Here is a 57671-nt window from a genome sequence, read left to right as displayed (position 1 = left end):
TGTCGTCGATCAGCTGTGCATAGATGTCGCTATTGCTCCTGAACACCGACAACCTCGGCTTCTGAGAGGTTCCGATAACCTTCTTACGGATGCCAAACCTGATCTTTTGTCTTCTTTCTAATTTCGTAGCCATTGTTATTTATTTAGCAGCCCTGATTCCAGCCAGGACCTTGTTACTCTTAATTTAAACCTTGCTTGCAGCTTGTAGCTTGCAGCTTGCAGCTCGCAGCTGATGATTACTTGCCAGCAGCCTTACCAGCCTTCTTGCGAACAACTTCACCCACATAACGCACACCCTTTCCTTTGTACGGCTCAGGCTTACGCAAACCGCGGATCTTGGCGGCCACCTGTCCGATCAGCTGCTTGTCAACACCTTCCAGGGTAATCTTGGGGTTTTCACCTTTCTCCTGGGAGGTAGCCAGTTTCAGCTCCTTGGGGATCTCGAAAATGATGTTGTGGGAGTATCCAAGGGCCAGGTCCAGGATATTGCCCTGGTTGGAAGCCTTGAAACCTACACCGATCAGTTCCAGCTGCCTCTTATATCCATCAGTTACGCCCTTCACCATATTGGCGGCAAGGCTACGATAGAGACCATGCAGGGCACGGTGACGGATCTGGTCGGTAGGGCGGACAAATTCGATCTCTCCTTCTTTTACGTCGATCTTGATATCACGATCGATTTCCTGCTTCAATTCCCCTTTGGGACCTTTTACTACCAGGACATTATCCGTTCCTACGGTCACAGTCACACCTTTGGGAAGGACCACCGGCTTTTTACCTATACGAGACATAGTATTATACTTTGTAGTTATTTATTATTGTTTCGGTCGCCGGCCGGTCAGCCTGTATAGGACGGGCTTAATGTGCCAGGCGCCGTTTGTCGACTAATATACGTAGCAAAGAACTTCTCCGCCTACATTCTGCAGCTTTGCTTCCTTGTCTGTCATCACCCCTTTGGAAGTGGAGATGATCGCTACACCCAGACCGTTCTTTACACGCTTGAACTCGGAAGGGCTGGCATACGTACGCAGACCCGGACGGCTGATCCTCTCAAGGGATTTGATCGCCGGCTCTTTCGTGGAAGGATCATACTTCAAAGCGATCTTGATCACGCCTTGCTTGCTGTCGTCCTCGAACTTATATTTCAGGATATAGCCCTTGTCGTAAAGGATCTCGGTCATACGCTTCTTCAGGTTGGAAGCAGGTATCTCCACGATACGGTGATTCGCCATCTGCGCATTACGGATTCTTGTCAGAAAGTCTGCTATTGGATCAGTAACCATTGTTTATATTCAATTATACGTTTTCAAAAAATTTTTTTACAATGCGATATCCAATGATATCTAGCCGGAATCTACCAGCTTGCCTTCTTCACACCCGGGATCTTGCCCTGGAGCGCCATGTCGCGGAAGATCACCCTGGAGATCCCGAAATACCGGATATAACCCCTGGGGCGGCCCGTCAACTGGCAACGATTCTTCAACCTCACCGGGGAAGCATTCCTCGGAAGGAGATCCAGTGCCTTGTAATCGCCGGCGGCTTTTAAAGCGGCGCGCTTCTCAGCATACTTAGCTGCCAGCGCTTCCCTTTTTCTTTGTCTAGCCTTTACTGACTCTTTAGCCATGTTTTATAACGTTTTAAAAGTTTTAGTCTTTTCTGATGTTACGGAAAGGCATGCCCAGCTCTTTCAGCAGCTCATATGCCTCTTCATTGGTGCCGGCAGTGGTCACGAAAGTGATGTCCATACCGGTAATCTTGTTCACCTTGTCGATGTCTACCTCGGGGAAGATGATCTGCTCGGTGATACCTAAAGTATAGTTGCCACGGCCGTCGAAAGATTTCTCGTTCACACCCTTGAAGTCCCTTACACGGGGCAGGGCGGTGGATACCAGACGGTCCAGGAACTCATACATCTTCTCTCCGCGAAGGGTCACACGCGCTCCGATAGGCATGTTCTTACGCAGTTTGAAGTTGGAGATGTCCTTCTTCGACTGGGTGGTGACGGCTTTCTGACCGGTGATCAGCGTCAGCTCGTCCACAGCTACTTCCACCAGCTTCTTGTCCGTTACAGCGCCATTGACGCCACGGTTAAGACAAATTTTTTCAAGTTTCGGCGCCTGCATGATGCTGCCATAGCCGAACTTCTTCATGAGGGCAGGTACAACTTCTTTCTTGTACTTGTCTGCCAGACGCGGAGTGTATTTTGCAGTACTCATTTGATAACCTCCCCTGATTTTTTAGAAACACGAACTAATTTTCCGTTCTCCCTGGAACGCTTGACCTTGGTAGCGCCACCGCTCTTGGCATCCCACAACAGCACGTTGGAGATGTGGATGGGAGCTTCCTTCTTTACAATGCCACCCTTGGTGTTCTGCGCAGAAGGCTTGGTGTGCTTGGTAACGATGTTCACCCCTTCGACCAGGACCTTGGCTTCGTCCGGGAAAACTTCCAGGACCTTACGGGCCTTTTTCGGGTCCTTATCGTCTCCGGTGATAACGACTACGTTGTCACCTTTCTTGATATTAAACTTGGGTTTGAATCTGTTGCTCATTTTTTAGCTTTTAGCTTCAAGCTGCAAGCTGCAAGCTTGAATATTAACTTTATAATTGACTGCGGCCCCTCACTTGTGGCTTGAGGCTTGCAGCTTGTAGCTGTTTAAAGTACTTCAGGCGCCAGGGAGATGATCTTCATATATCCCTTGTCACGCAGCTCCCTTGCTACAGGTCCGAAAATACGTGTGCCGCGGGGCTCATCGGACGTATTCAGCAATACCACCGCATTGTCATCAAAGCTGATATAGCTGCCGTCCTTACGACGTAATTTTTTCTTGGTACGGACGATCACCGCTTTGGCGACAGTGCCCTTCTTAATTCCACCTGAAGGCAATGCATCTTTTACAGTGACAACGATCTTATCGCCGATGCCGGCATAGTCCTGTCCACTATTGCCCAGTACCCGGATGCATAATACTTCCTTGGCACCACTGTTATCAGCTACATTTAGTCTGCTTTCTTGCTGAATCATTTTTTTAGCTTTTAGTTTCAAGCTGCAAGCTGCAAGCCTGAATCAATTTATTAAATCTTAACTGCTTTGTATCTACCCGCTCAAACTTGTGGCTTGGAGCTTGTAGCTTGCAGCTGTATAACTATTTCGCTTTCTCTACGACTTCCACCAGGCGCCACCGCTTAGTCTTGCTCAGCGGACGGGACTCCATGATCCTTACGATGTCCCCGATGGTGCACTCATTCTTTTCATCATGAGCGTGGAAGCTGGTAGTCTTTTTTACGAACTTACCATAGATAGGGTGCTTCACTTTCCTTTCAACAGCTACTGTGATGGTCTTATCCATCTTATTGCTCTTCACCACCCCGATCCTTGTTTTGCGCAAATTTCTTTCAACCATTGTTTTTGCTTTTTTGCTTTTTTGACGGTCCCGCGGCCCTTAAGGACGGGATCATTTTATCAAAACGAACCTTCGGTTCGTTGTCCGAAGGACAGTTATTTGTGTTTTACGCCTTGACAGTTTTCTTCTGGCCAAGGGCAGTCTTCAGCCGGGCTACGTCCTTTCTCAAAGAGCGAATGCTCATCGGGTTTTCCAGCGGAGAGATGGCATGCGCGAACTCCAGCTTCTTCAACCGCAGCTCATCTTCCTGGATACGGGCTTTCAGATCCGCTTCATTCAGGTCCTTCAGGCTATTTACAAAATCGATTCTCTTTGACATTTTATAAACTTTTTACTGTTCTTGTTTTACTTCGCCTCGCTTGCGAGGCCCAACTCACGCGGACCTTCGGTCCTCCCGATCTTATGTCGGCCCTTCGGGCAGCCGACATTTGGTCGGCTAGGCTACGACGTCCCGGCGCACGATGAACTTCGTCTTGATCGGCAGCTTCTGTGCAGCCAGTTCCAATGCTTCCTTCGCTACAGCCAGGGGAACACCGTCGGCTTCGAAAAGGATACGTCCCGGCTCCACCACCGCAGCCCAGTATTCAGGGTTACCCTTACCTTTACCCATACGCACTTCCAACGGCTTCTTGGTAATAGGCTTGTCGGGGAAAACACGGATCCATACATTCCCTTCACGCTTCATCGCACGCGTCAGGGCCTGACGGGCAGCTTCCAGTTGGCGATTGGTCAGCCAGATCGCTTCCAGCGATTTCAAAGCATACGAACCAAAGGAAATAGTATCACCTCTTTTAGCAGTCTCACGAATGCGACCTTTCTGTGCTTTCCTATGCTTTGTTCTTTTGGGTTGTAACATCTTGAATTATTTTCGAGATTTATCTCAGTTGTTAATGTCCTCAATTATTAATGCCTTCCGCCTCTTCCACCACCGCCGCCTCTGCGATCTCCACCGGCGCCGCCGCCCCTGCGATCACGGTCTCCACCACCTCTGCGGTCGTCACGATGACCACCACCATGACCATGCTCACCTTCCCTTCTTTCCCTTCTGTCGCTGACATCGGTCTTGCCTCCGACGAAATTCGGATTCAGATCCCTCTTAGCCAGTACCTCACCTTTACAGATCCATACTTTAATACCGATCTTTCCATATACGGTCAGCGCAAATACATTCGCATAATCAATGTCCATACGGAGCGTATGCAGCGGCGTCCTTCCCTGCTTGATCTCCTCGGTACGGGCGATCTCAGCGCCACCCAAACGGCCGGCTACCTTTATCTTGATACCTTCGGCACCCATGCGGAGAGCAGAAGCAATGGCCATCTTAATGGCGCGCTTGTAGTTGATACGATTCTCTATCTGGCGGGCAATGGTGTCCCCCACGATATTGGCATCCAGCTCAGGACGACGGATCTCCAGGATATTGATCTGGACATCATCCTTGCCGGTGAGCTTCTTCAGCTCTTCCTTGATACGGTCTACTTCACCACCGCCTTTGCCGATGATGATACCAGGCTTGGAAGTGTGTATCGTCACGATCAGCTTATTCAGCGTACGCTCGATAACGATCTTCGCAATCCCACCCTTATTGATACGGGCGTTCAGGTAGGTTCTGATCTTGTTGTCCTCGATCAACTTGGTAGCATAATCTTTCTTGCTGCCGTACCAGTTGGATTCCCAACCACGAATGATCCCTAACCTGGCCCCGATAGGATTTGTTTTCTGACCCATATTATCGTTTAATAAGTTTTATCAATTTATTTTTGAATCCACGATGATCGTTACGTGATTGCTGCGCTTGCGAACACGGTAACCACGACCCTGAGGAGCCGGACGCATACGCTTCAACGTCCTGCCGCCGTCCACGAATACGGTCTTGACGATCAGGCTGGCATCGGCCGCGCTCTTTCCTTCATTCTTCTGTTCCCAGTTCTTTACGGCAGACCACAACAGCTTATGCAGCGGTGTGGAGGAATGCTGAGGATGATGCTCGAGTAAAGCCAGCGCTTTCTCAACATTCAGACCGCGGATCTCATCGGCCAGTAAACGCATCTTACGGGGCGACGTCGGGTTATTTCTCAATTTGGCTACTGCTTCCATATTTTCTATTTATGGTCTGCGGTTAGTACCCGCAAACTATTTTAGGCGATCTTTTTAGATGAGTGTCCTTTGAAGTTACGGGTAGGGGCAAACTCTCCCAGCTTGTGACCTACCATGAACTCCGTTACATACACGGGAATGAATTTATTACCGTTGTGTACAGCCAGTGTGTGGCCTACGAAGTCCGGAGTGATCGTGCTACGACGGCTCCAGGTCTTGATAACCCCTTTCTTAGCCGTGCCATCATTGATGGCCAGGATCTTGTCTTCAAGATTCGCGTCTACGTAAGGACCTTTTTTAATTGAACGAGCCATAATTACTATTTAAATTATTTCGCTAATTTTTTACCGTTTTTGCGCTGGATGATCAGCTTGTCGCTGCCCTTACCCTTCTGACGGGTCTTCAGACCGCGGGAGTATTGTCCGTTCCTGCTGCGAGGCTGACCACCGGAGGCCTTACCTTCACCACCACCCATCGGGTGATCTACAGGGTTCATCGCCACACCACGGTTCCTCGGCTTGATGCCTCTCCACCTGTTCCGGCCGGCTTTACCCATGCTCTGCAGGGAATGGTCGCTGTTGGATACGACCCCTACGGTAGCATAACAATTGATCAACACCTTTCTCAATTCGCCGCTGGGCATCTTCAGCACGGCATATTTCTCTTCCTTATTGGTCAGCTGAGCGGAAGTACCGGCGCTGCGCACCAGCTTGCCACCCTGACCAGGCTGCATTTCAATGTTGTGTACATTCGTACCCAAAGGCATGTTCTTCATCTGAAGCGCATTTCCTACTTCGGGAGCCACGGTGTCACCAGACAATACGGTCGCTCCGACCTGCAGGCCCTGAGGAGCCAGGATATATCGTTTCTCACCATCTGTATAATGCAGCAGGGCGATAAAGGCCGTACGGTACGGATCATATTCGATAGAGGCGACTGTACCGGGGACTTCCTTCTTGCTTCTCTTGAAATCGATGATACGATACATCTTTTTGTGACCGCCGCCCATATACCGCATCGCTCTCCTGCCCTGAACGTTCCTTCCTGCAGTAGACTTTACCTTTTCCAGCAATGACTTTTCCGGCGTGTCAGAAGTTATCTCGGCATAAGCATTCCCGATTCTCCAGCGGGTGCCGGCGGTCATCGGTTTGTATTTTTTCAGTGCCATTTCTTTTCTTTTATTGCGAACTTATCAGCTTCGCGAACTATAGTTATTTAATCAGTTTAGATACTAGCGTACAGGTCGATGGTCTCGCCTTCGGATACGGTCACCAGCGCTTTTTTATAAGCAGGCTTGCGACCCTGAACATAACCGGCCTTTGTAAAGCGGGTCTTGTTCTTTCCCGGTACTACGGAAGTATTGACATCGATCACAGTCACTCCGTAGAAATCTTCCACGGCCTTCTTGATCTCGAGCTTGTTGGCCTTGCGATTGACACGGAAAGCATACCTTCTCAGCTTATCCTGCTGGGAGTTCGCCTTTTCTGTCAGTATCGGTTTTACTAAAACTTCAGAGAGTTTCATATCTCAAATTTTCGAATGATCAATTATTTTACTTCTTCAGCCGTGTCATCTGCAAATACCTTGGCAGCTGTCTCGGACAGCACCAGCACTTCCGCATTGACAATGTCGTACGTGTTCACATCCGCCAGCAGCACGCCTTCTACAGTAGGCACATTGCGCAGGCTGAGGAAAAGATTCTCGCCTTCATCAGGCAGTACGAACAACACTTTCTTACCGGCAACATTCAGGCTCTTCAACGCTTCGGTGAATTGCTTCGTCTTAGGAGTGTCCAGCTTGATGTCTTCCACTACTACGATGGCATTACCCTTTGCCTTATGAGCCAGCGCCGACATCTTGGCCAGATCCTTCACCTTACGATTCAGCTTGAAATCATAATCGCGGGGCTTGGGGCCGAAGATGGTACCACCACCCTTGTACAAAGGGTTACGGAGATTACCCTTACGGCTGCCGCCCGTGCCTTTCTGACGATGCAGCTTCTTGCTGGAACCCTGCACCTCAAGACGGGTCTTTACTTTATGGGTACCCTGACGCTGAGCGGCCAGGTATTGCTTCACAGCCAGGTAGATCACGTGGTCATTCGGCTCGATCCCAAAGATCTCTTCCGGTAACTCCACCGTTCTGCCGGTCTTCTTTCCTTGTATATTTAAAACATCTGCTTGCATGGTAGTTCGATTAAAAGTTACTTCTGAATAAATACGATAGAACCAATATGGCCGGGTACCGACCCGCTTACCAGGATATAATTCTTTTCAGCAAAGATCTTCACAACTTTCAGGCTCTTCACCTTTACACGGTCTCCGCCCATACGGCCGGCCATGCGGACACCCTTCATAACGCGGCTGGCGTCAGAAGAGTTACCCAACGAACCCGGAGCGCGCTGACGGTCATGCTGACCGTGAGACTGCTCGCCCACACCATGGAATCCATGACGCTTAACGACACCCTGAAAACCTTTACCTTTCGAAGTACCTACTACTTCTACTTTCTCGCCTTCGGTAAAGATGTCCACGGTGATAGAATCACCAAGGTTCTTTTCTATGGAATAATTGCGGAATTCTTTTACAAACTGTTTCGGGGAAGTGTTGGACTTGGCGAAGTGATTTTTTTCTGCTGCTGTAGTGTGCTTTTCTTTCTTTTCGCCGAATGCTAATTGAAGGGAAGTGTAACCATCAGACTCTTGGGTCTTGACCTGCGTCACCACACAGGGACCCGCTTCAATGATCGTACAAGCTGTTTGCTTGCCGTCAGGACTGAAGATGCTGGTCATCCCGATTTTTTTTCCAATAATGCCTTTCATTTCTTTAAAAAATTTATGCCATCGGGTATGAGGACAGCTTAAGACATACTGTTTGGCCTTAGGCCGGATCTGCCCAACCTTTCGGTCAATGGACACACCCTGGCATTACAGCATCGGTCTTATAACTTCAATCCCCTCGTTTGCAGCCGACCTTTTCTTTGCGTCTCACTTCGCCTGCGCTTTACCATCATGGTGGTTGCAGGTCCGGAGTGAGACAGAAGTACCGGCAGTAAACAAACCCTGAATGGCTTGTTCATATGTACCCTGACACTGCTTGCGCAGCTATCAGAGCGTTTACTGAGTTTAATGATCATCCCATAATGGACCAAAGGTCCATTGGCCGAAGGCCCATATTAAATGCCGGGATGGCCACAATCCAGCGCTGCTTTATCCCGGTAGTACCGGAAGTTTGCAGATGGATATATAAAGAGCTTAAAATTCTGTTTTGTCGTCCGATCCCAACGGATCAGACCAACACGTCATGCCTTGATCTCAACATCCACGCCGGAAGGCAGATCCAGCTTCGACAAGGCATCCACTGTCCTGGAAGAGGACGTATAGATGTCCAGCAAACGCTTGTGCGTGTGCAGTTGGAACTGCTCACGAGCCTTCTTGTTTACGTGGGGCGAACGCAGCACGGTAAAGATCTTCTTACGGGTAGGTAAAGGAATTGGACCTGTTACCACTGCGCCCGTACTACGGACGGTTTTAACGATCTTCTCAGCGGATTTATCCACCAGATTGTGATCGTAAGACTGTAATTTGATTCTGATTCGTTGAGACATAAGCCAAATCCCATTTTTTCGAATGGGATGCAAAGGTATGCATTACTTTGTTTATTGCCCAAATAATTGAAACTTTTTTTCAACTTTCTCAACTTTCAACGCCCCCAACTTCCAACACCTAACAAAACCCTCTTGCAGCTTGCAGCTTGCAGCTCGCAGCTACCTGCCTCCTCCCGGACAATGCTCTCTTAAATAGCTGGTATACAATGTGGAAAGATGCTTCCGGGTTCCTTCCCCTTCAAAGATCCCATGGCTCCTGTTGGGATAGGGCATGAACTGGAATACTTTATTATACTTGATCAGCGTATTCAGCAACATCTCCGCATTCTGGTAATGCACATTGTCGTCCCCCGTCCCATGAATGTATAAAAGATTGCCTTTCAATTCTTTAGCATAGTTGATAGGCGACCCGTTCACAAAATCCTCCCGGTTCTCCTGCGGTATGCCCATATAGCGCTCCTGGTAGATATTGTCATAGCACAGCTGGTTATCCACCGCCGCAATGGCGATCCCTGTCTTGTAAATATCCGGATACTGGAAAAGGAGGTTCAGCGTGCTGGACCCGCCCCCGCTCCAGCCCCATACGGCTACACGGCTGGTGTCCACAAAACGCCATTTCAGGATCTCCCTGGCAGCCATCGCCTGGTCACGGATATTCAGCCGGCCAATGTTCCGGTAGATGGCCTTCCGCCAGGTCCGCCCCTTGGGAGCCGGCGTACCCCGGTTCTCCACGCTCATGTAGATATACCCGTCGGCAGCCAGGCTACCAGCATACAGGAAGTTCAGGCCGGCGCCGCTCTCATCCTTCACGGTCTGCGCGGCAGGCTCCCCATACACATAGAACAGCACGGGATACTTCTTCGTGCTGTCGAAATGGTCGGGTTTCACCATCCACCCGTCCATGTCCACCCCATCCACCGTCTTGACATGGAAGAACTCTACCCTTTTCTTGCTTTCCGACGCCTTCACCATGGCAGCGATATCCACCCCCTGCCCCGCTGCGGCAATGGATCGATGCGAAGGAAGGCTGACCCACTCCTGCGCATCTTCCGTATTCGCATTCCCGAAGCTATGCAGCGCATACTGCGCTCCGGGAGCAATATCATACTCATGGGTGCCAGGCTGGTCCGCCGGCGTCACCCTTTCCAGCTTACCCTTTCCATCCAGTCTGGTGCGATAGAGATATTGCTGCGTGGCATTTTCCGGGGAAGCCATGAAATAAACATAATTGCCCTTCTCATCTATCTGCTCGATATTGATGATGTCATAGTTCCCCTTCGTCACCAGCGTCTCTTTCTTCCCATCCCGGCTCAGCCGGTAGATATGACGCCAACCGTCCTTCTCGGACACCCAGATGAACTCCTTGCCTCCATTCAACCAATCCCAGCCCGCCACGATCCCATCCGACCAGGCGCCCTTGCAGTCGATCCAGGCACTGTCATGTTCCTCATATAGCAGGGAAGTCTCGCCCGTAGCGATATTGCCAAGGAAGATCTTGCCTTCGTTCTGCTTGCGGTTCAGCTGCTGCAGGATCAGCTGGCTGCTGTTGGCCGCCCATTCCATCCTCGGCAGATAAGTATTTTGCGGGTCACCGGGTATATTCATCCATTTGGTGTCGCCGCCGGCGATATCCACCACCCCTATCTTATAGGGGGAAGGCGACTCGCCTACCTTGGGATATTCCACGGGAATTGCAAAAGGATAAATGGAATCCGTCGTATTCAGCATCAGGTAATCCCTGATCTTGTTGGCGTCGATCTGCCAGTAGGCGATATGACGGCTGTCGGGGCTCCAGCGAAAACCATCCCGGCAATCCAGCTCCTCCTCGTATACCCAGTCAAAAGTGCCATTGATAAGCTTTCGCGTGCCATTCGTAGCCGTAAGACATTTAGCCTCGCCCGAAGCAAGGTCTTCCACGTACACGTTATGCTCGCTGGTATAAGCCACCTTCGTACCATCGGGCGAGAATTTGGCAAACATGAGCGATGAAGCCGGCCGGTCCTTTCCCACCTGCCTGAAAGTCTTTGCCCCAAGGTCATAAACCCAGTAATCCCCCCGGGTATTATAGCGCCAGACCCTTTTTGTATTGGTGTAGATCAATATCTTCCCCCCGTCTGCGGAAAAGCTGAAGTTCCGCACCTGGACAGGCCTCCCTTCGGAAGGCGGCGTCAGTTCGGTCCTGGTCACGACCACTGTCTCCTTATTGGCAGGCAGCTCGATACGTACAATATCACCCCCCTTTTCAGTGTAGAAAGAATTCCCCTCTTTAGCCCATTTCAATTGGCGTGAACCCGGCTGCGCTCCAACCCCCACCCCTGCCAACAATAACCCGATAACCAAAAACATCCTGACGGAAAAAGACATATGCTGTATTTTTTGAGCGCGGAAATTACATAAAAAAATTGCGACAATCGGACCGATGATAAAATAGTCCAATTGTCGCAATCAATGCCAGCCTTATGCATTATTTTAACCTGCATGCGGTTAACGCCTTCTCCAATGACCGGGCATCCAACGCCAGCCCCTGCGGCTCTGTACCCAACGACCGGGGATCCACACCGCTCCGGGACGGGGAGGAGCCACCCAATGTCCGCCCACTGCTACATAACGTCCCCCCCTGTATTCCCAGTCTTCCTCTATCCAGACATGCCTGGGGCTGGGAGCTACGGGGCGCACCACAGGCGCATAGGTCGGCCGGACCGTGACATATACCTGGGCCGATGCGGTAGACGTTGCAAAGGAAGCGCCCGTCGCCATGATCGCGATGATCGCGAGTTTTAATAGATTCGATTTCATACGCTGATTTTAAATGTTATAGCCATTTGAAATTCAAAGGAACCAAAGGTTTAAAATGCAAAAATAAAACCCCGCCCTTTTGGGCGGGGTTTACTATCTATTAAGAAGCTAATTAAGCATTTACTTTCCTGCCCTTCACCTTGGCGATCACTTCCTCAGCTACGTTGTTCGGAGCCGGAGCATAGTGAGAGAATTCCATGGTGGAAGTAGCACGACCCGAGCTCATGGAACGCAGCTGCGTCACATAGCCGAACATTTCGCTCAAAGGAACCTTGGCCTTGATCACCTGCAGGTTGGCACGGCTGTCCATGCCTTCCAGCATACCACGGCGACGGTTCAGGTCACCCGTTACATCACCCATGTATTGATCAGGCGTCAGCACTTCTACTTTCATGATCGGCTCCAGGAGAATGGGCTTGGCTTTCCGGCCGGCTTCGCGGAAGCCGCTCTTGGCGCAAAGCTCGAAGCTCATACCATCAGAATCCACGTCATGGTAGCTACCGTCGAAGATCCGCACCTTCATGTTCTGCAGGGGATATCCGGCCAGTACACCCGTGGTCATGGAAGTTTCGAAACCCTTCTGGATAGGCTGGATGAATTCTTTGGGAATCGATCCGCCGAAGATGTCATTGACGAACTGGAAGTACTTGCCTTCGTTCTCCTTCAGCCATTCTTCATCAGCAGGTCCGATGGAAAACTGGATGTCGGCGAATTTACCGCGACCGCCCGTTTGTTTTTTCAGTACCTCACGATGGTCGATCGTCGTATTGAAAGCCTCCTTATAAGCCACCTGGGGCGCACCCTGGTTGACCTCTACTTTAAACTCGCGACGCATACGGTCGATGATGATCTCCAGGTGCAGCTCACCCATACCACGCAGGATGGTCTGACCGGTGTCTTCATCCGTGTTGACACGCAGGGTGGGATCTTCTTCCACCAGCTTGGCAATGGCCATGCCCATCTTGTCCACGTCCGCCTGCGTCTTCGGCTCGACGGCTACGGCGATCACAGGCTCGGGAATGAACATATTTTCCAGGGTGATAGGATGATCTTCATCACACAGCGTATCACCTGTCTTGATTTCCTTAAAACCTACGGCAGCCCCGATATCGCCGGCTTCGATGAAGTCGATGGGATTCTGCTTGTTGGCAAACATCTTCATGATACGGCTGATACGCTCTTTCTTGCCGCTGCGTACGTTCAGTACGTAGGAGCCGGCATCGAGGTGACCGCTGTAACACCGGAAGAAGGCCAGACGACCTACGAACGGGTCGGTCATGATCTTGAAGGCCAGTGCCGAAAAAGGCTCTTTCGCATTTGCCTTACGGGTGATCTGCTCTCCGGTGTTGGGGTCGATACCTACGGTATCTTCGATATCAACGGGAGAAGGGAGATAGCGGCAGACGGCATCCAGGGCTGTCTGTACGCCTTTGTTCTTGAAGGAAGAACCACACATCATGGGAACAATGCTCAGATCGATACAAGCCTTACGGATTGCCTCGTGCATCTCATCTTCCGTGATGCTGTTGGGATCTTCGAAGAATTTCTCCATCAAAGTATCGTCGTATTCGGCAACAGCCTCCACCAGCTTGCCTCTCCACTCGTTTGCTTCTTCGATCATGTCTTCCGGAACAGGGATCTCGTCGAAGGTCATGCCTTCCGTTTCCATATGCCAGATGATGCCTTTCATCTTGATCAGGTCCACCACGCCTTTGAAGTCATCTTCAGCGCCAATGGGCAATTGCAGGGGAACAGCCTTGGCTCCCAGCATCTCTCTCACCTGGTTGACCACCATCAGGAAGTCAGCGCCGCTGCGGTCCATCTTGTTGACGAAGCCGATACGGGGCACCTTATAGCGATTAGCCTGACGCCATACAGTCTCGGACTGAGGCTCCACACCGTCGACGGCGGAGAACAGGGCGATCAGACCATCCAGTACACGCATACTGCGTTCCACCTCTACGGTGAAATCCACGTGACCGGGAGTATCGATAATGTTGAAATAGTATTTTTTGGTGTTGGCATCGACCTTACCTTTTATGGTAGGGAAGTTCCACTGGCAGCTTACGGCAGCCGAAGTGATGGTAATACCCCTCTCCTTTTCCTGCTCCATCCAGTCAGTGGTAGCTGCGCCATCATGTACCTCTCCGATTTTGTGGATCATACCCGTGTAACGCAAGATACGCTCAGTGGTGGTAGTCTTCCCGGCGTCAATGTGAGCCGCGATACCAAAGTTTCTTTGAAATTTTAAGTCTGCCATTTTTCTTTATTAAAAAGTTGATTTTCCGAGTAAAAAGCAGGAGTCTTCAGGGCCCACTTTTCAAGGCCGCAAAGTTACTTATATTTTTCCATATTTCCCGCCGCAACCTGCAACAAAACAGAGCGGACTATAGGTCTGCTGCCCGTAACCAGGCAAAGCGAAGGTCTCCAACATTAAATGTTTCTTCATCCCGAGGCACTTTTCAGATATAGAGGGATGAAAAAACAAGCCCCACCGGTCAGGCAGGGCTTAATTCACATATATGAATATTTTATATACTAAACCTTGAAGTGAGCAAAAGCCTTGTTGGCCTCAGCCATACGGTGCGTATCTTCTTTCTTCTTGAAAGCACCGCCCTCACCCTTGCTCGCCGCGATGATCTCACTGGCCAGCTTTTCAGCCATGCTACGGCCATTTCTTTCACGGCTGTAACGGATGAGCCACTTGATGCTCAAAGAGATCTTCCTGTCGGGACGAACCTCCGAGGGGATCTGGAAAGTTGCGCCACCAATACGACGGCTGCGTACTTCAACGGCAGGAGTGATATTGGAAAGAGCTCTCTTCCAGATATCATATCCATCCTCATTGGTTTGCTTGGCTATCCTGTCCATGGCATCGTAGAATATGACATAGGCCGTATTCTTCTTACCCTGCCACATCAGGTTATTGACAAAGCGGGTCACCAGCTTGTCGTTATATTTTGCATCGGGCGCCAGCGGCAATTTTTTGGCTTGCGTTTTCCTCATTTTTCGATGGAATTACTTATTGATAATATTCTAAAACTCTGTTCTTTACTTGAAGCTTGTAGCTTGCAGCTTGAGGCTATTTCTTGCCCTTGGCTGCTGCGGGTTTAGCACCGGCCTTTTCCTTCTTCGTACCATACTTGGAACGGCTCTTCTTACGATCCTTCACACCGGCTGTGTCCAGGCTGCCACGAACAATATGGTAACGTACACCGGGAAGATCCTTCACACGACCCCCGCGGATCAGTACGATGGAGTGCTCCTGGAGATTATGGCCCTCACCCGGGATGTAAGCGATGACTTCCACCTTGTTGGTAAGACGCACCTTGGCTACCTTACGCAGGGCGGAGTTAGGCTTTTTGGGAGTGGTGGTGTACACGCGGGTACAAACCCCACGACGCTGAGGACATGCATCCAAAGCTCTGGATTTGCTCTTGGCGCGGATAATCTCTCTTCCTTTTCTTACTAATTGTTGTATAGTAGGCATTTCTGAACCTAATTTTATTTGGGACGGCAAAGGTAATTTACCTTGCGGAAATAAACAAAATAATTGTTGAAAAAGACTAAACCCTGAACATCCAGCCCCGGGTATCCTCCTTCCGGCCTTCCCGGATGTCCGTCAGCAGCTTCTTGACGGCCGGAACAGCCTTCCAGGTGCTCGTATCGAACTTCATGCTATAGTCCTCATAGCACAGCTCCTGGATCATAGAGACGGTGGCCGCTGTGCCCGTCCCGAATAACTCCTTGAGCTCGCCTGCTTTATGTGCATTAATGATCTCGTCGATGCTGATCGGCCGCTCCTCCACCGTATATCCCAGCTCCTTCAGGGCCTCGATCGCACTGGCCCGGGAAACCCCTTCCAGGATGGTACCGGCTTCCAGGTCGGGCGTAATAGCCTTATTGCCAATGATGACAAAAAAGTTCATGGTGCCGATCTCCTGTACATACTTATGCTCGAAAGCATCCGTCCACAATACCTGGTCGAACCCCCTTTCCTTGGCAATGGCCGTTGCCAGCATGCTGCCGCCATAGTTACCCGCGGCCTTGGCAAACCCGATCCCCCCTTTGGCGGCCCGGGTATACTTCTCTTCCACATAGATCCGCATGGGGGCGGAATAGTAGGGACCCGTCGGGCTCAGCAGGATCATGAACTTATACGTATCGGAAGGTTTTACGCCAATCACCTCGTCCGTGGCAAACATGAAGGGACGGATATAAAGGGAATAATCATGCTTCATAGGTATCCAATCCTTATCCAGGGCAACCAGCTGACGCATTCCTTCGATAAAGATCTCCTCAGGCACCGTCGGCATGCACATCCGTTTGGCGCTGACGTTAAAGCGCGCAAAATTGTCATATGGACGGAAGATGAAAGCATTCCCTTCCTTGTCCTTATAAGCCTTGATGCCTTCAAAGATTGATTGCCCGTAATGGATGGCGGCCAGGGCCGGTGAAAGAGAAAGATTTTGAAAAGGGCGGATGGACGGTGTCTTCCACTCTCCATTCGCATAATCCACCTCCAGCATATGATCCGTAAAATATTTACCGAATGGAAGATTATTAAAGTCGATCTCGTCTATTTTACTCTTTGCCGATTTCGTAACTTGTATGTCCAAAGCAGCGATCATTGTTGTCAAAATTTTGTAACCACAAAGAAACAAACAATCTTTGTGCCTGCAAAGCCATTGCGAACAATTGTTAGTATTTACTACACGGGCGGCCGCCTGCAATGGATAAAAACCACGAATAATTTTATGAGTCTCAATAATATTCAGCTGAAGGACCTGGTCGTCTCGGAATTGTACAGGGACAACCTGATGGCTTCGGAAGGACCGGGCACGGCCATCGCCCCGGCACCCGAACCCCAACCCGCCGCTCAAAGCTCACCGCTCACCGCTCAAAGCCCAAAGCCCGAAGCTCACAGCTCACCGCTCGCCGCTCACAGCTCACCGCTCGAAGCTCAAAGCTCGCCGCTCGAAGCTCGCAGCCCCTACAAATTCCTCGGCAGCAACCGCCGCAACATAACCATCGTCGTTCATTCTCCCGGCATCGCTTTCCTGCCCGACGATCAGCTGAATGTCCTCACCCGCATGCTGGAAGCCTGCAGGATGAACATGGGAGACGTAGCCATCGTCAATCACGCCGCCGCACCCGTGATCATTGCCCCACTGAAACAACAGCTGCAGCCCGCCTTTATACTCCTGTTCGGTCCCAAGCCCCCGGACATCGGGCTCCCCATGGACTTTCCCGTTTTTAAGATCCAGAAATACGACCAGTGCACCTACCTCACGGCCCCTTCGCTGGAAGAGCTGGTCGCACCCGGCGACGAAAGCAGGCTGCTGAAAAGTAAACTGTGGGTTTGCCTGAAAACAATGTTTGAAATATGAACGCCATCAACCATAAGCCCACGCTGATCTTCGCTACCAACAATGTCCATAAAGTGGAAGAGATCCAGGCAGCCATCGGCGATCAGCTGGAAGTGATCAGCCTGAAGCAGGCAGGCATTGACATCGACATCCCTGAGCCTCATGAAACGCTGGAAGCCAATGCATCTGAAAAATCATCCACGATCCATAGGCTCACGGGAAATGACTGCTTCAGCGAAGATACAGGACTGGAAGTGGACGCGCTGAATGGAGAACCCGGCGTAAAAAGCGCCCGCTATGCCGGAGACGACAGGTCGTTCAGCAACAACATCGACAAACTATTGCATAAGCTGCAGGGGCACACCGACCGTAAAGCCCGCTTCCGTACCGTCATCTCCCTCATCCGAGACGGGCAGGAACACCTGTTCGAAGGCATCTGCGAAGGCCGCATCCTCGCCAACCCCGCAGGCGAACAAGGTTTCGGCTATGATCCCGTCTTCACACCCGATGGCGCTACCCGCAGCTTTGCAGAGATGAACATGGAAGAAAAAAATCATTACAGCCATCGACGGAAAGCAGCCGATCAGCTGGTGGCTTTCCTGAAAATGCAGCCCCGTCGCTAAACCATTGCTTATGCCAAAGACAAAAATTACACTGCCCGAACATTTCACCTTTACAACCGAGATCCCCATTCGCATCACCGACCTCAACTACGGAGGACATGTCGGCAACGATTCCATCCTGTCCATCCTGCACGAGATAAGGATGCAGTTCCTGCGACACCACGAATACACGGAGCTGGACCTGGCCGGCACAGGTATCATCATGGCGGATGTAACCATCGAGTTCAGGAGCGAAGTCTTCTATGGAGAAAGTATCAAAGCCTCTGTGGCGGCCGGCGAATTTTCGAGAGTGGGATTCGATATCTACTATAAGCTGGATAAGCTGGCAAATGAGAAATGGGTCACCGTGGCCCTGGCCCGCACCGGTATGGTATGCTATAACTATTCACTGAAAAAGATCGCTTCGGTCCCTAAAGAAGTCTGCACCAGGCTACTATCGTAACATCGTAGCTACAAGCTGACAGCTACAAGCCGGACCTAAATAAACCCCTTGCAGCTTGAAGCTTGTAGCTTGCAGCTATTAGCTTGAAGCTGTCCAAATCCTCCAGCTCTCCTCCGCCTGCCCGATCAGCATATCGTACCCATTTTCCACAAGGGCTCCCCGCTCCTCCCCTCGCCTGAGGAACAAGGTCCTGGCCGGGTTATATACCAGGTCGAACAAAAAATGCTCCGGACCAATGACCTCATAGGGCAGCGAAGGACATTCATCCACTTTGGGATACATGCCCAGGGGAGTCGTGTTGATCACCAGCTTATGCCTGCGTAAAATATCCGCAGTCACCTCCTCGTAGCGCAGGACCCCATACCCTACATTCCTGGAAACATACAAATAATCGATCCCAAGCTTCCGAAGCACATACTCCACCGCTTTCGAAGCCCCTCCCGTACCCAGGATCAACGCCCGGTCATGATGAGGTTGCAGCTTCCGGACAAGGGACGCTTCAAATCCAACAGTATCCGTATTGTATCCCCGTAATACGCCATCGACGATCCTTATGCAGTTACATGCATCGATCGCCGCGACAACAGCATCTTTCTCATGGAGAAAAGGAAGCACCGCCTGCTTGTAGGGAATAGTAACATTCAAGCCGCAAAGCCCGGGGTTCCGCAGCACGGTCCGCAGCTCCGCTATATCCTCTATGGGATAGAGATCATACCGGCAATCGGTGATGCCCAGCTGCCGGAATTTTTCCGTAAAATATTTCTGCGAGAAGGAATGGGAAAGAGGGAATCCTATCAGGCCGAATATTCTCATTTAACCCCTTCTTTATCCAGGAACAAATGGAAGGTGTCCCCCCGGAGGCCGACGCGCATCGCTTCCATGGCAATGACCTCGGTAGGAGCGATATTACCCAGGTTCACATTGCAGCCGATCAGCTCGATGAAATAAAGCTGCTGCGCCTTCTGGGGAGCTTCCCAAAGTATTTTTTCTGCCGGTATCTGTGTAAGGATCTCCTGTACCAGGCCCTCGCGCACCTCGCCGCTGCCGCGATAGATGCCGACATTACCCGCTTCGCGGGCCTCGGCGATCACATAGGTAGCGCCGGCGCTCAGCTCCGCACGCATCAGCTCGATCCATTTATAGGGAGGAATGATATGCTCGGCATCCTTACTGCCTACTTCGCTCAACACCGTTCCATATTTGGTGAGCTTTTCGATATAGCCGCATTTCTCCGCATGCGGAATGGTGATCGAGCCATCGCTGACTTCCATATGGGTAATACCATAATCCTTACACACGGAAATATAGTCCTGGAATTGGCCGCGGATGAGGAAAGCCTCGAACAACGTACCTCCAAAATATACAGGCAGGTCATATGACTGATAAACTTCTATCTTCTCTCTGAGGTTGGGCGTGACGAAGGAGGTGCCAAACCCTAATTTTACAATATCTACATGCGGATGGGCCACGCTGAGAAAGCTCTTGGCTTCCTCTATGCTCAACCCCTTGTCCATAACCATCGTAATGCCATGTTGGCGCGGCTTCAACATCCTTTCCGGAATCTGCGTAAGTTTGAAATTCATCCTCTTTTATTGTTTCTTTCGTGATTAAAGTCTTTGGCTCGGTGCTCCCTTACGAGGCGCAAATGTATGAATCGTCCACGACAAATTTCACATTAAAAAATTCGCGATAATGTAATGGCTAGATAGACTTATTCTTTTTATACCGGGCGATGATATCCACCACTGGCTGGTATTGCAGGATCACCGGGTTCAGCTCAAGTAGTTTCTTCAGGAGCTTCGGCGATTTGGCCATGGCTTTCTCCAATTGCAGCAGGCCCTCTTTTGATCTTCCCAGGGCAAAATAAATGGCGCTGAGGTAAAAGACGAACAAAGGCTTCCCCCCGGTGATTCGGATAGCCGCCTCCACCTGCTCCAGCGCCTCTTCGAAGAATTCCGCATTGTAAAGACAACGGATAAGCGCTTCCCAGCTGGATATATTTCGGGGCCTCATCCGGACCACATTGGAAAAGAATTGTATGGCTTCCTTGAATTCCCCCAGCTGCATCTTGCACTCCCCCATCGCCAGGTTATATTCAGGCTGCATGGTGTGAATGCGCATGGCTGCCTCCAACTGCTTGACAGCCTGCCCCCACTGCCCCTCATTGATATAGGTACAGGCAAGCTTGTAGTAAAGCTTGCTGTCATCCGGGTTCAAATGTGAAGCCTTCCGGTAATAAAAGCGGGCCTGGGCATAATTGTCAAGCTTATCATAGCAATGCCCAATCGCCTCGTAGATCACGTCCTCGGGCCGGGACAGCTCCAGCACCTTCTCCAGTGATTCAATGGCATCACGGTATTTGCGGAGACGAATGTAAGCGTCCCCCATGTTCCGGTAGGCATAGTCGAATTTTTCGTCTATTACCAGGGCATATTTATAAGCGTCCACCGCTTTCTCATACAGCTTCAGACCCTGGAAAGCCGCCGCCAGGTTGAACCAGGCCAGCTCGCTATAAGGATTATCGTCGATGATCTGCTGATGAAGCCGGATGCTTTCTTCATTCCGCCCGGTGAAATCAGTCCAAAAGCAGATCTTATACAGGGCCTCCTCATTTCCCGGGTCCTGCTCTAAGATCAGCTTCAGACAGTCGAAGATCTTGTCAAACTCCTCATAATCGTCATATACGTCCGCCAGCTCGAACAAAAGCTCTATACGCTCCTCCCCTTCAAAATGCAGCAGGGCATTCTCTAATAATGCGACAGCCTTCTCCTGTTGGTCAAGTGCCAGGTAAGCGTCCGTCTTCAGTATATAAAGGTTGATATCAGCGCCGTCCAGCAGCTCCGCCTGCTCCAGAATGGCCAAGGCTTCAAAATACCGGCGGGTGGCGATCATCAGGTCCGCCTTTTTGATCAGGAGGGCCGCAGAGTAGGGATATTGCCCAATGCCGATCTCCACCGCTTCTATCGCCTGAGGCAAGTCCTCCGTATCATCAAAATAGTCAATTATCTTTTCAAAAGCTTCTTCCTCCAGGAACGAATGCTGCCGCCCATTCTTCAGATCCTGATACTGCTTCAGCAACTCCTTCATTTCATCCCGGTCCTGATGGTATGGATTTTCTTGCATGTGCTTAAGGTTATCGTAATTTACAGTATTCCCCCTTATCCGCAAATTTTTTACCCCCGGGGAGCAACCCAAATCCTTCGGAGGACGTACTTATTAACAGAGATTTGACCATTGTGGAAAGAATCCTGGGATTAAAATCCCCTTAAAATGTAACCTTTTCTTTACCACAGCGTTAAAGATTTATTAAAATTTAGGATAAGCGGTTAAAAAAGTCCCAATTTTTTTCACTACATTTGTAACCAGAATGCAAAAACCAAGAACCATACGGATGAGAAAGATGCTGCGACACATGGTTGTCAGTACCTTCCTGCTTGCAGTGGTCGGTTTGGCTTTTGCGAGCAAAGGCGGCGGCGGAGACAAAAAGAACAACAAAAGCGTCCCTCTCAAGACTGAGTTCACGCCCATCCGCACCACCGGTAACTTTACCCTGAAATCAACTCCTGCTTACAGTGGCAGCTTCTTCCTGGGACAGGAAAAGACAAAGACAACGATCTCCTTCAATACCCTCGTTACTTACGAGAATGGCAACAGCGTATTCATCATGCCTTACAAATACAAGGTGAATATTCCTGGTGTCAATGACGGCAACGCCAGGACAAACCTCCAGTTGCTGGATCTCCGGATCAAAATGCACCGCTAAGCTGTTCCGATAGATTTATCCCCCGATTTTCATTTTCTTGCTCTCTTCATAGTTCATCTCCCGATAACCCGACTTCGGTATATCGAATTTTGAAACGGGTACAGGATTCAGGCTGATCCTCGACACCCTGTAGCTGATCTTGACTTCCCCGCTGGCGAGCTCATATTCCAGGGGTAATCCTTCCAAATTGCGGAAAGGGGGATCATATTCCTTGTTCTCGGTCAGAAGGTCCTTCGTATAGAACACGGTGATGGTGGAGCCCGAATGGGTCGTTGCAGTAGCTTTCTGGCATTTATACCCGGCTATTTCCTTCGTCTCGCTGGTAGTCGTCTTAAAGACCATTCCGTCATAAAGCCGGTTCCTTTCCTTCCAATTGTCAGGGTTCAGCCGGATCAGCAGCTTCTGTCCGCTGACCTCCTTGAGAATGACACCGAAACCCGTACTGGCATCAAAAATAACGGTAGAGGAAAAGATGGGGCTGACAATCTCGCTCCGGCTTTTGTTGCCCTTTATATAAACGGTATGCGTGGCATTTTCACTGACTGAAGAAGTCTTGCCATTGACGACGGAATAGTCGTATACAAGCGTTAGCTCGGATACTTTCTTTTGCGCGGTCTCCGGTTCCATATGCGGCAGGAACAAAGCTCCTGCTGCGGCGATCAAGGTTAGTACTTTCATTGGCTTGGCCTTAACTATCTGTTATCTATAGCTATTAAAAATAAGAAAGACCATTGAGAACCACAAATCCGCCCTTTGGATGCCCTCCGCAGCTATTTACGGGTCTTTTGCGCCTGCTTTTGCGCTTCCTGCATTTGCTCCAGCCGCTCCTGCCACTTGGATTTCGTTTTGGGCTTGCTCCTGTTCTCCTGCAGCTTTGCCAGTATCTTATCGTGATCGATGATATAGTTCTGAATGACGAATTGAAGAATAAGGGTAATGACGTTGGAAACGGTATAATACCAGGTCAGCGCCGATGCCAGGTTGTTGAAGAACAACAGCAGCATGACAGGCATGATGTAAGGCATGTATTTCATGGCCGGATTGCTCTGGTCAGGCGTCATGCTCATCCCATACAGGGAGATCAGGAAGCTGGTGACCACGGCCAGCAAAGCAAAAAGACTGACATGGTCGCCATAACCCGGAATAGAAAATCCGAAATGCAGGACACTGTCATAGGTCGAAAGGTCCGGGCTCCAGAGAAAGGATTCCCCCCGCAGACCGATATTGGAATTAAAGAAACTGTATAGTGCGAAGAAGATAGGTATCTGTAACAAGGCTGGGATACAGCCTCCCAAAGGATTCACGCCCGCCTCACGGAAAAGCTTCATCTGCTCCATTCCCACCTGCTGCTGATCATTCCCTACCCTTTTTTTCATAGCCTCGATCTCCGGCCGCAGTGCCTTCATTTTGGCGCCGCTGAGGTAGCTGCTGTACACCAGCGGAGAGGTGATCAGGCGGATAAAGAGCGTCAGCAAAAGGATCGCGATCCCAAAGCTGGCGATATGCGCCTTAAAGAAGTTGAACACAGGCATGATGATATACACGTTGATCGGGCGCACAAAAGAATATACGCCGCGGCCCAGGTCGATGATCTTGGTCATGCCGGTCGCCTGGCTTTCCAGGATCTTGAAATCGTTGGGACCGTAATACAGCTGGAAAGGCAAACTGCTGGACGCGGCAGCGGCAAATTTAGTCTGCATGTTCACCTCCGCCCGGGCCAGCGTATTGCTCGTGTCATTGTTATCCCTCACCAGGTGCACATTCCCTCCGGTAAAGCTGTTGCCCTGGCCTGCAATAAGCGACGTATTGAAGAACTGCTGGGTGACCGACAGCCATTTCACAGGCTTTTCAAAAGTTCTCTCAGATTTTTGCGATATAAAATCGAATGTTTCGTCCTCATAATAGCAAAAGCTGATCAGCCTTCTCTCCACGCTTGCATGCCGCTGGGTGCGTCCCACATAAGCATGCCAAGCCAGGTTAAAGGTATTCTGCGTAAACAGCTTGTCCACGCCATTGGCGGTCACGTTCCAGTCGATGCGGTAATCATTGGGACGAACGGTGAATTGGTGTATGATGGACTGCCCGCCGGGCGTCGGTAAGGTATAGCTCACGGTCTGACTGCCATCCGCATTCTTCACCAGTTGGCCCCCATGAAAATAAAGATCGGCGATCTGCAGCACTCCGCCGGCGCCGGTATTGATGGAATAAGAAAGGCGGTTATCCGTACCCGGTGCCACCAGCTTCACGGGCGTGCTGTCGTAGGATTTGAAATTCTTCAGCTCGACAGACGCCGGCTGGCCGCCCTTATTGCTGAAAACGATCTTCAACAGCTCGTTCTCCACCGTAAGTGATTGCTCCGTTCCATTGATAACGTTGTTGATACCGTTGGTGTCAAGTGTGGTCGTCGTCCTGGCGGTATCCCGCAGTTTTGCCTCCGCCGCCTGCCGCGCCTTCACTTTGGAAATGGAGTCTTCGATGAGTCTCCGTTGCGCCTCCAGTTGGTGGCTATTCTTGGTGGAAAGATATAAGTAGGCAAATAATAATAGTCCCAGCAGCACAAATCCAATAACCGTATTGCGATCCATTCCCATTATGATAGCTTTTAAAGAAGTGCAAATATAGGGATAAGGGGGCCCGGCGCGAGCCCGGACCCCCTTATTTTACGAATAATTATATCATCTCGCTTTGCAAAAGCGGGTTACGCACCGCGTTCTTCGCTTCGGCGAACTCTTTGGCTGCCTTGATGAAATGAACAAAAATAGGCTGCGGGCTTTCCACCGTGCTTTTCAGCTCCGGATGATATTGCACCCCGATAAAGAAAGGATGATGAGGCAGCTCGATGATCTCCACCAGGCCGCTTTCCGGGTTGGTGCCGCTGGGGGTCATACCGGCCTGCTCGAACTGGCTTAGATACGCATTGTTAAATTCCCACCTGTGACGATGCCTTTCGCTGATCTCGGGCTTCCCGTAGATCTGCATGGCCAATGACCCCTCTTTCAGGACACAGGGATAAGCTCCCAGCCGCATCGTCCCCCCCTTGGCCGTCACCTGCTTCTGCTCTTCCATCAGGTCGATAACAGGATCCGGCGTATGAAGATCCATTTCGGTCGAATGCGCACTCTTGAGTCCCAATACATTACGGGCAAATTCAATGACAGCCATCTGCATACCCAGACAGATGCCGAAGAAAGGCAATCTGTTCTCACGGGCATATTTTACGGCAATGATCTTCCCTTCCACCCCGCGATGCCCGAATCCAGGCGCCACGAGCAATCCGTCCAGGTTGCCCAGCTTCTCTGCGACATTCTCGTCCGTAATGAACTCGCTATGCACATTCACCACCTGCACCTTGCATTCATTCATCGCACCCGCATGCACAAAGGATTCCAGGATGGACTTGTAGGCATCCTGCAGCTCGATGTACTTGCCGATAAGGCCGATGGTCACTTTACTTTTGGGATATTTCAGCTTATCCAGGAACTCCTTCCAGCGGGACAGTTCAGGCTCATGAAAATGCGTAATATTCATCTTCTTGAGACAGATCAGGTCCAGCTTCTCCCGCATCATGGTCAATGGCACTTCATAGATCGTAGGCATGTCAGCCGCTTCGATCACCGCCTCCGGTTTAACATTACAGAAAAGGGCCACTTTCTTTTTAATATCCGGCGACAGGGGCTCTTCCGTCCGGCACACGATGATGTCCGGGTGTACGCCTTCCTGGCTCAGCAGCTTCACGCTATGTTGTGTAGGCTTTGTCTTCAGTTCTTTGGCAGCTTTCAGATAGGGGATCAGCGTAAGGTGCACCACCACACAATCTTCCTCGGGCATCTCCCATTGCAGTTGACGGACTGCCTCAATAAAAGGAAGGGACTCGATATCCCCCACCGTACCACCCAGCTCGGTGATGATGATGTCATATTTATTGCCCTGACCCAGCAGCAGCATTCTCCGCTTGATCTCGTCGGTGATATGCGGGATCACCTGCACCGTCTTGCCCAGGTAGGCGCCCTCTCTTTCTTTATTGATGACAGTCTGGTAGATCCTGCCGGTGGTTACGTTGTTGGCCTGCGATGTATATAGGTTCAGAAAACGCTCGTAATGTCCCAGGTCCAGGTCCGTCTCAGCGCCATCCTCCGTCACAAAGCATTCGCCATGCTCGTAAGGATTCAGCGTCCCTGGATCTACATTAATATATGGATCAAACTTCTGAATGGTTACCCTTAGTCCCCTGGCTTGCAGCAGCTTGGCCAGTGAAGCCGCGATAATTCCTTTGCCCAATGAAGATGTCACGCCACCTGTAACAAAAATATACTTCGCCATAAAATGGTCAATTAATTTATTATTAAATGCATTGTTTTATTGTTGGGCGACAGGCAAAAAACAATAACTTACATCACCGGTCCATACTTCATCAAATGGCGAAAATGACCTGGGGTCTTGCTTCCTTCTTACAGTCGAATCGGAAGCAAACAATGACAATTGTAATTTTGATCTTATTTCTGCAAACCTGTCTGAATTGACCTGCTGAGAACCAACAGAAAAGGGAAATTCCTAGAGGTCATGTAAAGGTACAGTTATTTCTATTCGCGCCCAAAAAAAACGGCCGGAGGCCGTTTGCGCGAAGCGCCATAAAGACACGCCACAGGCGTGTCGCCCGAAGGGCCATCATTAGCGGCCTAAATAACCCCTCCCAGACCGTCAGGTCAACCTCGCCTATTTAATCTCCCCAGACCGTCAGGTCAATCTCGCCTCCCTAAACCCACCCACACCATCAGGTCAACCTCCCATAAAAAAGACCACCCATCGGGCGGTCTATCAAAACAAATTAACTATTTCTTCTATCTGTACGATGCCAGCGAGAAAGTCGATCCCGATCTGGAATCTTCCTGATTTTCGGATTGAGAAGAGACATTCTTCGATACTTCCCTCGCAGAAGTCAGTTTCTCAGAGTGACTGAGCTTTACGGCATGTAGTACCGTAATGGTCAGGATCTCCACGGCTAGAACAACAAGGGTTGTGGTCTTTCCTTTTTTCATGGTGTAATTGGATTTACAAATTGTTTCTTTGGGATTGATTAACTGTGCTTTAGGTTTCATAAAGCAATAATCAAACGCAAGATAGAGCCATTTTATTACCCTTGCAATCGTAAAATTCCGGGTTAACCCCCACATTTTCAACAAGTTTTGTCCTATTTACCCCGCACATTTTATACTAATAAATAATATGATTAAGAGTTGGACTATAAGGGTTCATACAGTCTGGCATGTAGTCCCTGCTAATGCCTTTACTATAGTTCTACCTAAGTATTAGTCTTTAGCAATTTTATCATAGCTGGCCACGAGGCCCTTAATAAGGGAGGAGCTAAAACCCTGGTGCTCCATTTCGTTCAGCCCGGCAATGGTACATCCCTTGGGCGTCGTTACTTTGTCGATTTCCTGCTCCGGATGGGTGCCTTTTTTCAACAGTAGCTCGGCGGCCCCTTTAACGGTCTGGGCGGCAATCAGCGTCGCCGTGGCCGCATCAAACCCTATTTCGATCCCCCCCTGGATATTGGCCCTGATATAACGCATGGCAAAGGCAGTTCCACAGGCGCCCAGGACGGTGGCCGCATCCATCAGCTTTTCATCGATCCTCACCGCTTTGCCCAGCTGACCAAAGATATCCTGGACATACTGCAGCTGCTCCTCATTGACATTTTGCGCCGCAAGACAGGTCATGCTCTCCTGTATGGCAATGGCGGTGTTGGGCATGGCCCGGACGATAGGCACCCTCTTTCCCAGGCTTGCAGCAATATGCCCGATGCTGATCCCCGTCACTACCGAGACGAGCACATGCTTTTCTTCATTGAACTCCTCCCGGAGCGAGCCCAGAATATCATTTACCTGGAAAGGCTTCACGGCCAGGATGACCAGGTCCGCATAACGCAGCGCTTCCGCATTCTTATCGCTCACCAGTACGCCTTTCCTTTCCAGCGCATGCAGGGTCTGTATATTCCGCTTTGTCACCAGTATATGCTTGGGCTGAACAAAGCCGCTTTGTATCAACCCCTCCGCGATGGCAGTGCCGAGATTGCCGCCGCCAATGATGGCTATTTTCTTATTCATTATGGTATTAATAATATTGCTCTTTAGCCAGGTAATTCCGCACATAATCTCCTACTCCTTCTTCCAGCGAATAGAATTTCTCCGTATATCCGGCTGCACGCAGCTTATCCATAGTGGCCTCGGTGAAATATTGATATTTGTCCCGGATGTCTTCCGGCATATCGATAAAAGTAATGCTCGGCGTCAGGTCCAGTCCGGCAAAAGTGGCCTTTGCCAGGTCCTCGAAGCTCCGCGCCTTACCCGTCCCAAGATTATAAATGGCGGAAGCAGGCCGGTTCTCCATTAGCCAGTAACACACTTTCAAGAGGTCCTTCACATATACAAAATCCCGCAGCTGCTGGCCATCCTTGTATTCAGGCCGATGGCTCCTGAACAACTTTACATTGCCGTTGGCCCTGATCTGGTTGAAAGAATGAAAGATCACGCTGGCCATTCGCGCCTTGTGATACTCATTGGGACCATATACATTGAAAAACTTCAGCCCCGCCCAGAAAGGAGGGTGATCCTTCTGCTCCAGGACCCATTTATCAAACTCATTTTTCGATACCCCATAGGCATTCAACGGCTGCAGGCGGGGAATGAGGGCGTGATTGTCCTCGTACCCCAGCTCTCCGGCCCCATAGGTTGCCGCGGAAGAAGCATAGACCAGTCCTATCTGCCTGGCAGTACAATAGTTCCAGATCTTTTGGGAATAGGCAACGTTCAGGTGTTCATGAACAGAATAATCGAACTCCGTGGTATCTGTGCGGGCGCCAATATGAAAGACAAATCGGATACGGGGTTGATTCTTCTCCAGCCAGTCGAAGAACTTCTCCCGCCATACCTTACAGGCGAATTCCTTTCCCTGTAAATTGCGTTCCTTTTCCTCGTCGCCAAACTCATCCACCAGGATCAGGTCCTTTAGCCCATGCTGGTTCAGAAAACCCACCAGGCAGCTGCCGATAAAACCCGCAGCACCCGTCACGACAATATATTCCTTCTGTGCTTTGATCGTTCCTTCCATATTATTCCATTTCAACCAGTCCCGTCATATAATTTTCGATGGTTTGATCATATTTATCCTTCCATTCATTCACCGTACCCCACTCCATTCCATCTACTTCAAAAGACCCGTTGGTAACAAATCCGATCTCTTCGTAAGGCAGCTTGCCCAATGCTTTCCTGAAACTTTCCACCTTGTCGGGAGCAACGCTGACGACCACCCTGCTTTGGGCTTCTCCAAACCAGTAAGCATCCTTACGGATCTCCGCATCCGAAGCCACTACATCGAAACCCAGGCCATTGGGAAAAGCGGACTCAGCCAGCGTGATGAACAGCCCGCCTTCGCTTACATCATGCGCGCTGCGGACCAGCTGCCCACGGATCAGCTTGCTCAGCGTATCCTGTAATAACAGCTCTTCTTCCAATTCGAAATGCGGGGCCGGGCTATACTCGACACCTTTTAACTTATGCAGGTACTCCGATGAGCTGATATCGTTGCTGCTCTTACCTAATAAAAAGATGATGTCTCCCTCTTCCTTGAAGTTCAGCGTCATCTTGTCCTTTACGGATTCCAGCAACCCCACCATGCCGATCGTAGGCGTAGGATACACCGCGCCTCCGGGATGCTGGTTATAGAAACTGACGTTGCCGCCCGTCACCGGTGTGTCGAACTTCCGGCAGGCCTCGCCCATGCCTTTGATGGCATTGACAAACTGGTAGTAGACTTCCGGTTCGTATGGGTTACCGAAATTAAGACAGTTAGTCACTCCAAGAGGTTGGCCGCCGCTGCATACGATGTTCCTGGCTGCTTCCGCCACGGCGATCATCGCCCCTTTATACGGGTCGGCGAATACATAGCGGCTATTGCAGTCCGTTGTCATCGCCAACGCCTTGCCAGAACTTCGGTCCTGAGCGTCGCTCAGTCCTCGTTCGGAACCTTCACTTCGTTCGGTTCCCTTTGCCAGCACGACGGCCGCATCGCTGGGCTGGTTCGTGGAAGTGTTGGCAGTACCCACCGTACTGTCGTATTGGACAGCTATCCATCTCTTGGAAGCAATATTGGGCAGGGCCACCAGCTGCTCGGCAATGCTCCGCAGATCATCCGGCACCTCGATGGCGGCAGGATCAAAAGCCTTGATCTTTGAGAGATAACCCGGCTCTTTGTAAGGCCGGTCATACTGGGGAGCGCCGCCGCCCAACACCAGCTCATAGGCGGGGATCTCAGCTTCCAGCATTCCATTCATATAGAAACGAAGGATGCCGTCGTCCGTTACATGACCGATCGTAGCGGCAGGAAGATCCCATTTTTCGAAAATGCCGACCACTTCCGCTTCCCGGCCTTTTTCAACGACCATCAGCATACGCTCCTGGCTTTCACTGAGCAGAAGCTCCCAGGCCTTCATATTTTGTTGACGGGCAGGCACCTTATCCAGGTCGATATGCATACCCACCTCTCCCTTTGCGCTCATTTCGGAAGTGCTGCAGATGATGCCCGCGGCGCCCATATCCTGCATGCCCACCACAGCCCCTGTTTTGATCACCTCCAGGCAGGCTTCCAGCAATTTCTTTTCCTGGAAAGGATCACCCACCTGTACGGCAGGAAGTTCCTTGACGCTTTCGCCGGTGATATTCGCGCTGGCGAAAGAAGCGCCTCCCATGCCATCCTTGCCCGTAGCGCTGCCGACAAAGATCACAGGGTTTCCCGTTCCCTTGGCAGTGGCGGAGATGGTCTCTCCGTTTTTTAGTATCCCTACGCTCATGGCATTCACCAGTGGGTTGGTGTGGTAACAGTCTTCAAAATAAACTTCACCGCCTACGGTCGGCACGCCAAAACAGTTTCCGTAATGACCAATGCCATGGACCACCCCGGACAGCAGGTGCTTCGTCTTGGACTCTTTCAGATTGCCGAAGCGAAGGGAGTTGAGGGAGGCGATCGGCCTTGCCCCCATGGTAAAGATATCACGATGGATACCCCCCACGCCCGTTGCAGCGCCCTGGAAAGGCTCCAGCGCCGAAGGGTGATTGTGCGACTCTATCTTGAATACGACGCCATAACCGTCCCCGATGTCCATCAGACCGGCATTTTCCTCGCCGGCCTTCACCAGCATCTTCTTCCCATCGCGGGGAAGGGTCTTCAACCATTTGATCGAGTTCTTATAGCTGCAGTGCTCGCTCCACATGGCGCTGAAAGCGCATAGCTCTGTAAAGTTGGGAGTGCGGCCGAGTTTCTGTTGGATCAATTCGAATTCTTCCGGGGTAAGTCTAAGCTCTTCGGCTGTTTTTGCGCTTATTTCCATGTTATTTTATAAGAGACCGCAAAAGTACGAAATCCCTCCGTTAATCCCCCTTGGTGCATCCCTTCAAGGGAAAAATTGAATAAATGAATATGAATCAGTAGGTTTGTCCCGTATGCCTTCCAATAAAAGAATTGCTTTTGTAGCCAACACCAGCTGGAGCATCTACAATTTCAGATTATATCTCCTGAAAAAACTAATAGAGCAAGGCTTTTCCGTCTTTGTGCTCGCCCCCCGCGACGAGTATACGGAGAAATTCGAGGACATTAAAGGACTCACTTTTATCCAGCTGAATAAATTCCGGGCAAAAAGCATTTCCCCTATTCATAATATCCAGCTGCAACGAGAGCTGGCCCTCCATTATCGTCAGATCCAGCCGGGCCTCATCTTCCATTACACCGTTAAAGCCAATTTATACGGCTCCAGGGCAGCCGCCAGGACCAAATGTCCTTCCATCAGCGTCTTTACAGGCCTGGGCTATGCATTTTCAAACAGGTGGTTCCGGGCCTTCGCACAGGCAAAGCTCCGGAAGGCATTGAGACACAATATCCAGACATGGTTTCTCAACAAGGATGACGAACAGCTTTTTATAGAGAAGGCCCTGGTAAAGAAAGAAAAAGCATTTATTCTGCCGGGGGAAGGCGTGGACACCGCGGCTTTCTACCCAGCCCCATCCGCAGCAGATAAAAAAGAAGTGGTCTTCCTGCTCATCGCCAGGATCATCAGCCATAAAGGTATCCATGAGTTTATCCGGGCCGCCGAGCTGCTGAAACAAAAAGGCCTGCCGGTGCAGTGCCAGCTGCTGGGATTTTTTGACGAAGGCAGCCCCATTGCCATTTCGCGGCGGCAGGTGGAAGAATGGCAGGAAAAGAACTTGATACAATACCTGGGTGACACGGACGACGTGGCTCCATTCATCGAAAAGGCAGACTGTGTCGTTCTGCCCTCCTACCGGGAAGGAATGCCGTTAAGCCTGCTGGAAGGCGCCAGCATGTGCAAGGGACTCATCGCCACCGACACGCCCGGTTGCCGGGAGGTGGTCCGGGATGGGGTCAACGGCTTCCTCTGTAAAGAAAAGGACGGCGCCGACCTGGCCGGCAAAATGGAAAAATATTGTCATCTGACAGGAGATCTTCGTCGCAGGATGGGCGAAGCAGGCCGGGAGCTGGTCCTTCAACATTTCACCCGGGAGATCGTCGCAGATATTTACCTCGATAAAATAAAGGCCCTGCTGACGCCCCGGCAGGAACATCGATAGCCATGCACATCCTTTTGTTTATTATTTATGCGGCCGTCCTGGGATGGATCATCACCCGTCGACCTTTCTTCAGGGACATCCAGCCCGGCATGCTGCTCGCCTTTTTTGCGCTGCGGATAGCCGCAGGATGCCTGCATACCTGGGTCGCATATAAATATTATCCCAACCACGGAGACATATGGCTTTTCTTCCAGGATAGCTTTGTCACCCGCCACCTGTTGTTCACCGACTTCCATGCCTTCTGGGCAGACAACTCCTCCCTCGCCTACCTGCCGCATAACCTCATCGAATGGACGCATGTGCTTTTCAACTTCCTGTCATTTGATAATTTCTATATCAACACCCTCTTCTTCACCTTCCTCACCTTCGGCGGTCACATCGCCCTGTTCCGCGTTTTTTATGAAAGGTTTGGTCATGACACGCTTAGCGCAGCCTCCATGCTGCTGTTGCCTTCCGTCCTGTTCTGGACATCCTGCATGCACACCGAAGGGATCATTTACGCCATGCTGGGGTGGCTTTTCTATACCCTTCACCGCTCTTTCAGAACAGGTTGGACAACCGGCCGCATCCTCCTGGGCCTTGCGCTCACCGGCCTCACCATCTTCTTCCGCCCCGCCATCGCCATAGGATTGCTGCCCGCCCTTGCCTGGTGGACAGCAGCTGAAATGCACCTCCGCCGCCGTACCCTCCTGATCGCCGCAGCAGCGCTTATACTGCTTATATCCCTGCTCTCCTGGGCAAACCCTCCTATCCTCGCCCTGATCCCGCACACCCTCAGCTCCCGGCAACAGGAATATCAATCGCTTACCGGTAATTCCCGTATCCCCCTGCCCCTGCTGGAACCCACCTGGAATAGCCTGTGGCACGTCCTCCCGGACGCGTTATTCAATGGACTGTTCCAACCCACCCCCGGCGCCGGAGGACAGAAGATCTATCTCTTTTTCTCCCTGGAGCTTTATGCCATCTGGATCCTGGCCCTGCTGGCGCTTATCCGGGCTGCAAGCCACAAACGAAAAGCTCCTGCTCAAAACTCAAGGCTTGCAGCTTGCAGCTTGAAGCTTGAAGCTCAGAGCTCACAGCTCGCCGCTCTCAGCTCAAAGCTCGCCGCTCTCAGCCCCCAGCTCACCGCTCGCAGCTCACTGCTCGCAGCTTGTCTTCTTCTCGCCCTCCCCGGCATGCTCCTGATCGGCTACATCATCCCTTTCGTGGGTGCGATCGTCCGCTATCGTAGCATCTACCTTCCCTTCCTGCTCGCACCTTGCATGGCAACGTTGCAGGCCTCCCCTCCTTTCCTAAAATTGAAAAATGCATTAACCACCTACATTTTTAAATAAAAATCACAACATTTCACGATTCATTGAACAAAATGTGGATATTATTTTTAAAGCCTAAATTTTATTCAAAACCAGCTTAAACATGAGCAAATATCAATATATATCTAATATGTAATGGATTAGAATTATTTGATATGAATAAAAAAAACATAAAAAACACCTTCAAAATATCCAAAACATATTTTTTTTGACTTTTTTTGTTGATGCCTTTCCATATTTAGGCCCCGGATTCCAAAAAATTGTTTTATAGGCTGCGATGTTTTAGTTTCGCTAAAACTTTACAGCATGTCATCATTAAGATTTAAAGCCATCGACAATTTGACTACCACCGCAGAAAGCCAGCTACCTGGCTCTACCAAGATCACAGCTATCTTTGGTGAGAATGTATTCACGCTGAAAACCGCTCGTGAGTTTTTAAGTGACGAGGCCTATAAGAGTTTACTCGCATCCATCAAGGGTGGTAAGAAAATTGATCGTGTTGTTGCCAACCAGATCGCCTCCGGCATGCGGCAATGGGCGGAAGGGAAAGGTGTTACCCACTTCACACACTGGTTCCAGCCGCTTACGGGAACCACCGCAGAAAAGCATGATTCCTTCTTTACGATAAAGAGCGATGGTACGGCAATCGAAGAATTTGACGGAGCCGCCCTGATCCAGCAGGAGCCCGATGCCTCTTCCTTTCCCAGCGGAGGATTGAGAGCCACTTTCGAAGCCCGTGGTTATACGGCATGGGATCCCTCCTCTCCCGCCTTCGTCATGGAGATCGGAGCCGGCAAGACCCTTTGTATCCCCACTATCTTCGTATCCTACACGGGCGAGTCCCTGGATTACAAAGCGCCCCTGCTGAAAGCCCTGGCGGCCCTGGACAAGGCAGCTGTAGAGGTTTGTCATTATTTCGATAAGAACGTCAATAAGGTTACTGCCACGTTGGGATGGGAACAGGAATATTTCGTCATCGACGAAGGGCTGTTCAATGCCCGCCCCGACCTGGTCCTCAGCGGCCGTACCGTATTCGGTCACTCTCCCGCCAAAGGCCAGCAGCTGGAAGACCATTATTTCGGCAGCATCCCTGAAAGGATCTATGCCTTCATGCGTGACTACGAGCAGGAAGCCTATAAATTGGGTATTCCCCTGCGCACCCGTCACAATGAAGTGGCTCCTGCACAATTCGAGTGCGCTCCTATCTTCGAAGAGGTCAGCGTAGCCGTTGACCACAACATCCTGCTGATGGACGTCATGGACCGTGTAGCCCGCCGCCATCGTCTGCGCGTACTGCTGCATGAAAAACCTTTCGCTGGCATCAACGGCAGCGGCAAGCACAACAACTGGAGCATGGCCACGGATACAGGCGTGAACCTGCTGGCTCCCGGCAAGACGCCGAAGACCAACCTCATGTTCCTCACCTTCTTCGTTAATACCATCAAGGCGGTGTATGACTACTCCGACGTGCTGAGAGCTTCCATCGCCTCTGCCGGCAATGATTTCCGCCTGGGTGCCAATGAAGCTCCTCCCGCTATCATTTCAGTATTCATCGGTGAGTACCTGAGCAAGGTGCTGGCTGACGTGAAGGAAAGAGTGGGTGATAAGTTCGACGAGCAGGATGAGGCCATCCTGAAGCTGGACCTTCACCGCAGCATTCCCGAGCTGTTACTGGACAATACGGATCGCAACCGCACCTCTCCTTTTGCTTTCACAGGCAACAAGTTCGAGTTCCGTGCCGTAGGCAGCAACGCCAACTGCGCCAACGCGATGATCGCCGTCAACACCATCCTGGCTGAAACCCTGAAGAAATTCAAAAAGGATGTAGATGCCCTGATCGAGAAAGGCGACAAGAAAGAAATAGCCATCATGCACGTGATCCGCGAATACGTGGTCAGCAGCGAAAAAGTGCTGTTCGAAGGCGACGGTTACAGCGAAGAATGGCATCATGAAGCCGAAAGACGCGGTCTGCCCAACGTACGCACCACGCCGCTGGCCCTGGATGCAATGGTCACCGACAAGGCCAAGCACCTGTACGAAGCCAATGGCGTATACACCCACATCGAACTGGAAGCCCGTCACGAGATCGAGCTGGAAAAATATATCAAGCGCGTTCAGATCGAAGCCCGGGTCATGGGTGAGCTGGCTACCAGCCACATCCTCCCGGCTGCTATCAAATATCAGAATACACTGATTGAAAATATCAAGGGTCTGAAGGAACTGGGCCTGAAGGACAGCGCCTATTCCAATCAGAAAACCATCCTGGAAAAGATCTCCGAGCACATCAGCAAGGTCAGCGCGCTGGTGGAAAAGATGATCGAGGCCCGCAAGATCGCCAACGCCATCGGCGACACCCGCACCAAGGCCATTGCCTACAACAGCCAGGTGAAAGAGCCCTTCTTCGACGAGATCCGCTATTCCGTGGACAAGCTGGAACTGCTGGTCGACGACAATGAGTGGGTGCTCTCGAAATACCGCGAAATGTTGTTCTTGCGCTAAAAAGTGGTCGAAGGCCCCAATAGGTTAAAGTCTAAACAATCAAACCCCGCGTCTTGCGGGGTTTTTTGTCTTATATTGTAATACCTAAATAGCCACCCATGATCGGGTTCATAAAAATCACCTTTCGGCACCTCCGGCAGAACAAATTGTATTCCTCCATTAATATTATTGGGTTGGCGGCGGGTATTTGCTGTGTACTGCTGGCCGTACTGTATTGGAAAGATGAAACGAGCTTTGACAGCTTTCATCTAAAAAATCCTGATCTCTACCGCATTACCACGTCCATGTTGGACAAAAAAGGGGGCAGGAGATCCATCAGTGGCGGAACAGGCCAGGTACAGGGTCCCGCTTTTAAGGCAGGAGTGCCGGAGGTATCGGATTATGTAAGGGTGATGGGGGGTGATATTTCCGGGGACGTAATGACTGATAATAAAAGCCTTCATCTTAAGCTCTTGTTTGCAGACGAAAGCTTTTTCAACATCTTTTCCTTCCCTTTGCTGCTTGGAGATCCTACGACAGCTTTGAAGGATATTAATTCGGTGGTTATCACCGAATCCGCTGCTATAAGGCTCTTTAACAGTACGGATGTCATTGGCAAACAGCTTCAGCTGGACGCAGATCCCTCCGCAAAACGCCTGGGCAAACCATTGCTGATCACCGGTGTGGCAAAAAACATCAGGGAGAACTCATCCATTCAATTCGATCTGCTTCTGCCCATGAAATTCATGCAGCTTTCCTTTGAGGACAAGGCATGGCTTAATGCATACCTGGGTACTTTCGTGTTGCTCCGCCCAAATGCAGATAAAAATGCCGTCATTCAAAAGTTTAACAGGATCTATTCCCTCTATGCCAAAGATCAGGTCTCGGAGAACATAAAGACCTATGGCTTCGATCCCGAAATGAGTTATGGCTTGCAACCTGTCACCGACATGCATTTGCATCCTTTGGAAATGGGCCTGGAGGCTGGCGTTGTCAACGGCAGCAGCCCTGTTTTCTCTTACCTTTTTATGGCCATCGCTGTTTTTATCCTCTTAATGGCCAGCATCAATTTTATCAATATCAGTATTGCAGATTCTTTGAAAAGGGCCAAAGAAGTGGGCATAAGAAAAATAACAGGTGGCAGCCGTTCTCAGATCATCCTGCAGTTTCTCAGCGAGTCCGCCGTATTATGTGTAATTGCTTTTATGCTTGCCGTACTGCTGACAACACTTTCATTGCCCGTCTTTAATCATTTAACGAACAAGCACATTTTAATCATCGATTCCTTCAATGGACAGCTGCTTTCTACGCTCATAGCTATCCTCTCCGTTGTTACTCTGTTTACCGGCGTTTATCCCGCCCGGATCCTGTCAGGCTTCAACGCAAAGGAAGTACTGTATAACAAACAAAAACTATCCGGTCGTAATTTTTTCGGAAGAAGCTTGGTAGTGTTCCAGTTCTCCCTCGCCGTGTTCTTATTGATAGCTACGCTGGTTTATTACAAACAGATGAACTTTATACGAACCAAAGACCTGGGATACGATCCGCATCAGGTAATACTAACGCAGATTCCCGGGGACAGGGCGGTCACGCCCATTTATCGATTCATAAGGAATGAACTGGCAAAGTCGCCAGCTATAAAGGCAGTGTCTTTAGGCGGCGGGGAAAGCTCCTTTGAGGTAAAATTAGAGGATCGCACGGTCGAAGCGATCCATAAGGTAATTGATGGGAATTATTTATCCGTATTGGGGATCCCGCTTAAGGCAGGCCGTAATTTTTCACCTTCATTCCCAAATGACAGCAGCCATTCCGTTATTGTAAATGAAGCTTTTGTAAAAGCAGCCCGGCTTCAACACCCCATTGGCATACGGCTTAAGACAGATGAATATTTTGATAAGGAACCGAAGACCGTCATCGGCGTAATAAAAGATTTTCATGTTGGCTCTTTAAGAGAGCCCATAAAGCCTATGGTAATGTTCATGAGCAGCTGGTTTGGTGGCAGTATACTGGTGAAACTGGAGAAAAGCCGTCAAAAAGAAGGGATGGCAGCCTTGGAAAAAGCCTATAAGGCGGCGATCCCGCAGGCTGTTTATCAATACCAGTTTGTAGACGAACTGAACGCGAAGCAATATCAGCAGGAGCAACGCTGGCAGGAGATCATTACCATGGCCACAATGCTCTCCATTGCCATTTGCTGTCTGGGCTTGTTTGGTCTTGCCCACCTGGCAGCACATCAACGTATAAAAGAAATAGGCATCCGAAAAGTATTGGGTGCCACGGTAATGCAGGTTGTCACCATCTTGTCTTCCAGCTTTCTCAAATTGGTAGTGATCGCCATTTTAGTTGCCGCCCCCTTTGCATGGCTGATCATGAATAAATGGCTGCAGGATTTTGCTTACCGTATTGACATAGGTGCGGGTATTTTTATAGCTGCCGGATTGATTTCCGTATCTATCGCCCTGGTCACTGTAAGTTTTCAGTCGATCAGGGCGGCTATGGCCAACCCGGTGAAAAGTTTGAGAAGCGAATAGGGCACTTTAACAGATCGGGGCTTATCCAAGCCTCTCCCGCGTCCACTGCTGCGCAATCTCCAGCTGCTGCTTCATCGTCAGATGTGAATTATCCAGCACCACGGCATCCTCCGCTTTCCGAAGCGGGCTTACTTTCCGGTGTGAGTCGATATAATCCCGCATCTCCAGGTTATGCCTTACTTCTTCCAGGGTGACATTGGGATTTTTCTGGAAGAGCTCCTTGTACCTTCTTTGCACCCGCACCGATTCATCCGCCGTCATAAAGATCTTCAGCTCCGCATCGGGGAAAACAGTGGTCCCGATATCCCTGCCATCCATGACGATACCTTTATCCTTACCCATGTTCCGCTGTTGCGCCACGGCGAATTCCCTCACCGCCTTGACGGCCGCCACCTCGCTAACCTTCTCGGCAATTACCAGGTCACGGATGACGTATTCTACATTTTCTCCATTGAGCCACATTTCCGAGAGACCGGATTTGTGATTGGCGACAAACTCCAGCTTGATCTGCTGAAGGGCTTTCTGTACAGCTCCGGTCTGCGTCCAGTCGACATGATTACGGAGGAAATAGAGCGTAATAGCGCGGTACATGGCGCCGCTGTCAATATACTTGTATTTCAGGTCGCGCGCCAGCTGTCTGGCAAGCGTGCTCTTCCCTGTAGAGCTCCAGCCGTCGATAGTAATGATGATCGTTTTTCCTTCCATATACGCCGCCAATTTACAAAAAAAAGAGGCTGTCTCGTAAAATGGAGACAGCCTCTGTATGATTTATCCGGTGGTCACACCGGCCATATACGCTTAAGCTTCAGATTTCTCTTTTGCCTTTTCTTTCAGCGTGAATTTGATCTTCGTCTTTTCTTCGTCAAGATCAGCAACCAACACATCGCCGTTCTTGATGCTCATGTTCAGGATCTCTTCCGCCAGGGGATCTTCCAGGTATTTCTGGATGGCCCTGTGCAGCGGACGGGCGCCGAACTGTGCGTCGTATCCCTTGTCTGCGATGAAGTTCTTGGCGTCTTCCGTCAACTCCAGGGTAAAGCCCAGGGTATTCAGACGTTTCAGCACGCCCTTCATCAGGATGTCGATGATAGAGAAGATATGCTCCTTATTGAGGGAGTTGAAGATCACCACGTCGTCGATCCTATTGAGGAATTCGGGGCTGAAAGTACGTTTCAGCGCTTTCTCGATGACGGCCTTGTTGTTCTCGTCCGCATTTTGCGTACGGGCAGCCGTGGCAAAACCCACACCATCGCCGAAGTCTTTCAGCTGACGGACTCCGATATTCGAGGTCATGATGATCAGGGTGTTCTTAAAGTCCACTTTACGACCCAGACCGTCTGTTAATTGACCGTCATCCAGCACCTGTAACAGGATGTTATAGATATCCGGGTGAGCTTTTTCGATCTCATCCAGCAGGATGACAGAGTACGGTTTGCGACGGACTCTTTCGGTTAACTGACCGCCTTCTTCGTATCCTACATATCCCGGAGGCGCTCCGATCAGGCGGCTGACCGTGAATTTCTCCATGTATTCACTCATGTCGATCCGGATGAGAGAATCTTCCGAGTCGAACATATAGCGTGCCAGGGCTCTGGCCAGCTCGGTCTTACCTACCCCCGTGGGGCCAAGGAATATAAACGTGCCGATGGGCTTCTTGGGATCTTTCAGACCTACCCGGTTACGTTGGATGGCCTTCACCACTTTCTGGATGGCTTCGTCCTGTCCTACCACCATGCCGCGCATGTCGACAGACATGTTACGGAGTTTCTCGCTCTCAGCCTGCACCATTCTCTTCACCGGGATACCCGTCATCATGCTGACCACTTCAGCGATATTTTCCTCATCGATGGGATAGCGTTTGTGCTTGCTTTCTTCTTCCCATTCGTTCTTAGCCTTCTCCAGGTCTTCCTGCAGACGTTTTTCGGTGTCCCGCAGGCTGGCGGCTTCTTCGAACTTCTGGCTTTTTACCACCTTGTTCTTTTCATTCTTCACATCTTCGATCTTCTTTTCAAGGTCGACGATATTCTGAGGAACATTGATGTTCTTCAGATGGACCCTGGCGCCTACTTCATCCAATACGTCGATGGCCTTGTCGGGCAGCAGGCGGTCCGTCATATAGCGGTCGCTCAGCTTCACGCACGCATCGATAGCGTCATCAGAGTAGGTGACATTATGGTAATCTTCGTATTTCGATTTGATGTTGTTGAGTATCTGGATCGTCTCGTCTACACTGGGGGGATCTACCATTACTTTCTGGAAGCGGCGGTCAAGAGCCCCGTCCTTCTCGATATACATACGGTATTCATCCAATGTAGAGGCGCCGATGCACTGCAGCTCACCTCTTGCCAGCGCAGGTTTGAAGATATTGCTGGCGTCCAGCGATCCGCTGGCCCCGCCGGCGCCGACGATCGTGTGGATCTCATCGATAAAGAGGATCACGTCACGGTTCTTTTCCAGTTCGTTCATGATCGCCTTCATTCTCTCTTCGAATTGACCACGGTATTTGGTACCCGCTACCAGGGCAGCAAGGTCAAGGGAAATAACGCGTTTGTCGAACAGCACCCGGCTGACCTTGCGCTGTACGATGCGGAGTGCAAGACCTTCCACGATGGCAGTCTTACCTACTCCAGGCTCCCCGATGAGGATCGGGTTGTTCTTTTTACGACGGGAAAGGATCTGGGATACCCTTTCGATCTCTTCTTCCCTTCCGACGATGGGATCAAGTGCGCCCATTTCAGCCAGCCGCGTGATGTCCCTGCCGAAATTATCGAGTACAGGGGTCTTGCTCTTGGCATTACCCGCAGACCGGGCTTTTTGCTGGGAATACTTCTTTTCTTCGTCGAAATCGTCGTCGTTCTCTTCGGCGTATTCGCTCCGGATGTCGTTGCTTTTAACAACACCTAATTCGTTTCTGAACAAGTCGTAATCCACGTCAAATTGATTTAAGATTTGAGTTGCTATGTTTTCTTTGTTCTTTAATATAGAGAGCATCAGGTGTTCAGTCTCTACAGTGGGGCTTTTCAATGCTTTCGCTTCTAAAACCGTCACACGTATAACTTTCTCCGCCTGTTTGGTCAGGGGAAGACTATTGATATTGGCGATGTTCTTACCGGTCTTGTCCTTTACTGCCATTTCCACCTCCTTGCGCAACTCATACAGGTCCACATTGAAACTTTTCAAGATGCGGACGGCTGTATTATCACCCTCACGTATCAAACCCAGCAATAAGTGCTCCGTACCGATAAAATCGTTCCCCAGACGCAACGCTTCCTCCCTACTGAAAGATATGATCTCCTTTACCTGGGCTGAAAAATTGTTATCCATTTTTAAGTTATTGAGCTTTATACAATAATAACGAATATTTTTGACTTCTGTTTCCGCTGTTTTATTAACGGCCGTTAATAATATTTAAGTATTATGCAAGTCAAAATTGATACCAAGGAAAAATTTCATGCCATTACGATCAACGAATCCAATATTGCTGCTAATATGACAGCGGACCTCGAACAGTGTTTAAACCCCATCCTCCAAAAGGAAGTTAAAAACGTGGTGCTTATCTTAAAAGACACCCAAAACCTGGACGAAGCTGCTGCCGAGTGTTTGGTCCGTATCCAGCAGTCCTTCTACGATGCAGGCTCTTCCTTCGTTGTTTGCGAGCTCACGCCGGCAGTGGAAAAAAGCCTTGAGGACAATGGATTGATGGAGATGATGAATGTCACCCCCACCGAAAGTGAAGCATGGGATATTGTTCAAATGGAGGAGCTGGAAAGAGAGCTGCTGAATGACCCCGATCTATAGGTAAGTAATTGTTTGTGTGTCTGTTACGTGTTCAGGCTCCTCGTAACCCGAACTTTTCAGGACGCAGCCATCCGCAATCTCGGTTTCAAGACAGAAAGTCAGAAGTGATTCAAAATCAACCCGCACAATGTCTCTCGGAATTTCTTCTACGCTTACTGAAGTACTAGCCCGTTCTGCCGGTGTGGACATTGCCAGCCCCCTGCAAATCCGGGCCATCGGCGGCGGCTCCATCAACGCCACCTATCATATTACAACAAGCAGCAATCGGCAATGGTTCTGTAAAATAAACGATGCCGGCCGGTTTCCGGATTTATTTGTCCTGGAAAGGCAGGGACTGGCCTTATTGGAGGCAACTAATGCAATACGCGTACCCAGGGTCATTGCCTGCGAAAATATTGACCAGGATCAAGTGCTGGTGTTGGAATGGATCGGCGAAGGCTTGCGCACCAATGTTTTCTGGCAGCGCTTCGGCGAGCAGCTGGCAGCTCTTCATCGCATAACAGCCCCTTCGTTCGGCCTGGAGCATCAGAATTACATGGGCGCCCTGCCTCAATCCAACACGCGCTCCCCTGACTGGGTAGACTTTTTTATCCACCAGCGGCTGCAACCGCAGATCAGCCTCGCCATAGGCAAAGGCTTGCTGGACCACCGGGACCTGCAGCAATTCCAACGCCTGTATAAGGCGCTGGACAATATCTTTCCAAAGGAGCCTCCCGCCCTCCTGCACGGCGACTTGTGGAGCGGCAATTTCCTGTGTGATGAGCATAATCACCCCGTGCTCATCGATCCGGCAGTCTATTATGGGCATAGAAGCGTGGACCTGGCCATGACCACCCTTTTTGGTGGGTTTGAGCGGCCGTTTTATGAAGCTTATGCCCACCACTATCCTTTCCCTGAGAATCACAGGGAACAGTGGGAAATATGTAATCTATATCCTTTGCTGATCCATCTCAATCTGTTTGGCCAATCGTACAGGGGAAATATTTTACACACAATTCAACGGTTTTGACGTACGTTAGAGGTTATATCCATAATCTGGTTGAATGCAATAATTGAGAAGGAAAAGCAGCGGATTGGCCTTGACCTTCGTCTATACTCGGATCGTAACCTTAAAATCGCGTAATGCTGGCCGTCACTATTTTAGGCAATAACTCTGCTCTACCCGCTTTCGACCGTCATCCCACTGCCCAGGTGGTCACGATGGAGGACCAGATCTTCCTGGTGGACTGTGGGGAAGGGACGCAGATGCAGATGGCCAAGTACAAGATCCGTCGCAGTAAGATCAATCACATCTTCATATCCCATCTCCACGGGGATCACTATTTCGGTCTCATAGGCGTGCTCACCAGCATGGGCCTCCTGGGCCGGTCGCAGGAGATGAATATCTACTCCCCGCCCGTGTTGCAGGACATAATAGAGCTGCAGCTGAAGGTGGCCGACATACAGCTGCCCTATCCCCTGCATTTCCATCCTTTGACGAAGGAGGGGGTCATCGTCAGGGAGCCAAAATTCGAGGTCAGCTGTTTTCCCGTATACCACCGCATTGAATGCTGGGGCTTCCGATTCCGGGAGATCCGGCCTTTCCGGCGGGTGAACCCCGATAAAGCCCGCCACTATGGGGTGCCCTCGGCTTTTTTCGATCGGTTGAAATGGGGCGAAAGCTACCTCACCAAGGATGGGCAGCTGGTGGAGAACGGCTGGGTCACCGAGCCCGCCGCACGTGCCAAGTCTTATGCCTATGCAGCGGACACCCTCTTCGACCCCCGGATCATCGACAGCGTAAAAGGGGTCGACCTGCTCTATCACGAGACCACCTACTTAAAGGATCTCACCGAACAAGCCGGTAAAAGGTTCCATAGCACCACTGCCCAGGCTGCCACCGTGGCCGAACAGGCAGGGGTACAGCGGCTGATCATCGGGCATTTCAGCTCCAAATACGAAAAGCTCCTGGCTTTCGAGCTGGAGGCAAGAGAGATCTTCCCCAATACCGACCTGGCCTTGGAGGGAGTGACTTATAGGGTGTAATATCGCCCTCCCGGGGGGCAAGGCACAATGAAATTCTTTGGGTTCCGTTATTCAGAATATGAATCCACTCCCTAAAGCCTGCATACTGGCCTTTTCAAGTCTTTTTCTTGTCTCACAGGTCTATGCCCAGCAAATCACCCTCCATCAATCGACTACCGAGACCAGCGGCCCCCTGCATCAGCTGCTGGCCTGCCCGGATGGTGATTATCTTGATTTAGTCTTTCATTTTGTGGACGATAAAGAACCAGTCACGGCCACGCGTTTTGACCCGCTTACCCTCACTGCTCGGTATACCAGCAAAATCCCGGAGCTTGTACATCTGCAAAATCAAACAGTCATGTATGCGGGAGATCGGCTGTTTCTCTTTGCCACCCATGGGCAAGGCGACGTTTCCCGGTATGAGATCAATGATAAGAACGGGACCCTGGTCGGTCCGGCCACCATGTTGTTCAATCTGGAGCAAAAGGAAAACGATGTGAATTTTTCATCTGGCAGTTCGGCAGATAAACGATCCCATTTCCTGGTGACGGAAAAATACTATTATAAAGAGAAGAACACACGGCTGCAGGGTGCTATCCTTGACCAGCAAATGAACAAAATAGCAGCCTTTTCATATACTGTCGACGGACCAAGGGATCAAGCCACACCTTTTCATGTCGTGCAGGCGGACGATGGAGGGCTCTTTATACTCTTAGGCTACATGGTCAAGACGGAGAAGGACGACTTCAGACCGTGGGCCTATACTTTGCTCCAGGTTGATACAAAAGGGAAGGTCAGCGCCACTCCTTTGGCAGGATTGCCGGCGGGCGTGTTACGGAACTTTACGCTCGTGCCCCGGAAAAACCAGCTATTTATGACTGCCTTCCAGCTAAAAGGCAAGAAGGATAAGGCCTTTAGTGCTTTTGTCAGTGGCAGTTATGACCTGGTACAAAAGAAATATTCCGATATCAAACAGGTGGATTTGAAAAGCCTGATGACGCAGTCTCCCGACATAACAAGCTATATCGAAAAGAAATGGCTGACGTGGGACGTGGCGTTAATAAAGACTTTCACACTGTCTGATGGTTCTGGGATCCAGGTGCTGGAGCGTAATGCACTTTACCGGAGTCTGAGCGGTACGGGTAATGTCGGACAGATCATGCCATTTGGGAACACCTTTTCTACACCCACCGGTCCCGTTGGAGCCTCGGCTTCCGCTGGTACCATCAACTACCCGCAACGAGGAGATCTGTATATTCTGAAAGTCGACAGGGATAACAAGCCCCAATGGTTCAATGTCATACCCAGATGGCAGGAAGAGATAGATCGTGTCATTACCATCGGTACCGCTTGTGTTGCCGGCGACCATGATAAGATCCATCTGTTCTACTACGACGATAAAAAAAATACGGAGCCGGCGATCACTAAACGTTTCTTGATCTATGGAAAGGAATACAAAAGCAACAAACTGGCCTGTCTCACCATTGCCCCGGATGGTAAAATGAATAAGCAGCTGTTGGACATTCCGGAACCTCAATTCCGTTGGAATGTGGAAAGCGCCATGACATCAGTGCCCAATAAGGTCGTCCTGATGACCATTAAACCCTATTTTTCACTCTCTTACGAGAAATTTTACAACAAATCCGAATACCGGCTCAGTTCCGCTGAAATAAAATAACAGGTGCCATCCTTAAAATGAAACGGGCCCCCTGGCTAGGAGACCCGAAACTAGTTGCAGTTGGTTACGACCTATTTCAAGTTTTTCACATATTCCTTGATCTTTTGCTGTAATCCAGCGCTGACCGGCACCACTGGCAGACGAAGATAGTTGCCGATGAGCTTCAGCTCCGCCATGGCAGCCTTGACCCCCGCCGGGTTGTTTTCTGCAAAAAGGAACTCGTACCCTTGTATTAGCCTATCATTCAGCTCTTTAGCAGCTTTAAAATCCCCTTTCAGGCAGTTCCGCACCATATCCGTGAACAGGCGGGGAAAGCTATTGGCAGCCACGCTGATGACGCCTTCCATACCGCAGGCAACCTGGGGCAGGGTGAGGGCATCGTCGCCGCTGACGACCAGGAAATCAGCCGGTTTGTCCCGCAGGATCTCCATACACTGGGCCATGTCGCCGCTCGCTTCCTTGATGCCTGCGATATTTTTCACCTCTTTTGCCAGCCTGATGGTGGTCGCCGCGTTGAGGTTCCGGCCCGTCCTGCCGGGTACATTATAAAGGAGTATGGGTTTCGGAGAGACTCCGGCCAGCGCTTTATAGTGCTGAAACAGGCCTTCCTGGGAGGGTTTGCTGTAATACGGGCTCGCGCTAAGCACTGCCACTGCCTTGTCCAGGGGGAAGCTTTTCAGCTCTTCCACCAGTTCAGCCGTGTTATTACCGCCGATACCGACTACGACGGGTACCCTTCCGGCTACCTTATCATACGTAAAGTTGGCCAGGGCGATCTTTTCTTCTTTATGGAGGGTGGGCGTTTCCCCCGTGGTGCCCAGGGCTACGACGTATTCTACGCCGCCGTTGATGACGTGATCGATCACTTTTTCAAAAGCGTCATAATCGATGGAGCCATCGGAATTAAAAGGTGTAATTAACGCTACTCCGGTTCCGCGGAGTTGTTGACGAAGAGACATTTCAATATCGTGTTAAAGGTGATTTATATGTTTTTTGCTCAAGGAACTTCATCCCTGATCTCCCGACTTAGGCTGTTCGGGATCCAACCTGGAGCCTGTTCAGACTTACTTCCAGGCGCCGCCGGCTAGCTATTGGGGGGTTCTTCTGGTCAGGCCGGCACTTCGTCCCAGAAGCCCATCTTTCCGTACTTCTTTATCCTGTTTTCGACGCGTTGTTGGGGTGTGTATTGACGCAGCTCTGCCAGGGTTTCTATCAACCGTGGCTTCAACAGTGCCGCCGCCTCACTATAGTCCCAATGGGCGCCGCCCAGGGGTTCCTGTACGATCGTATCGATAAGGCCGAAATTGTACATATGGTCCGGGGTCAATCGCAGCTCTTCCGCCGCCTTTTCCTTTTGATCCCAGCTTCTCCAGAGGATGGAGCTGCAATTCTCGGGGCTGATCACCGTATACCAGCTGTTTTCCAGCATGAATACCCGGTCCCCTACTCCGATGCCCAGGGCCCCGCCTGAGGCCCCTTCACCGATCACTACGCAAATCACCGGCACCTGCAGGCGTATCATTTCATATATATTACGGGCGATTGCCTCGCCTTGTCCTCTTTCTTCCGCTTCCATACCCGGATAAGCTCCCGGCGTATCGATCAGGGTAACGATGGGCTTATTGAACTTCTCGGCCATTTTCATGAGCCGGAGCGCCTTCCTGTACCCTTCCGGATTCGCCATCCCGAAGTTGCGCATCTGCCGCATCTTGGTATTGGTACCCTTCTGCTGCCCGATCATCATCACCGTCTGACCATCCAGCTGGGCAAACCCGCCCACCATCGCCTTATCGTCCCGGACATTCCTGTCCCCGAACAATTCCACGAAGTTGGTGCACATCTTCTCGATATACTTCATGGTATATGGCCGGTCCGGGTGCCGGCTCAGCTGCACTTTCTGCCAGGCGGTGAGGTGCTGGGTGATCTCCCGGCGCTTCTCGATGACCTGGTCTTCCAGCTTCTTAATGGAGTCGCTAAGGTCTACCTTGGTCTTTTCGGCAGTTTGCTTCAGCTTTTCGATCTCGTCGAATAGCTCTTTGATCGGTTTTTCAAAATCCAGGAACTGTCGATTTTTTGCTTGGGGCATAGTTATTTTCGATGGTCTGATAATGTAAAATTAAGGGAACCAGATTTTCTATGAACATTTTGTTGGAGAAAAACAAAATTCTCCTATCTTTGCCATCCCGAAAACGACAGGTAATCATGCTTAACCGCTTGGTTTCCTTGATACGGAGGTTGGATCGGTAGTTCAGTTGGTTAGAATGCCGCCCTGTCACGGCGGAGGTCGCGGGTTCGAGTCCCGTCCGGTCCGCGAAGGCGCCTTTTCAAGGTGCCTTTTTTTATGTGCAAAATCAGCCAAAATTCACTAAAATCGGGCATCTTCAAAACTTTCCATTTCAAGTTTACGGATCGGATATCAAACTTATGGGGTAGGAAACAGGATTCCTACCCTTGGTTGTAACTTTATTCCTACCCTCGGAGATTGTAAGGATTTTTTAGGGCTCCATTTATCAACCTAAAAAAATTGTGTGTTATGAAGGTTAGTGAAAATCTCTCTATTACATTCCTGGTGGAGAAACCAGAAATGTCCAAAGACGGCCGTGTACCCATCTATGTGCGCGTCACCTACAGGGGCCAGCGCGCAGAAATATCCCTGGGCGCACGTATTTTCCCGGAGCAGTGGGATAAGACAGCCACCCGAGTGAAAGGAAACTCTCGTGATGTCCTGCTCCTGAACAGCCAGATCACCCAAACCAAGGCCAAGCTCGAAAGGCATTTTTTCCTGTTGACCACGCAGTACGAATACGTCACAGCGGAAATGATCCGGAAATCTTACAAAGGGAAGCTCGTCGAGCCATGCAATGAAGGCGAACCCTGTGAACAGAAAACCTTTATGCAAGCCGTCAACTTCGAGATTGGGCGATTGAAAGAAAAGCAACAGAAGGGCTTGCGGGCCAAAAGCACGATCACCAAATGGGAAACTACGCGTGCGAAATTGGGGGCGTTCCTCTTGCACAAGTACAATAAGTCGGACATCCCTCTGGAAATGATCCGGTCTAATTTCGCTGAGGACATGTTCCATTATTTCACGGTGGAGAATGAACTGGATAGCAACACGGCTATGAAATATATCCGGAATACCAAACAGGTCTTAACCACCGCTACCGGCCGCTGGATCAAATCCAACCCTATTCGTGACTTTCGTTGCCACTACAAGCAACCGGAAAGAGATGTTCTGACGATTCAGGAAATATGGAAAGTTTATAAAAAACCTCTGATCAAACGCATGGACCAGGTGCGAGATGTGTTCTTGTTCAGTTGCTTTACCGGCCTGGCCTATAAGGAGGTCTATAATCTCACCCTTAACGATATCGTGACGGGAAATGACGGTGGCCGCTGGATCAAGATTAACCGGGTCAAGACCGGCAACCCGGAGGATGTCCCCCTCCTGCCGATCCCGGAAACCATAATTGAAAAATACCAGCATGACAAGCGTTGCCGGGAATCTAACCGCCTGCTGCCGGTGAACAGTAATGTCAAGTATAATGCTTACTTGAAGGAGCTTGCCGATCTCTGCGGGATCAATAAGAAACTGACAACCCATATCGCCCGGCACACCTTCGCCACCACCGTCACCCTGGAAAACGATGTACCCATCGAAACCGTTAGTAAGATGCTCGGGCACCGGAGTATCCGCACCACGCAGATTTACGCCCGGATCACTAAAAAGAAGATCAGCAACGATATGAAGGCCCTGCGCAAAAAGCTGTTCATCGGCGGGAAATTGAAGCTGGAATGCCAGCCGGATGATAAGCATAGGGCTGCGATATAGGTAGTACAATAACCAGATTCAGGCTGTGCCCTTCGGGGTATGGCCTTTTTTCATTCAAAAATTTTCGGAAGCGTTTTGGTGAAAGCGGAAAGTTTTAATAATATTCGTCCGTGAATGCCATTGACACAATAGAGTTAAGAAATATCGATCCGGACGACATTTCAGATGTTTTGGTAAAAATCGAGAAATCGTTCGGTCTAAATCTTGCAACAGATTCATTCAAAAATGCTCGAACTTTCGGTGATATCTGCGATATCATTTCTTCCTCGATCGAATTGGAACATGCTGATGATTGCACGACACAGCAGGCTTTCTATAAAATCCGGGAATCCATTGCCAAGATCCAATTTCTGGGGAAAAATACGATTACCCCAAATTCCGATCTTGAAGGGTTAATCCCCAGAAAACGCCGGCGGCATATAATTTTGAAGATCCGGAAAGAATCAGGCCTTTCATTAAAAATACTGGACCCGAAGGGATGGATAAGCGTTACACTTTTCTTTGGCCTTCTTGCCTCTTTGATAGAATTTTTCTTTAATTGGAAATATGGGTTCCTCGACCTTGGGACGATCATTATCGGTTACCAATTAGCAGGCTGGTTCGGAAAAGAATTTCGGGTCAAAACCATTGGAGAGGCTGCTGCCATGGCGGCAAGGGAAGACTATTTAAAATCGCGTCGGAACCAAAAAACTGTGAACCGGCAGGAAATTGTCAAAAAAATCAAGGAGCTTTTCAGCCATGATCTTGACCTTGATCTCTCCGTTTTATCCCAGGAAGCGCCCTTATTTTGAAAACGAAAAGGATGACTCTGCCTATTTTATGCAGAGAGCAAGATATAGTGTTGTAATCACCACTTGTTCTTTTTGACCGTGTTTTTGCACGGAGCAAGATGTACTGTTTTAGACAACATTTTTTTTACTTTCTCATTTCATAAGCAGATTCTTCTGGTTACCATTTGACTGCCGTGCGGAAACTCATTCAAGAAATACATTTACTGCTGGCCGGGACAAAAGTGAAAATTCCAGCTGGATCTTAAAAATTATTCATTACTACCCAGGAAATAGATGGATTGAAGTGGAAGCATATTTTTGTCTTCATCCTTCATAAAAGGATAAAACTCCTGCCACAGGGCAATAAAAGTGTCGATATCGATCAACCGGATGTGTCTGTGGCTATCACGGGCCGAACGTTCAGATTCCGATGTGAAATAGCCAGAAGTTACAAACAACCCAACATCTCCGTCTTTATTTAATAGACCAGTTAAACTCCGAATATCGTCAACAGGAATTGAACTATCAGGACGGTGTTTTACTTGTACCTTAAGTCTGGGGCCAACAGCACCTAATGGATCAGTATAAGCTACTATGTCCAATCCCCCATCCTTTCCCTTAGGAGATATGAAGGGGGTATAATACTTCATGGCCCGAAGTAAGGCGGCAACAAGATCCTGAAACTCATACGGGTTTTTGGCCTTGATAAATTCTTTGATTCCAGCTATAGCCTGTTCCGCTACAATCTCCAGGGTGGCTTTTTGCTCCTGCTTTACATTTTCTTCACTCTCGATGGGCGTTGATTGAATGGAGGGATTCTCTATTTTGGTCTGCTTATTTTCAGCGGCCCATCGTCTATATCCCTTTGTTGCGCTGTCTAATAATTTGGTCGGGCCCAAGGCCATGGCTTTATCGCCTTCTTCCGTCAAATACCAGACTCCTTTATTCTTTCGTAGATATCCTGCTTTTGTACAATCAACGGTGAAAAAATGCAAAATGGATTCCCAACGCACATATCCAGTCTTTTCCAGGATTTGCTTTTCCCATTCCGTAAAAGAGACAGTCTCTTTTACTTTATTTATAACCTCTCTTCCCGGCAGATGACCACCGGCTGCCTTCAAAATCTCAAAAGCAGCGTAAATACTTTTAGAAGCCGTTTGCCTGGAGGGGGATTGTTGAGGGCCTTCCATTTCCATACTAAGCGCATTTTTTAAAGTGATAATCGCTGTTCCATTAGAATAATTAAAATAACTATTTCTTCAAGGCATCTATAATCGCTTGAAAATTCGCCAGCCCGGCTTCCAGATTCTCTACAATTTCTTCCGCCAATTCATCTGGGTCAGGAAGGTTGTGCAGGTCAGCCAATGATTTATCTTTCAGCCAGGTGATATCTAATGATGTTTTATCACGAGCAACAATTTCCTCATAGGTAAATTTTCTCCACCGTCCCTCAAGGTTGGTGTCAGAAAAGGTGGATTTTCTTTTATGGCGATTCCCGGGATTGTAGCAGTTGATAAAATCTTTTAAGTCGTCCAGCTTCAGCGGATTCTTCTTCAGGGTATGATGGATATTGGTTCGGTAATCGTACACCCATATTTCTTTTGTCCATGGGGTTTTGCTGGAAGCCTTGCCGTCAAAAAATAGGACATTGGCTTTCACTCCATTGGCGTAAAAGATGCCGGTGGGCAGGCGGAGAATTGTATGCAGATCGGTCGTCTCCAAAAGTCTTTTTCGAACAGTTTCTCCTGCGCCACCTTCAAACAGCACATTATCGGGTAATACTACAGCGGCCATGCCTGTTGTTTTGAGCATAGATTTGATATGCTGTAGAAAGTTGAGCTGTTTATTACTAGTAGTCACCCAAAAGTCCTGGCGGTTATAGGTCAGGTCCTCTTTCTCCTGTTCGCCGTCTTCGTTGGTAAAGGTCATGCTGCTTTTTTTGCCAAAGGGTGGGTTGGCTAATACGTAATCGTACCGGACGCCGGCATCGGCAATTAGGGAGTCATTCGGTGAAATAATGGTATCACTATCGATGTCGCCGATATTATGCAAGAATAAATTCATCAGCGCCAGACGCCGGGTGCTGGCCACAATTTCATTTCCGTAAAAAGTCTTGAATTTCAAAAATTGCTTATGCCCCTTGTCTAACTCGTAGTTCTCCGTGATCCAGTCATAAGCTGCTAAAAAGAAGCCTCCCGTGCCACAGGCTGGATCTGCGATGGTTTTGCCTGGTTCGGGCTGCAAACAGATTACCATGGCTTTAATTAGCGCCCTCGGTGTAAAGTATTGACCAGCCCCACTTTTGGTATCTTCAGCGTTTTTTTCAAGGAGTCCTTCATATATATCTCCTTTGTCTTTTACCCCCATCATCACCCATTGTTCCGCATCAATCAAAGCAATGAGTTTGTAAAGTTTAGCGGGATCCTGTATCTTATTTTGACTCTTGGTAAAAATCTGGCCTAGCATGCCTTTTTCGTTTCCTAACTCTCGGAGAAGAGTATTATAATGTAATTCCAATTCACCACCTGATTTATTGGTCAAGGCTCCCCAATTGTACTTGGCAGGAATAGGCATCTTCCGGCTATGTGGTGGTTTACTGTATTCATCTGCCATTTTTAAAAATAGCAAGTAAGTAAGTTGCTCCAGATAGTCACCATAGCCGACACCGTCATCACGAAGGGTGTTACAAAAGGCCCAGACTTTGCTAACTATATTCGATGTATTGTTTGAATTGCTGTTACTCATTTTTTGTAATGACCTTTCCGATTAAACTAGCTTACCTTCAAATGCTTTTTTTAATATGCTCTGCCTTAATACCTCGGCCTGTTGAAGGCTTTGGGCAATGCTTTCATCCATTTTGTCAGCAACGACAAGGAGATTTTCAATATTCAGCACAAGGTTTTGTTGCTTTTTTATTGATGGAACGGGGATTTCAATTTTCAAAAATGCTTTTTGCGTTAAATTCAAACCACTGTCACTAATACCTGTTTTCATTTGCTCTATTTTATCTTGGTAACGGGGGGAATTGAGCACAAGTTCGAAGAACTCCGGGATAATTTTATTTCTGTTTACTCTAATTCGATATACCTTATCACAGTTTATTAATTTAGGCCTTACCTTTTTTACCATGCAACATACTCCAACTCTTACCCTTGGACCTGCCCGTGTAATTAGAATATCTCCAGCTTCTATCTCGTGCTGTTGCCTTGGCATTAATTCGTTTGGCAATTTCTTATTTTCCCAATCAATAAAATATCCATGCTGGACTGCGCTTGTTTTAATTACTGCCCATTCATTTGTATCAGTTGAAGACTGGTTTTCGCATTTCGGACTCCAGCCTTGGTCAAGCTTTTCTATTATGGATTCTATTGTTTGAGCATTTTCTTCTACAATTGAGGTATTTAATACAGCCTGCCGGTAGGTTTTGAGTTGTTGTTGAGCGATGCGGAGGTTTTCGATGCCTTTGTCCAGTTCGCTAAAGAGTTCTTCAATTTTGGAAACAATGGCTTGTTGAATATCTATAGGTGGAAGTGGTATAAACTTATCATATGCATCGTTTCTATTTAAACCAGGTATTGCTGTCGATCTTTCAAATTGATTTAGCCTTAATGATTTTAATAAATGATAAAAATAAAGCAACGAGCCTTCAGTATCTATTTTTAAATAATAAGTTGTATCTATAGGCCAGAAGTTTTGTTTAATAAAGGTAACTTCTCCGGCTGCTCCTTTTCTACCGATAACTACGCCAGGGCCATTAACCAAATACTCTGTATGATTCCCTACAACGCCATTTGACCCTATAACCGGGAACAGCCCATTAACATCTCGGTTTTCTTTTTTTAATGGTTTACCATATTCAAATGAGCAAATTTCTCCAAGTTTTATCCATTTCCATTTTTCCGGCAAAATACTTTTTACTTCTTCAATCATTGCTCTAATTCTTCAATATTAATAATTCCGAAATTGACTAAGCCGCCAGCACCTCATTCAACTCATCAATAATCTCCTCCGTTTGCTCCCCAAACAACTGCCACATTTTCCCTAGCCCCCCCTTTTTATTAAAAGGATCCAATTCAAAGTCGTCCTTTTCAACCTTAAACGAGCTAGCCACATAGTCCTTGATCATCCGGAGCCAGTTCATTTGTTCGTCCGTGAACTTGATATCTGCACCGGCTTGCTTCTTAAATACCCAATCCTGAAAATTCTTGTCCACCGTTTTATCATAACCAAGCAGTTCTTTGTCTATCCCGCTTACCCGGCGAATTAAGGATACGAGAGCAATGAGCTCATTCTTTGGCGATCCCTTGGCCTGCTTCAATTGCTCATAAGCTCGCCAAACCTGGCTGGGTGCCAACAGTGGACTTTCCATTTTTATCTGCTCGCATAAGTCGCGGATCATCGCATAAGTCAATTCTCGTCTGCGATAGGGTTGTCCATAAAATATTTGCAGAGCGGTGATCTCTTCTTTATGAGCTTCGATCCAGGCAGTGAAGTCTTGTATGAGACTGGCAGCGGCAGATTCCTGATCTTTTACCCAGCCGATATTCGTGATCTCATCCAGATTGACAGTATCTATAATCTGATCGTACTTTTTGCGCACGTCGACTATATAATTCCGCAGCTCGGGGTTGTTGAATACGGCGACGGCAGCCTCCACCAATTCCTGCTTTTTTGCCCGGATGGCTGCTGCTATCTCTATCGGGGCCTCGCCAACCATGGTCCGTTGACAGTTATGGTTGATATTCTCCAGCGTATCGGGGTCATAGGCATTAAGCAACTGTCGGACTACCTGGTTGATTGTCAGCCCACCCGCCTGGGTTATGAAATTGGCTTTCTCTTTTTCGTTAATCTGTTTATCCAGGCGGATCAGGCGGTTGGCTAGAGAACTCAAAATATCTTCTTGGGTATTTCCCATCGCCACGTTTTGCAAAAGATCCTTAAGTGACAGTCCCGGCTCTTTTTCCAGCGGTCGACTATCTGTCTTTTGGGAGCTTTCCACCCCCACCGCATCAATGATAACGAAATGATCCTTGGTAAATTTGGCTGAAGGCGTGCCTGTGGCTTTCAATTGCTCCAGCGAGCAGGTGCGCGTCCCGCGGCCCTTCATTTGTTCGTAGTAACTTCGGCTCTTAACATCGCGCATAAAAACCAGAACTTCCAAAGGGCGAATGTCGGTGCCAGTCGCAATCATATCGACAGTAACCGCTATACGAGGATAGTAATCATTACGAAACTGGCTCAACACCGTCTTCGGGTCATCCACACTTTTATAGGTAATCTTTTTACAGAATTTATTTTCTTCCCCAAATTCTTCCCGTACAATCTCGATAATATCTTCGGCATGAGAATCGGTCTTCGCGAAGATAAGAGTTTTAGGCACCTCGAATACACCATCCTGTGCCAACCTATCGGGAAACATGGCCGGCATATTTTCTTTGATGGCACGTACAATCGATCGGATCTGGCTTGGGTTAACGATATCCTTGTCCAGTTGCTTGCCGCTGTATTCCAAATCCTCATCGACCGCTTCCCAGAATTTCCGCCGGGTCAGCCGCTCCCGCTTGTCTACTTTCTCTCCCATGGTGATTCGACTTCCATGCCGGGTGATCTTGGTTTCGATGGTGAAAACATTGTAGGGTACCAGGACCCCATCGATCACCGCCTTTTCATAGCCATAATCGGATACCAGGTTTTGGTTAAAATAGCCAAAAGTACGGTTGTCCGGTGTGGCAGTCAGCCCTATCTGAAAGGCGTCAAAATAATCCAGAACTTGTTTCCAAAGATTGTAGATACTCCGATGACACTCATCAATCACAACGAAATCAAAAAACTCCGGCGGTACTTTTTCTGTATACCCAACAGGTAAAGGTGGTGCTTTGACTTCAAATCGGGTTTCGTTGGGATTAACTTCTTCTGCCGTTTCATCCAATTCCTTTCCTTGTAAGATGGAATACATTCGTTGAATGGTGGATATATAGACTTGGTTATCGCCGGGAATAAAACTGCTTTTGAGGCGTGTCACTCCGTAGAGTTCAGTGAATTTCCGGTTATCATCATTGGGCAAATAGGCCATGAATTCTTGTTCGGCCTGTTCGCCCAGGTTCTTAGTATCCACTAGGAAAAGAATGCGTTTGGCTTTCGCGTATTTTAATAGCCTGTAAATGAATGTGATCGCGGTAAAGGTCTTACCCGAACCGGTCGCCATTTGTATCAGGGCCAAAGGGTGGTTATCTCTAAAGGACTTTTCCAGATTGTGAATGGCATTGATCTGACAATCACGCAAACCCTCTGTTGGCAAGGCGGGAATTTTCCGTAGGAGCGCCCTCAAGGATGCCGGTTGGCGAATCCATTCCTGGAAGGTCTCCGGTCGATGAAAGGTAAACAGGCGTCTGGAACGAGGTTTGGGATCCCGATAATCTGTGAATCTCGTCTCATCCCCGGTGCTTTCATATACAAAAGGAAGGGGATCGTTGTTGCAATATTTCAGTTTGGCGGCGGCATATTCGGCGGATTGGTCTTCGTGCACAGTCA

General features: G+C 49.5%; 55 protein-coding genes and 1 tRNA gene (2 of these 56 running past the window's edge). 15 read left to right on the top strand and 41 right to left on the bottom strand.

Going from position 1 to position 57671, the window contains the following annotated elements; all coding sequences use genetic code 11:
- The 24 genes from rplR to Q4E93_RS16235 all read right to left on the bottom strand — a co-directional run.
- Positions 1 to 133, bottom strand: the beginning of a protein-coding gene (rplR, locus tag Q4E93_RS16350) for a 50S ribosomal protein L18 (RefSeq protein ID WP_303586974.1). 221 nt of this gene lie to the left of the window's left edge; 133 of the gene's 354 nt are visible here — the first part of the coding sequence; its start codon is at positions 131 to 133; the stop codon falls past the left edge of the window.
- A 103-nt stretch (positions 134 to 236) separates the two neighbouring features.
- A complete protein-coding gene (gene rplF / locus Q4E93_RS16345; RefSeq protein ID WP_303586973.1) occupies positions 237 to 791 on the bottom strand; it encodes a 50S ribosomal protein L6 in 555 nt (184 codons plus the stop codon).
- 93 nt (positions 792 to 884) lie between these two features.
- On the bottom strand, positions 885 to 1283 hold the full coding sequence (gene rpsH / locus Q4E93_RS16340) for a 30S ribosomal protein S8 (RefSeq protein ID WP_303586972.1): 399 nt from the start codon (positions 1281 to 1283) through the stop codon (positions 885 to 887).
- 71 nt (positions 1284 to 1354) lie between these two features.
- Complete coding sequence (rpsN, locus tag Q4E93_RS16335) at positions 1355 to 1624, bottom strand: 30S ribosomal protein S14 (RefSeq protein ID WP_303586970.1); 270 nt, start codon at positions 1622 to 1624, stop codon at positions 1355 to 1357.
- 22 nt (positions 1625 to 1646) lie between these two features.
- On the bottom strand, positions 1647 to 2216 hold the full coding sequence (gene rplE, locus Q4E93_RS16330) for a 50S ribosomal protein L5 (protein WP_303586968.1): 570 nt from the start codon (positions 2214 to 2216) through the stop codon (positions 1647 to 1649).
- Positions 2213 to 2551, bottom strand: a complete 339-nt coding sequence (gene rplX / locus Q4E93_RS16325) for a 50S ribosomal protein L24 (RefSeq protein WP_303586967.1) — start codon at positions 2549 to 2551, stop codon at positions 2213 to 2215. The genes rplE and rplX overlap by 4 nt, the downstream gene beginning before the upstream one ends.
- 104 nt (positions 2552 to 2655) lie before the next feature.
- Positions 2656 to 3024 (bottom strand): 50S ribosomal protein L14, encoded by a 369-nt coding sequence (gene rplN, locus Q4E93_RS16320; protein WP_303586965.1) that lies wholly within the window; start codon positions 3022 to 3024, stop codon positions 2656 to 2658.
- 121 nt (positions 3025 to 3145) lie between these two features.
- Positions 3146 to 3403, bottom strand: coding sequence for a 30S ribosomal protein S17 (gene rpsQ, locus Q4E93_RS16315; protein ID WP_303586963.1), 258 nt, complete (start codon positions 3401 to 3403; stop codon positions 3146 to 3148).
- 106 nt (positions 3404 to 3509) lie between these two features.
- The gene (rpmC, locus tag Q4E93_RS16310) at positions 3510 to 3722 is read right to left on the bottom strand and encodes a 50S ribosomal protein L29 (protein WP_303586961.1); all 213 of its coding nucleotides are present in this window, start codon (positions 3720 to 3722) and stop codon (positions 3510 to 3512) included.
- 117 nt (positions 3723 to 3839) lie between these two features.
- A complete protein-coding gene (rplP, locus tag Q4E93_RS16305; protein WP_303586959.1) occupies positions 3840 to 4259 on the bottom strand; it encodes a 50S ribosomal protein L16 in 420 nt (139 codons plus the stop codon).
- 47 nt (positions 4260 to 4306) lie between these two features.
- Positions 4307 to 5131, bottom strand: a complete 825-nt coding sequence (gene rpsC, locus Q4E93_RS16300) for a 30S ribosomal protein S3 (RefSeq protein ID WP_317505168.1) — start codon at positions 5129 to 5131, stop codon at positions 4307 to 4309.
- Positions 5132 to 5152: 21 nt separating this feature from the next.
- Entirely contained in the window at positions 5153 to 5500 is a 348-nt protein-coding gene (gene rplV, locus Q4E93_RS16295) for a 50S ribosomal protein L22 (protein WP_303586957.1), read from the bottom strand.
- 41 nt (positions 5501 to 5541) lie between these two features.
- Positions 5542 to 5814, bottom strand: a complete 273-nt coding sequence (rpsS, locus tag Q4E93_RS16290) for a 30S ribosomal protein S19 (RefSeq protein WP_303586955.1) — start codon at positions 5812 to 5814, stop codon at positions 5542 to 5544.
- A 14-nt stretch (positions 5815 to 5828) separates the two neighbouring features.
- The gene (gene rplB / locus Q4E93_RS16285) at positions 5829 to 6668 is read right to left on the bottom strand and encodes a 50S ribosomal protein L2 (RefSeq protein WP_303586953.1); all 840 of its coding nucleotides are present in this window, start codon (positions 6666 to 6668) and stop codon (positions 5829 to 5831) included.
- 56 nt (positions 6669 to 6724) lie between these two features.
- Complete coding sequence (gene rplW, locus Q4E93_RS16280) at positions 6725 to 7024, bottom strand: 50S ribosomal protein L23 (protein WP_303586951.1); 300 nt, start codon at positions 7022 to 7024, stop codon at positions 6725 to 6727.
- A 23-nt stretch (positions 7025 to 7047) separates the two neighbouring features.
- On the bottom strand, positions 7048 to 7686 hold the full coding sequence (rplD, locus tag Q4E93_RS16275; protein WP_303586950.1) for a 50S ribosomal protein L4: 639 nt from the start codon (positions 7684 to 7686) through the stop codon (positions 7048 to 7050).
- Between the two features lie 17 nt (positions 7687 to 7703).
- Entirely contained in the window at positions 7704 to 8321 is a 618-nt protein-coding gene (gene rplC / locus Q4E93_RS16270) for a 50S ribosomal protein L3 (protein ID WP_303586948.1), read from the bottom strand.
- A gap of 479 nt (positions 8322 to 8800) precedes the next feature.
- Positions 8801 to 9106 carry a 30S ribosomal protein S10 gene (rpsJ, locus tag Q4E93_RS16265; RefSeq protein WP_188938226.1) on the bottom strand — a complete coding sequence of 102 codons (306 nt, stop codon included), beginning with the start codon at positions 9104 to 9106 and terminating at the stop codon, positions 8801 to 8803.
- A gap of 159 nt (positions 9107 to 9265) precedes the next feature.
- Positions 9266 to 11470: a S9 family peptidase gene (locus Q4E93_RS16260; protein WP_303586942.1), complete on the bottom strand. Its 2205-nt coding sequence runs from the start codon at positions 11468 to 11470 to the stop codon at positions 9266 to 9268.
- 120 nt (positions 11471 to 11590) lie between these two features.
- Positions 11591 to 11902 carry a hypothetical protein gene (locus tag Q4E93_RS16255; RefSeq protein ID WP_303586940.1) on the bottom strand — a complete coding sequence of 104 codons (312 nt, stop codon included), beginning with the start codon at positions 11900 to 11902 and terminating at the stop codon, positions 11591 to 11593.
- Between the two features lie 112 nt (positions 11903 to 12014).
- Positions 12015 to 14162, bottom strand: coding sequence for an elongation factor G (gene fusA / locus Q4E93_RS16250; protein ID WP_303586938.1), 2148 nt, complete (start codon positions 14160 to 14162; stop codon positions 12015 to 12017).
- 278 nt (positions 14163 to 14440) lie between these two features.
- The gene (gene rpsG / locus Q4E93_RS16245; RefSeq protein WP_303586936.1) at positions 14441 to 14908 is read right to left on the bottom strand and encodes a 30S ribosomal protein S7; all 468 of its coding nucleotides are present in this window, start codon (positions 14906 to 14908) and stop codon (positions 14441 to 14443) included.
- Between the two features lie 76 nt (positions 14909 to 14984).
- Positions 14985 to 15392, bottom strand: coding sequence for a 30S ribosomal protein S12 (gene rpsL / locus Q4E93_RS16240; RefSeq protein WP_303586934.1), 408 nt, complete (start codon positions 15390 to 15392; stop codon positions 14985 to 14987).
- Between the two features lie 76 nt (positions 15393 to 15468).
- Positions 15469 to 16533 (bottom strand): branched-chain amino acid aminotransferase, encoded by a 1065-nt coding sequence (locus tag Q4E93_RS16235; RefSeq protein WP_303586932.1) that lies wholly within the window; start codon positions 16531 to 16533, stop codon positions 15469 to 15471.
- Positions 16534 to 16659: 126 nt separating this feature from the next.
- Between Q4E93_RS16235 and Q4E93_RS16230 the strand changes: the two genes are divergently transcribed.
- The 3 genes from Q4E93_RS16230 to Q4E93_RS16220 are packed head-to-tail and all read left to right on the top strand — an operon-like array spanning position 16660 to position 18336.
- Positions 16660 to 17292 (top strand): hypothetical protein, encoded by a 633-nt coding sequence (locus Q4E93_RS16230; RefSeq protein ID WP_303586930.1) that lies wholly within the window; start codon positions 16660 to 16662, stop codon positions 17290 to 17292.
- A complete protein-coding gene (gene rdgB, locus Q4E93_RS16225; protein WP_303586928.1) occupies positions 17289 to 17894 on the top strand; it encodes an RdgB/HAM1 family non-canonical purine NTP pyrophosphatase in 606 nt (201 codons plus the stop codon). The genes Q4E93_RS16230 and rdgB overlap by 4 nt, the downstream gene beginning before the upstream one ends.
- A 10-nt stretch (positions 17895 to 17904) precedes the next feature.
- Positions 17905 to 18336: an acyl-CoA thioesterase gene (locus Q4E93_RS16220; RefSeq protein ID WP_303586926.1), complete on the top strand. Its 432-nt coding sequence runs from the start codon at positions 17905 to 17907 to the stop codon at positions 18334 to 18336.
- A 78-nt stretch (positions 18337 to 18414) separates the two neighbouring features.
- Here Q4E93_RS16220 and Q4E93_RS16215 read toward each other — a convergent pair whose 3' ends face one another.
- The 3 genes from Q4E93_RS16215 to Q4E93_RS16205 form a co-directional block, all read right to left on the bottom strand.
- Positions 18415 to 19149 (bottom strand): shikimate dehydrogenase family protein, encoded by a 735-nt coding sequence (locus Q4E93_RS16215; protein ID WP_303586924.1) that lies wholly within the window; start codon positions 19147 to 19149, stop codon positions 18415 to 18417.
- Positions 19146 to 19919, bottom strand: a complete 774-nt coding sequence (locus Q4E93_RS16210) for a phosphosulfolactate synthase (RefSeq protein ID WP_303586922.1) — start codon at positions 19917 to 19919, stop codon at positions 19146 to 19148. Before Q4E93_RS16210 ends, Q4E93_RS16215 begins: the two co-directional genes overlap by 4 nt.
- A 118-nt stretch (positions 19920 to 20037) precedes the next feature.
- Positions 20038 to 21459: a tetratricopeptide repeat protein gene (locus tag Q4E93_RS16205; RefSeq protein ID WP_303586920.1), complete on the bottom strand. Its 1422-nt coding sequence runs from the start codon at positions 21457 to 21459 to the stop codon at positions 20038 to 20040.
- 268 nt (positions 21460 to 21727) lie between these two features.
- On the opposite strand from Q4E93_RS16205, the gene Q4E93_RS16200 reads away from it, so the two are divergent.
- A complete protein-coding gene (locus Q4E93_RS16200; protein WP_303586918.1) occupies positions 21728 to 22099 on the top strand; it encodes a hypothetical protein in 372 nt (123 codons plus the stop codon).
- A 15-nt stretch (positions 22100 to 22114) separates the two neighbouring features.
- On the opposite strand, the gene Q4E93_RS16195 is transcribed toward Q4E93_RS16200, so the two are convergent.
- The 6 genes from Q4E93_RS16195 to purL form a co-directional block, all read right to left on the bottom strand.
- Complete coding sequence (locus Q4E93_RS16195; RefSeq protein ID WP_303586916.1) at positions 22115 to 22777, bottom strand: hypothetical protein; 663 nt, start codon at positions 22775 to 22777, stop codon at positions 22115 to 22117.
- A gap of 92 nt (positions 22778 to 22869) precedes the next feature.
- Positions 22870 to 24684 carry a membrane protein insertase YidC gene (gene yidC / locus Q4E93_RS16190; RefSeq protein WP_303586914.1) on the bottom strand — a complete coding sequence of 605 codons (1815 nt, stop codon included), beginning with the start codon at positions 24682 to 24684 and terminating at the stop codon, positions 22870 to 22872.
- Positions 24685 to 24769: 85 nt separating this feature from the next.
- Positions 24770 to 26419, bottom strand: coding sequence for a CTP synthase (gene pyrG / locus Q4E93_RS16185; protein ID WP_303586911.1), 1650 nt, complete (start codon positions 26417 to 26419; stop codon positions 24770 to 24772).
- 986 nt (positions 26420 to 27405) lie between these two features.
- Positions 27406 to 28203, bottom strand: a complete 798-nt coding sequence (proC, locus tag Q4E93_RS16180; protein ID WP_303586909.1) for a pyrroline-5-carboxylate reductase — start codon at positions 28201 to 28203, stop codon at positions 27406 to 27408.
- A gap of 7 nt (positions 28204 to 28210) precedes the next feature.
- A complete protein-coding gene (rfaD, locus tag Q4E93_RS16175) occupies positions 28211 to 29206 on the bottom strand; it encodes an ADP-glyceromanno-heptose 6-epimerase (protein WP_303586908.1) in 996 nt (331 codons plus the stop codon).
- Between the two features lies 1 nt (position 29207).
- Positions 29208 to 31481, bottom strand: coding sequence for a phosphoribosylformylglycinamidine synthase subunit PurL (gene purL / locus Q4E93_RS16170; RefSeq protein WP_303586906.1), 2274 nt, complete (start codon positions 31479 to 31481; stop codon positions 29208 to 29210).
- Positions 31482 to 31593: 112 nt separating this feature from the next.
- Here purL and Q4E93_RS16165 point away from each other — a divergent pair, with 112 nt between their 5' ends.
- The 4 genes from Q4E93_RS16165 (at position 31594) to Q4E93_RS16150 (ending at position 39058) form a co-directional block, all read left to right on the top strand.
- A complete protein-coding gene (locus Q4E93_RS16165; RefSeq protein ID WP_303586905.1) occupies positions 31594 to 32736 on the top strand; it encodes a glycosyltransferase family 4 protein in 1143 nt (380 codons plus the stop codon).
- A 2-nt stretch (positions 32737 to 32738) separates the two neighbouring features.
- Positions 32739 to 34070: a hypothetical protein gene (locus Q4E93_RS16160; RefSeq protein WP_303586904.1), complete on the top strand. Its 1332-nt coding sequence runs from the start codon at positions 32739 to 32741 to the stop codon at positions 34068 to 34070.
- A gap of 285 nt (positions 34071 to 34355) precedes the next feature.
- On the top strand, positions 34356 to 36548 hold the full coding sequence (locus Q4E93_RS16155; protein ID WP_303586902.1) for a glutamine synthetase III family protein: 2193 nt from the start codon (positions 34356 to 34358) through the stop codon (positions 36546 to 36548).
- 98 nt (positions 36549 to 36646) lie between these two features.
- Positions 36647 to 39058, top strand: a complete 2412-nt coding sequence (locus Q4E93_RS16150) for an ABC transporter permease (RefSeq protein WP_303586900.1) — start codon at positions 36647 to 36649, stop codon at positions 39056 to 39058.
- Positions 39059 to 39079: 21 nt separating this feature from the next.
- Here the strand turns inward: Q4E93_RS16150 and cmk are convergent, their stop codons facing one another.
- Together cmk and Q4E93_RS16140 are read right to left on the bottom strand one after the other, a co-directional pair.
- A complete protein-coding gene (gene cmk, locus Q4E93_RS16145; protein ID WP_303586899.1) occupies positions 39080 to 39763 on the bottom strand; it encodes a (d)CMP kinase in 684 nt (227 codons plus the stop codon).
- A 93-nt stretch (positions 39764 to 39856) separates the two neighbouring features.
- Entirely contained in the window at positions 39857 to 42382 is a 2526-nt protein-coding gene (locus tag Q4E93_RS16140) for an ATP-dependent Clp protease ATP-binding subunit (protein ID WP_303586897.1), read from the bottom strand.
- Between the two features lie 93 nt (positions 42383 to 42475).
- On the opposite strand from Q4E93_RS16140, the gene Q4E93_RS16135 reads away from it, so the two are divergent.
- The 4 genes from Q4E93_RS16135 (at position 42476) to Q4E93_RS16120 (ending at position 46538) form a co-directional block, all read left to right on the top strand.
- Complete coding sequence (locus Q4E93_RS16135) at positions 42476 to 42856, top strand: STAS domain-containing protein (RefSeq protein WP_303586895.1); 381 nt, start codon at positions 42476 to 42478, stop codon at positions 42854 to 42856.
- Between the two features lie 127 nt (positions 42857 to 42983).
- Positions 42984 to 43865, top strand: a complete 882-nt coding sequence (locus Q4E93_RS16130) for a fructosamine kinase family protein (protein WP_303586894.1) — start codon at positions 42984 to 42986, stop codon at positions 43863 to 43865.
- A gap of 113 nt (positions 43866 to 43978) precedes the next feature.
- Positions 43979 to 44881 carry a ribonuclease Z gene (locus Q4E93_RS16125; RefSeq protein WP_303586892.1) on the top strand — a complete coding sequence of 301 codons (903 nt, stop codon included), beginning with the start codon at positions 43979 to 43981 and terminating at the stop codon, positions 44879 to 44881.
- 58 nt (positions 44882 to 44939) lie between these two features.
- Positions 44940 to 46538: a hypothetical protein gene (locus Q4E93_RS16120; RefSeq protein WP_303586890.1), complete on the top strand. Its 1599-nt coding sequence runs from the start codon at positions 44940 to 44942 to the stop codon at positions 46536 to 46538.
- 71 nt (positions 46539 to 46609) lie between these two features.
- On the opposite strand, the gene dapA is transcribed toward Q4E93_RS16120, so the two are convergent.
- Together dapA and Q4E93_RS16110 are read right to left on the bottom strand one after the other, a co-directional pair.
- Positions 46610 to 47497, bottom strand: coding sequence for a 4-hydroxy-tetrahydrodipicolinate synthase (gene dapA / locus Q4E93_RS16115; protein ID WP_303586888.1), 888 nt, complete (start codon positions 47495 to 47497; stop codon positions 46610 to 46612).
- 149 nt (positions 47498 to 47646) lie between these two features.
- Positions 47647 to 48624: an acetyl-CoA carboxylase carboxyltransferase subunit alpha gene (locus tag Q4E93_RS16110; RefSeq protein ID WP_303586887.1), complete on the bottom strand. Its 978-nt coding sequence runs from the start codon at positions 48622 to 48624 to the stop codon at positions 47647 to 47649.
- A 151-nt stretch (positions 48625 to 48775) separates the two neighbouring features.
- On the opposite strand from Q4E93_RS16110, the gene Q4E93_RS16105 reads away from it, so the two are divergent.
- The 3 genes from Q4E93_RS16105 to Q4E93_RS16095 all read left to right on the top strand — a co-directional run bounded on the left by Q4E93_RS16105 (position 48776) and on the right by Q4E93_RS16095 (position 51161).
- Positions 48776 to 48849: transfer RNA gene (locus Q4E93_RS16105), tRNA-Asp, on the top strand.
- 222 nt (positions 48850 to 49071) lie between these two features.
- A complete protein-coding gene (locus tag Q4E93_RS16100; RefSeq protein ID WP_303586886.1) occupies positions 49072 to 50370 on the top strand; it encodes a site-specific integrase in 1299 nt (432 codons plus the stop codon).
- A 110-nt stretch (positions 50371 to 50480) separates the two neighbouring features.
- Positions 50481 to 51161, top strand: coding sequence for a hypothetical protein (locus Q4E93_RS16095; protein WP_303586884.1), 681 nt, complete (start codon positions 50481 to 50483; stop codon positions 51159 to 51161).
- 248 nt (positions 51162 to 51409) lie between these two features.
- Here the strand turns inward: Q4E93_RS16095 and Q4E93_RS16090 are convergent, their stop codons facing one another.
- The 4 genes in view from Q4E93_RS16090 to Q4E93_RS16075 are tightly spaced (at most 55 nt apart) and all read right to left on the bottom strand, a layout consistent with a single transcriptional unit that may run on beyond the window.
- The gene (locus Q4E93_RS16090) at positions 51410 to 52336 is read right to left on the bottom strand and encodes a restriction endonuclease (protein WP_303586882.1); all 927 of its coding nucleotides are present in this window, start codon (positions 52334 to 52336) and stop codon (positions 51410 to 51412) included.
- A gap of 55 nt (positions 52337 to 52391) precedes the next feature.
- Positions 52392 to 53885 carry a class I SAM-dependent DNA methyltransferase gene (locus Q4E93_RS16085; RefSeq protein WP_303586881.1) on the bottom strand — a complete coding sequence of 498 codons (1494 nt, stop codon included), beginning with the start codon at positions 53883 to 53885 and terminating at the stop codon, positions 52392 to 52394.
- 21 nt (positions 53886 to 53906) lie between these two features.
- A complete protein-coding gene (locus Q4E93_RS16080; RefSeq protein WP_303586879.1) occupies positions 53907 to 55070 on the bottom strand; it encodes a restriction endonuclease subunit S in 1164 nt (387 codons plus the stop codon).
- Positions 55071 to 55107: 37 nt separating this feature from the next.
- On the bottom strand, positions 55108 to 57671 hold the 3' portion of the coding sequence (locus tag Q4E93_RS16075) for a type I restriction endonuclease subunit R (RefSeq protein WP_303586877.1). 223 nt of this gene lie beyond the right edge of the window; only the last 2564 of its 2787 coding nucleotides appear in the window; the start codon falls outside the window, past its right edge; its stop codon occupies positions 55108 to 55110.

Origin of the sequence: Flavitalea plasmicola (assembly GCF_030546645.1) — a bacterium.
GTDB lineage: Bacteria > Bacteroidota > Bacteroidia > Chitinophagales > Chitinophagaceae > Puia.
This window is presented reverse-complemented; position numbering and strand designations above follow the sequence as displayed.

Excerpts from the sequence above, each read along its gene's own strand:
- rpsN (WP_303586970.1), bottom strand. The coding sequence starts at position 1,624 with ATGGCTAAAGAGTCAGTAAAGGCTAGACAAAGAAAAAGGGAAGCGCTG.
- pyrG (WP_303586911.1), bottom strand. The coding sequence starts at position 26,419 with ATGGCGAAGTATATTTTTGTTACAGGTGGCGTGACATCTTCATTGGGC.
- Q4E93_RS16195 (WP_303586916.1), bottom strand. The coding sequence starts at position 22,777 with ATGAAAGTACTAACCTTGATCGCCGCAGCAGGAGCTTTGTTCCTGCCG.
- rpmC (WP_303586961.1), bottom strand. The coding sequence starts at position 3,722 with ATGTCAAAGAGAATCGATTTTGTAAATAGCCTGAAGGACCTGAATGAA.
- Q4E93_RS16110 (WP_303586887.1), bottom strand. The coding sequence starts at position 48,624 with ATGCCCCAAGCAAAAAATCGACAGTTCCTGGATTTTGAAAAACCGATC.
- Q4E93_RS16125 (WP_303586892.1), top strand. The coding sequence starts at position 43,979 with ATGCTGGCCGTCACTATTTTAGGCAATAACTCTGCTCTACCCGCTTTC.
- rpsS (WP_303586955.1), bottom strand. The coding sequence starts at position 5,814 with ATGGCTCGTTCAATTAAAAAAGGTCCTTACGTAGACGCGAATCTTGAA.
- Q4E93_RS16235 (WP_303586932.1), bottom strand. The coding sequence starts at position 16,533 with ATGATCGCTGCTTTGGACATACAAGTTACGAAATCGGCAAAGAGTAAA.
- rplD (WP_303586950.1), bottom strand. The coding sequence starts at position 7,686 with ATGCAAGCAGATGTTTTAAATATACAAGGAAAGAAGACCGGCAGAACG.
- rplF (WP_303586973.1), bottom strand. The coding sequence starts at position 791 with ATGTCTCGTATAGGTAAAAAGCCGGTGGTCCTTCCCAAAGGTGTGACT.
- Q4E93_RS16155 (WP_303586902.1), top strand. The coding sequence starts at position 34,356 with ATGTCATCATTAAGATTTAAAGCCATCGACAATTTGACTACCACCGCA.
- rplV (WP_303586957.1), bottom strand. The coding sequence starts at position 5,500 with ATGGAAGCAGTAGCCAAATTGAGAAATAACCCGACGTCGCCCCGTAAG.
- rpsH (WP_303586972.1), bottom strand. The coding sequence starts at position 1,283 with ATGGTTACTGATCCAATAGCAGACTTTCTGACAAGAATCCGTAATGCG.
- Q4E93_RS16135 (WP_303586895.1), top strand. The coding sequence starts at position 42,476 with ATGCAAGTCAAAATTGATACCAAGGAAAAATTTCATGCCATTACGATC.
- Q4E93_RS16165 (WP_303586905.1), top strand. The coding sequence starts at position 31,594 with ATGCCTTCCAATAAAAGAATTGCTTTTGTAGCCAACACCAGCTGGAGC.
- rplW (WP_303586951.1), bottom strand. The coding sequence starts at position 7,024 with ATGAAACTCTCTGAAGTTTTAGTAAAACCGATACTGACAGAAAAGGCG.
- rpsG (WP_303586936.1), bottom strand. The coding sequence starts at position 14,908 with ATGAGGAAAACGCAAGCCAAAAAATTGCCGCTGGCGCCCGATGCAAAA.
- Q4E93_RS16120 (WP_303586890.1), top strand. The coding sequence starts at position 44,940 with ATGAATCCACTCCCTAAAGCCTGCATACTGGCCTTTTCAAGTCTTTTT.
- rdgB (WP_303586928.1), top strand. The coding sequence starts at position 17,289 with ATGAACGCCATCAACCATAAGCCCACGCTGATCTTCGCTACCAACAAT.
- rplX (WP_303586967.1), bottom strand. The coding sequence starts at position 2,551 with ATGAGCAACAGATTCAAACCCAAGTTTAATATCAAGAAAGGTGACAAC.
- rplC (WP_303586948.1), bottom strand. The coding sequence starts at position 8,321 with ATGAAAGGCATTATTGGAAAAAAAATCGGGATGACCAGCATCTTCAGT.
- dapA (WP_303586888.1), bottom strand. The coding sequence starts at position 47,497 with ATGTCTCTTCGTCAACAACTCCGCGGAACCGGAGTAGCGTTAATTACA.
- Q4E93_RS16260 (WP_303586942.1), bottom strand. The coding sequence starts at position 11,470 with ATGTCTTTTTCCGTCAGGATGTTTTTGGTTATCGGGTTATTGTTGGCA.
- Q4E93_RS16205 (WP_303586920.1), bottom strand. The coding sequence starts at position 21,459 with ATGCAAGAAAATCCATACCATCAGGACCGGGATGAAATGAAGGAGTTG.
- Q4E93_RS16080 (WP_303586879.1), bottom strand. The coding sequence starts at position 55,070 with ATGATTGAAGAAGTAAAAAGTATTTTGCCGGAAAAATGGAAATGGATA.
- rfaD (WP_303586908.1), bottom strand. The coding sequence starts at position 29,206 with ATGGAAGGAACGATCAAAGCACAGAAGGAATATATTGTCGTGACGGGT.
- rpsC (WP_317505168.1), bottom strand. The coding sequence starts at position 5,131 with ATGGGTCAGAAAACAAATCCTATCGGGGCCAGGTTAGGGATCATTCGT.
- rplN (WP_303586965.1), bottom strand. The coding sequence starts at position 3,024 with ATGATTCAGCAAGAAAGCAGACTAAATGTAGCTGATAACAGTGGTGCC.
- Q4E93_RS16160 (WP_303586904.1), top strand. The coding sequence starts at position 32,739 with ATGCACATCCTTTTGTTTATTATTTATGCGGCCGTCCTGGGATGGATC.
- Q4E93_RS16230 (WP_303586930.1), top strand. The coding sequence starts at position 16,660 with ATGAGTCTCAATAATATTCAGCTGAAGGACCTGGTCGTCTCGGAATTG.
- Q4E93_RS16140 (WP_303586897.1), bottom strand. The coding sequence starts at position 42,382 with ATGGATAACAATTTTTCAGCCCAGGTAAAGGAGATCATATCTTTCAGT.
- rplB (WP_303586953.1), bottom strand. The coding sequence starts at position 6,668 with ATGGCACTGAAAAAATACAAACCGATGACCGCCGGCACCCGCTGGAGA.
- fusA (WP_303586938.1), bottom strand. The coding sequence starts at position 14,162 with ATGGCAGACTTAAAATTTCAAAGAAACTTTGGTATCGCGGCTCACATT.
- purL (WP_303586906.1), bottom strand. The coding sequence starts at position 31,481 with ATGGAAATAAGCGCAAAAACAGCCGAAGAGCTTAGACTTACCCCGGAA.
- rpsQ (WP_303586963.1), bottom strand. The coding sequence starts at position 3,403 with ATGGTTGAAAGAAATTTGCGCAAAACAAGGATCGGGGTGGTGAAGAGC.
- rplE (WP_303586968.1), bottom strand. The coding sequence starts at position 2,216 with ATGAGTACTGCAAAATACACTCCGCGTCTGGCAGACAAGTACAAGAAA.
- proC (WP_303586909.1), bottom strand. The coding sequence starts at position 28,203 with ATGAATAAGAAAATAGCCATCATTGGCGGCGGCAATCTCGGCACTGCC.
- rpsL (WP_303586934.1), bottom strand. The coding sequence starts at position 15,392 with ATGCCTACTATACAACAATTAGTAAGAAAAGGAAGAGAGATTATCCGC.
- Q4E93_RS16200 (WP_303586918.1), top strand. The coding sequence starts at position 21,728 with ATGAGAAAGATGCTGCGACACATGGTTGTCAGTACCTTCCTGCTTGCA.
- Q4E93_RS16220 (WP_303586926.1), top strand. The coding sequence starts at position 17,905 with ATGCCAAAGACAAAAATTACACTGCCCGAACATTTCACCTTTACAACC.
- Q4E93_RS16150 (WP_303586900.1), top strand. The coding sequence starts at position 36,647 with ATGATCGGGTTCATAAAAATCACCTTTCGGCACCTCCGGCAGAACAAA.
- Q4E93_RS16130 (WP_303586894.1), top strand. The coding sequence starts at position 42,984 with ATGTCTCTCGGAATTTCTTCTACGCTTACTGAAGTACTAGCCCGTTCT.
- rpsJ (WP_188938226.1), bottom strand. The coding sequence starts at position 9,106 with ATGTCTCAACGAATCAGAATCAAATTACAGTCTTACGATCACAATCTG.
- yidC (WP_303586914.1), bottom strand. The coding sequence starts at position 24,684 with ATGGATCGCAATACGGTTATTGGATTTGTGCTGCTGGGACTATTATTA.
- Q4E93_RS16210 (WP_303586922.1), bottom strand. The coding sequence starts at position 19,919 with ATGAATTTCAAACTTACGCAGATTCCGGAAAGGATGTTGAAGCCGCGC.
- Q4E93_RS16085 (WP_303586881.1), bottom strand. The coding sequence starts at position 53,885 with ATGAGTAACAGCAATTCAAACAATACATCGAATATAGTTAGCAAAGTC.
- Q4E93_RS16090 (WP_303586882.1), bottom strand. The coding sequence starts at position 52,336 with ATGGAAATGGAAGGCCCTCAACAATCCCCCTCCAGGCAAACGGCTTCT.
- Q4E93_RS16215 (WP_303586924.1), bottom strand. The coding sequence starts at position 19,149 with ATGAGAATATTCGGCCTGATAGGATTCCCTCTTTCCCATTCCTTCTCG.
- Q4E93_RS16255 (WP_303586940.1), bottom strand. The coding sequence starts at position 11,902 with ATGAAATCGAATCTATTAAAACTCGCGATCATCGCGATCATGGCGACG.
- cmk (WP_303586899.1), bottom strand. The coding sequence starts at position 39,763 with ATGGAAGGAAAAACGATCATCATTACTATCGACGGCTGGAGCTCTACA.
- rplP (WP_303586959.1), bottom strand. The coding sequence starts at position 4,259 with ATGTTACAACCCAAAAGAACAAAGCATAGGAAAGCACAGAAAGGTCGC.
- Q4E93_RS16100 (WP_303586886.1), top strand. The coding sequence starts at position 49,072 with ATGAAGGTTAGTGAAAATCTCTCTATTACATTCCTGGTGGAGAAACCA.